Here is a 57,671-nt window from a genome sequence, read left to right as displayed (position 1 = left end):
GCTTATCAATCGGGCAGTAGATACATAGGTAAATACGCAAAAAATACCGCCCAATCAATTCTCACAACTCATCACAGGTCATGAGCTTTCAGCGAGCACCACAAAAAAATGCACAATCTTATCACGATAACCAATCACCAAACCATCAAAATTTCATGGTCTTATTATAGAGTCAATGTGTACTTATCAACAACGACTTATCATTAAAATTGATTGGTAGAAGCTTAATTTTCTGATAACTACGATTGATTATCGTTTAGAAAAATGCGAACATAAATGACCTAAATTATAAAACGCTTACTCAATAATTACAAACAAAATCCCAAACTTTGTGCAAAATTTCCGAAATTTTTCCAAAAAATACCTCACAAATGCGTGAATTAATTGTTACAAACAGTGTCAGGCTTTGAAAATTGCTTGCCAAGTAAGCAAATTGCCCCTAAAATCCAAGTTGAGCCAGTGGGTGAATGTTCACTAATTTTGTTCTTGATACGAAAAAGTCTTGTAACTTTATCAAAGTTTTTGTATTATCCAATTTTGTATTATCCAAAAGGTTCACTATTGATCGTGCCTACATGCAGATATGAATATATAACAAAACAAGGACGCCACACGATTTGGGCTAATGGCTTAGCCAATTTGTGTGAAATTATTCATCTGATTGTATTTGTATCTTATATGGTGCTAGCACCCACAAGGAAGTATGGTGACTGTTGTCATGTACAATACAAGGTTTTCAGATGATTTTAACCATAGATGAGGTCAATTATGTCAAAGAAAGTTACTCTTACCGTTGACGGTACCGAATACGACATGCCCGTGCTGGAGAGCACTTTGGGTCGTCCAGTACTGGACATTAGTGCTGTTGCCAAAGCAGGTTTATGGACTTATGATCCTGGCTTTATGGCGACTGCACCAGTAGAATCTGCCATCACTTTTATTGATGGTGAAAAAGGCGAGCTTTTACATCGTGGCTATGCCATTGACGACTTAGCATCCAAGGCTGAGTATTTAGAAGTTTGTTATGCGTTATTATACGGCGATTTGCCCAACGCCGAACAAAAACAAGCATTTTATCAACGCATCTCTGATCATATGTCTGTACACGATCAGTTGCGTAAATTCTTTGAGGGTTTCCGCCGTGATGCTCACCCAATGGCAATCATGGTTGGCGTGGTGGGTGCACTGTCAGCGTTCTATCACAACCATTTGGATATCTCCGATGCTGAGCATCGTGACAATACTGCCGTGGATTTGATTGCAAAAGTACCAACCCTTGCTGCGATGAGCTATAAATACTCAATCGGCGAGCCATTCATGTATCCACGCAAAGATTTTAGCTATGCTGAAAACTTCTTGTATATGATGTTTGCCACACCAGGTGAACCAGATTATAAAGTCAATCCTGTGCTTGTCAAAGCGATGGATAAAATCTTTACCCTACACGCTGACCACGAACAAAACGCATCCACTTCTACCGTACGCTTGGCAGGCTCAACAGGTGCCAACCCATACGCATGTATCGCAGCGGGTATCGTAGCACTTTGGGGACCATCGCATGGCGGTGCTAACGAAGCTGTTCTTGAGATGCTTGATGAAATCGGCTCTGTTGAACATGTCGAAGAATTTATGGAAAAAGTTAAGCGTAAAGAAGTCAAATTAATGGGCTTTGGTCATCGTGTCTATCGCAACTTTGATCCACGCGCCAAAGTCATGAAAGAGACATGTGATGAGGTTTTGGGCGCTTTGGGCATCAATGATCCTAAACTCGAGCTTGCGATGAAACTTGAAAAAATCGCCCTAGAAGATCCGTATTTTGTTGAGCGTAAACTCTATCCAAATGTTGACTTCTACTCTGGCATCATCCTAAAAGCCATCGGTATCCCAACCTCAATGTTTACCGTAATCTTTGCCTTGGCGCGTACTGCTGGCTGGATTGCTCACTGGACAGAAATGCACTCAGAGTCTTTTAAAATCGGTCGTCCACGCCAGCGTTACACTGGCGAGACGCATCGTGAGTTCGTACCTGTGGACAAACGTAAATAATCCGCTTTATACGGATTTACTATAAAAATTTCCCCAAGTGATCGCTTGGGGAAATTTTTTGTGTTATAGATATCATCATCCCTAGCACCATACTGACCAAATCGCCAGAGTGTAAATCCTAGCAAGAAAGTGTTACACACAAATACTGGTCCTACCCAAAAGCATGGGTTTATAATAATACGATCAATCACCACCAAGGAGCCTGACATGATCATCAACAAACCTCTGCTTGCCATCGCTTTTGCTACTGCCTTGAGTGCTTGTAGTCAGCCCACCGCTGGCACTGAGCAAACAGCTGCACTAAGCACACAAAATGCACAAGAGACGCAGCACGCAGCACACGCCCATCACGATACCAGCATGCCGATGGCTGCACACACCAGCGAGTACATGCAGTCGATGAACACCATGCACGATGCGATGATGGCAGCTGCCACCAAAGCTCATGCCGATGTCGCTTTCGTTGAAGGGATGATCCCGCATCACCAAGGGGCGATACAGATGGCACAGATCGAGCTAAAATACGGCAAAGATGCCGCCATGCGTAAGCTTGCCCAAGACATCATCGATACACAACAAACCGAGATTGAATTTATGCAAAATTGGCTGACTACCGCCCAAGATAAAGATGCCATCGATGCCAATAGCGAGCACGCCAAAGCCTATCTTAGCGACATGAGTATACATGATGCGATGATGACAGGGGTACATCACGAAGATGCTGACATCGCCTTTGCCCAAGGGATGATTCCGCATCACCAAGGGGCGATACAGATGGCACAGATCGAGCTAAAATACGGCAAAGATGCCGCCATGCGTAAGCTTGCCCAAGACATCATCGACGCCCAAAACCCAGAGATTGCACTGATGAAACAGTGGCTCGGCAGTCGTGGTATCAGCCAATAATCAAACAAAAAACCCATCAAGCAATCACGCTTGATGGGCTTGGCAAGTCAGATGAGCGAATTATTTACCCAATCCTGCCTGCTGTAACAGCGCACCAAAGCTGCCCATCGTTTTGGCAGGTTTGGCGGTAGATTTTGGTTTGTCTTGGCGAGCAGGTTTGCGATCTGCTTTGGGCTTATGATTTGCCGATTTGTCTGCTTTATCCGCCTTGGCTGACTGATTAGCTTTGGCAGATTTTTCAGATTTCATACTAAAGCCAATACGCCCACGCACTTCATCCACCGAAATAACCCGAACTGTAACAATATCTTGAGGCTTAACAACATCAGCAGGGTTGGTCACAAAACCATCTGATAGCTCTGAGATATGCACTAAGCCATCTTGATGCACGCCAACATCGACAAAACAGCCAAAAGCGGTCACATTGGTCACGACACCCTCAAGGGTCATACCTACTTTTAAGTCTTTGATTTCATTAACATCATCACGAAACTTGGCAGTACGAAACTCTCCACGAGGGTCATGTGCAGGTTTGGCAAGCTCATTTAAAACTGTTGCCAATTGGCTAAAATTATCCGAGCTGTCATTAAGCGCTTTGGTCAAGCTCTCATTGCCCAACACCTCATCTAGTGATTTACCATGCTGAGTTAAAATTTCATATACCAATCCGTAGCTTTCAGGGTGGACACCAGTAGCGTCCAGTGGTTCATCACCCTCTTTGATACGCAAAAACCCTGCTGCTTGCTCAAAAGTTTTGACGCCCAAGCGTGGTACATTTTTTAGTGCTTCACGGTTAGTAAAAGCACCATGTGCACGACGATACTCAACAATTTGTTGGGCAACATTTTTATTAAGCCCTGAGATATGAGCTAAAATTGCAGGGCTTGCGGTATTGACATCTACCCCCACCGCATTGACACAGTCTTCGGTTACCTTGTCTAAACTGCTTTCAAGCTCAGTTTGATTGACATCGTGCTGATACTGACCGACGCCGATCGCTTTTGGCTCAACCTTGACCAATTCTGATAACGGATCTTGTAAGCGGCGTGCAATCGACACAGCACCACGCACCGACACATCCAAATCAGGCAACTCTTGGGAGGCGATTTCGCTGGCTGAATAAACCGATGCACCCGCCTCTGAGACCACCAATGCCTGAGTAGATAAAGAAGCTTCACGAATGATTGATTTCACCAGCTCTTCACTTTCTCGGCTGGCAGTACCATTACCAATAGCGACCAATTCAACCTGATGCGTCTTAATCAGCGTCTCAATGCGATCTTTGGCTTCGGCCAGTTTATGGTGCGGCTTAAAAGGATAGACCGTATCAGTTGCCAACACCTCACCCATGCCATCAATCACCGCCATCTTGACGCCATGACTATAGCCCGGATCCACCCCCAAAATCGCCTTACGACCCGTTGGAGCAACCATAAGTAGATGCTTGAGATTCTCTGCAAAAACAGCGATGGCATCCGCCTCTGCTGCCAAGCGACGCTCGGTTAAGAGGCGGTGCTCAATCTGTGAACGCCACTTAACCAGCCAAAGTTTTTTGGCGGTCTCGGTCAAAAATTCACCATTAGCAGCTTTTGGGTCAATCTCAAAATGACGCATGATCATCTCAATAAATGGTTCATCTTCACCATCAACATGTAACACCAATACATTTTGTTGACGCCCACGCAACATAGCAAGCAGGCGGTGATTTGATAGCTTGGCAAATGGTTCGGTATGCTCAAAATAGTCTTTGAATTTTTCGCCCGCTTCACGCTTTTCTTCACCGATTAATTCAGAGCGAATGCTTGCCGTGGCATTAAATCCAGTGCGTACCTTGTCCAATAAGTCCAATGCTGTCGCCCATTCATCCAAAATAATCGCCTGAATGCCGACGATTTGTTTATCAAAATCACCAAAATCAGCCTCGAAAGTTTCGCCTTTATCATCGGTCAGCGTCTCAGGTGATACATAGCCCTCAAGTGCTTCTGCTGGGCTTTGACCTGCCAAAACAGCATGTGCAATTGGTTCAAGTCCTGCCAATTTTGCGCGTGCAGCCACAGAGCGACGGCGTGGACGATAAGGCTGATAAATCTCTTCAAGCTCAAGCTTGGTTGAGGCGGTATTCACCCGTTCAGCAAGCTCATCCGTCATGACATTTTGAGCGGCCAACAAACCTAGGATTTTTTGGCGGCGTGCTGCCAAATCTCGCTCAATGATGAGTGATTTTTCAAGTTCACGCAAAATCTCATCATCTAGGCCGCCAGTATGCTCTTTGCGATAGCGAGCAATAAAAGGAACGCTTGCCCCTTCATCATAAAGTCTAGCAAATACTTCAACCTGAGTGCTTTTGATGGCATGCGTTGCAGCAAGTTTGGCATAAATGGCTTGATGGTCGATTTGAATGTCGGTATCAGTCGTTGTGTTGGTCATAAGGATTCTTTTAATTACGCCGATTGGCAGGAAATGTTTACCTATTATACCAACTTTCACTCAAAACACCAAAGCCCAGCGCTCAAAGTCTACCGACAGCCTTTAAAATATCCTTTAAAATACCATCAAAACTTTCAGGCAGTTTTGACCAAATCTCAAAGAAAATTAACATAAAACTAGTGACATTTTACTGTGCAATATTGTACACTAAGACTATTGAGCCGACTTGATACAGTCGGTATATGATGATAAGGAAGATGATATGACAGACATATTAGATACGATGACGCACCGTATTTTGGTGGTAGATGACGATGCTCGGCTACGAACACTGTTGCAACGCTTTTTGGAAGATGATGGTTATGTGGTGCGTGTTGCACATGATGGTAAGCAGATGGATAAACTCATCGCGCGTGAGATGTTTTCTTTGATTGTTTTAGATTTAATGCTCCCTGACGAAGATGGCATCGCAATTTGTAAGCGTCTGCGTGCAGAAAATTCAAGCATTCCCATCATCATGCTCACCGCCAAAGGCTCTGATGCGGATCGCATTGCAGGACTTGAAGCAGGTGCTGATGACTATTTGCCAAAACCGTTTAACCCAAAAGAGCTGCTTGCACGTATCAAAGCGGTATTGCGTCGCCAAAATAGAGAACTGCCAGGCGCCCCAAGCCAACAAGTAGAAGTGGTAGAGTTTGGACCTTGGACACTGGATTTATCCACACGCACTCTCAAACGAGATGGTAATGTCGTTACCTTAACTACTGGTGAGTTTAGTGTTTTAAAAGCTTTGGTTCAGCACCCAAGAGAGCCTTTGACTCGTGATAAGCTCATGAATCTTGCGCGTGGTCGTGAGTGGGGTGCGATGGAGCGTTCTATTGATGTTCAGGTATCTCGCCTACGCAGATTGATCGAAGACAATCCTTCTCAAGCTCGCTATATCCAGACGGTTTGGGGCGTGGGCTATGTATTTGTGCCAGATGGTGCTGAAGGCTGATTAGCACATATGCCATAATGGGACAGTTTCGTCCCATCTTTATTTCATTGATAAGTCAAAATAACCATGAGACCGATTCATCAAATTCCAACCACGCTTGTTACAGGCTTTCTTGGTGCTGGCAAAACCACGCTCATCAACGCCCTAATTACTCATAAATCCCACCAAAGATGGGCGCTACTGCTGAATGAATTTGGTCAAATTGGTATAGACAGTGCGCTTGTGACCGATGATGACATCGCCATCAAAGAAGTTAATGGCGGCTGCATCTGTTGCACAGGTCAACTGCCCTTGCAAGTTGCACTTGTCAGGCTCATTAATGAGCATCATCCTGATCGCCTAATTATTGAGCCGACAGGGCTTGCACACCCCAATGAGCTGTTAGATCAGCTGTCTGAACCACATTGGCAAACCACGCTTACGCTCAATGCCGTCATCTGTGTACTCAGCGCACCTCAGTGGCAACAAGAAAAATATCGCACTCATGATGGCTATATTGCCCATGTGCGTCACGCTGATATTGTTGCCATCAATCGCCATGATACACTCACAGATCATGAACGGCAGGCTTTAAGAGCGTGGATCAAAAGCATCAATGAGCATGCTGTCATCATCGATGAGGCACCTTTAAACCAAGAAATTGCTGAAATATTATTAACCACGCCACATAACGCTCAAAAGACGACTTGGCGGATTCGTTTGACAGCGTCAAACTCAATGATAACTCAAGCCACCGACAAAACTGCCAAGGAGTTAAATGATTTACCTTATCGGTATCATGAGCGACGAGCAGCACATCAAGTGGGCGGGTGGCGACTGCCTAGCACATGGCAATTTGATAGTTATCATCTACAAAAGTGGCTGTTATCTCGTCCGAATTATTTACGCATCAAGGGGGTTGTGCATACTTTAGAAGGCTGGCTTTTAATCAATATTACCCCCGAGAGTATCAATATCACAGACACCACCGCCCGAGATCACAGTAAGATTGAGCTGATATTTGAGGAAAAAAATGCCAAAGATGATGACTGTTGGCAAGTTTGGGATCGTGAATTGATGGATTTGGCGTAAACTGTGCATGACACTACTTAATAACAAGCAAAATTAATAACGAGCAAAAAAATACCTTGCATCAGCAAGGCATTTTAAGTATTGATATCATTAGCCATAATGGGCGTATTTTGGATCTGCCGCTGCTGTAAATAGCACATCAGTCGATGAATTAAGTGCCGTTTCGGCAGAGTCTTGTACCACGCCGATGATAAAGCCGATAGCAACCACTTGCATGGCGATATCATTTGGAATGTTAAATAAATTACACGCCAAAGGAATCAATAAAAGCGATCCGCCCGCCACGCCAGAAGCGCCACACGCTGACAAACTGCCGACAATCGCCAACAGTACCGCTGCACCAAAGCTAACCTCAATCCCTAAAGTGTGTGCTGCCGCCAAGGTTAAAATATTAATGGTAATCGCAGCACCCGCCATATTAATCGCCGAACCCAAAGGAATACTTACCGAATAAGTATCTTCGCTTAGACCCAATTTGCGTGCAAGGTTCATATTTACAGGGATATTCGCTGCTGATGAGCGTGTAAAAAATGCCGTCACACCAGACTCACGCAAGCAGGTGAATACTAAAGGATAAGGATTTTTGCGTGTCATCACCGCAACGATGATGGGATTCATCACCAAAGCAATAAACAGCATCGAGCCGACCAGTACCGCCAATAATCGTGCATAGCCCACCAGTGCTTGAATACCAGTTTCTGCCACAGTTGACGCCACCAGACCCAAAATCCCAAACGGTGCCAACGCAATAATCCATTTAACCACACTGGTTACCGCCATACCCAAATCTGACACCACGTGCAAAGTGGTCTCTGTGACATGGCGAAGCGCAAGACCAATCAGCACCGCCCAAGTCAAAATCCCCATATAATTGGCATTGGCCAATGATGCCACAGGGTTGGCAACCAAATTCATCACAAGATTGGTTAAAACTTCACGCAAGCTTTGGGGTGCAGCTTGCTCAATGCTTTCGATATTATTTAAGACCAGTTCTGTTGGGAACATAAAACTTGCACCTACAGCGACCAATGCTGCCGAAAATGTACCCACCAAATAAAGAAAAATAATCGGTTTAATACGACTGTCTGCACCGATACGCTGATTTGAAACCGCTGCCAATACCAACACAAACACCAGTATTGGTGCAACTGCCTTAAGTGCACCTACAAAAATTGAGCCCAAAATACCCAAACTTAAGCCAAAAGATGGGGCAACCACCCCAATTATCGTCCCAATCACCAGTGCCAACACAATCAGTGGCACCAAACCCAGACGCAAATAAGCATCTACAATTGAACGCATAATCACTCCTAAAATGACAAGAATCTATTCATCGTGCTTTGATTAATTCTTACTGGTCTAACAGCTTACTTTTACAGAATAAAAACTCATCTTCAGTAATAACACCTGTTTGTCTAAGATAAGCCAGCTTAGCCAATTCATTAGCCAGTGAGTCAGGCATTTCTTCAGCCCTGTCTCGTCTATCAAAGTTAATAAAAGAGATGTTATTTTTAATAATCCGTACTCCCCAATAAATGAGAATAAAGAAAAGTACAACAAAAATGAATTCCTCACTTATAACACCAAACACAATTAAAAGAATCGTGATGACCAAAGCTATTCTGTCTTTTTTACTGATGTCCATGTATCTGCCCACCCAAACCATAAAAGATATAACATAAACCAAAACAAAAAGACCAGTCAAGTCACTGGTTTGTATTTGTTACAAAAAAGTTTATCTCTTAATAAATATCTCACCAGTTTATGTTGTTTTTATTGATAAACTTCTTATGTTTTACTGCGTTTAACAGATAATTTATTATCCTTATTGACATAAATCAGATTAAATGCAATCCGAGTAAGTAATACCTGATTTGCCTTTTTATGACTGCACTTAAGAAAATGGTAAGTATGTTTTTAAGTGGATGTAACAAATTTTTGTTTTGCTGTAGGCATATTCTTTATCAAAGCCCAAAAGCTTATCAAACTTTAGAAAAATCCAGCTCAAAACCAGATTCAAATGCCATGGGTTTGTTGGTAATAGGGTCGGTGAATGATAAGTGCTTAGCCAAAAGCTGTAATGGTTTATCAAAATCATCCTTAGCACGATGCATCACTTTTGGATAAAAACTATCGTGGGCGATGGGTATGCCCAAATAATTTAGGTGCACTCTGAGCTGATGCAGCTTGCCCGTTGTTGGTTTTAGCTCATATTTTGCCCATTTGCCATCTTCACTGACCGCTAAGATATCAATATCAGTATGTGTATTAGGCTCGCCGATACCAACCGCCATGGTATAAAACGGCTCACCTCGCACCAAGGGCAGTGAGACTTGTAAAGGGAATTGATGTGCCTGAGTCATCGGTGCGATGGCGTGATAAATTTTATTGATTTGTCTGTCGTTAAACAGTGATTGATAAGCACGGCGTGATTCACAAGTCTTGGTAAAAATCATCAGCCCAGCCGTCTGTTTATCCAAGCGATGTGCGGGTGAAAGATGGGGATTGCCTGTGGTTTGTTTTAGGCGTGTTAGTAGTGTTTGTTGCACATAGCCACCTGCTGGTGATACCGTCAAAAAATGCGGTTTATCCACCACCAGCAGTGTTTGGTCTTCATAAATGATGTGATGCTCAAACGGTACAACAACCTCATCGCAAAGATGGCGATAGTAAGTGATGGTCATACCATGCTGATAGGGGCTATTTAAGTCAAGCACCCTGCCATCAATATCTTTGACCAGTCCATCATTAAATCGCTTTTGCCAAACTGCTGTACCGATATGATGAAATTTTTTGCACACATACTCAAAAATTGTCAATGGTGCATCTTTTATCTTAGGTAAATACAGTTTGCTTGGTGAGATGCCCTGACGCATCATTAAGACGCATGATGAATACAATAAGGCGTATAAGGCACAGTTTTTAGGCGGTTTTCGTTAATCGGTTCACCACATTCAACACAGCTGCCGTATTCTCCTTGCTCAATACGGCGTAATGCACCATTGACCTGTGTCAGTCCTTGCTCGGCCTCAATCAATAATGCCTTACGCATTTCATCACGACTGGCAGCAACTGCTTGATCATCCCAGTGCTGCTGGAGCTGGTCTTTGGGGTTTGAGATATGATCGCTGATTTTATCAATTCTTGATTGATATTCTTTTTTGAGTGCTAATAAGTCTTGTTTGTAAGCATCAAGATTTTGCATGGTAACCCCCAGCGTTGGTATAAAACAAATTTTTAATTTTCTTTACGCTTTCATTATTCATGAATTCATCACAAAAGGCAATAGTTGGTTAGATTTTTCACCCCATTTCACTGATGAAAATGGATAAATCAAGCCTATTATCTGTAATTTTGATGAAAATTGATTAAAATAACCATACCAAACTCTGCCAAATCATAAAGTTTTTAAATGATTAAAACCCATACCAATTTTGTAAGCAATATCTTACAAACATTGATGACATTTGCCACTATTTTAACCTAATAAATTTGGGCATAATATAGCCCAACAGCAAAGGATAATAGGTACAGGTAAGTACCAACGCTAGGATAGCATGGCTGTTACAAGGATAACCATAGGGAAATATGCAATGATTGCGTACAAAAAACCACAAGCCAAAACTTGTGGTTTTTTGTGATTGGTGTTTATGCTCATCTAAGTTTGCTCAACGATTGCATAAACGCCCAAGCTCTCTACAAAAGTCTCTAGAACTTTTTGCTCAACTTCAATCGTCATACGCACATCCGTTTTATAGTCAACCTTCAAAATACGACCACCGACTTGATGAATCAAATAACGCACTTGTGCTTCATGTGCAAAACTTATTTTTAACTTGACAATCTGATAAGCGATAAATGCTTTTAATACCATCTTATCTACCGCCATCTGAGCTGCTGTTGCATAGGCTCGGGTCAGACCACCAGCACCAAGTTTAATACCGCCAAAATAACGCACGACAATGATAATACAGTTGCCAATTGCCTTATGTTGTAAGACGCTTAAAATCGGTCTGCCCGCTGTGCCATTGGGTTCGCCATCATCATCAAAACCTGCACTGGTGGTATTGTGTGGATCTCCAATAATATAGCCATAACAATGATGGCGGGCATCTAGATAGCGGGTGCGTAAATTTTGTACATGGCTCATTGCCTGCTCACGAGTACTAATGGGATAAGCAAAAGCCAAAAATTCGCTTTTTTTGATTTCGTATATTGCCTCACACGGCTTACTTAAAGTTTGGTAAGTCACAACCTATCTTCCATACAATGATACGCCATTTTCCCATATTTTGCCCTTTTGTACAATTTGGCGAAATCTTAGCCAACATCAAAACTACAAAGATACCAATCAAAATGTGCTAAAATCAGGCAAATTAAACCCACACAGTTCAAATAACTTGAATGAATGAGACCATATATGCGTTTGGATAAATTTTTAAGCAAAGCCACAGAACTGTCACGCAAAGATGCCAAAAAAGTTCTTCATGCTGGTGAAATTACTGTCAATGGCACCATCATCAAAGACTCAAGTCATCATGTTGATTTGGCAAATGATGAGATACTTTGGGCAGGTGAAGCACTATCGGTTGCTGATGGCAATCGATATATTTTGCTGTATAAGCCTGATGGTTTTGAATGCACCTTAAAGCCTAAAGAATACCCCATGGTAACTGACTTAATTGCGGTACCTGAGGTAGCCAATCTGCGTATCGCAGGGCGGTTGGATGTTGATACGACAGGCGCACTGCTATTGTCAGATGATGGTGCGTGGTTGCATCGTGTGACCAGCCCCAAACGCCATCAGCCCAAACAGTACCAATTAACACTTGCTGATGCGATGGATAAAGATGCTCAAGCATATGCCATCAAACAAATTGCCAACGGCATTTTATTAGAAGGCGAAACAGAAAAAACCCGCCCAGCTGTCTTGTCTTTTATTGATGAGACGCATGCTGTGCTGACACTTACCGAGGGTAAATATCATCAAGTCAAACGCATGATGGCATACTTTGGTAATAAAGTTATCAAGCTGCACCGTGCCAGCATTGGTCATATTTCACTTGAAGGGCTTCAGATGGGTGAATGCCGCTTTTTAACGCCAGATGAGATTAATCAATTTTAAGTTGGTCTGTACTATGATGAAAATGATTTTTCGTGGCACATTGGCAATCATGCTATTTGTGTCATCTTTTAGCACGCTTGCTTTAGCCAATAGCCCAGAGACACACACCACGCAAATTCAGACACGGCTTGCCAGTGCAGGGCTTGCCACACCTGTCGTTAAGGTGACCCAAAGTGCTGTGCCTAAACTGTGGCAAATTACTTTGGCAGATGGCAATCATTTACTGATCAGTGAAGATTTAGATTACATCATTCAAGGTAAACCCAGTGCCAACCCAAGCCCTGCCACGCCCATCGATGCCGCCACTCAGACCGCTCTTCCCATCGGTACGCCCATCACACCAGAACACCGTACCGCCTTATTAAAAAATATGAGTGCCATGCATGATATGACAGAGGCTGTTTTTTATCATACTGGTATCCAAGGCGTGCTGTGGGGCATTTCAGGACAAGGCGACACCACCTTTTTAATCAGCAGTGATGGGCGTTATCTGATGGATGGTGCGATGGCCAGCATCAAAAATGCACAATTTTCAGAATATGGCTTGGTATTTGAAGCGGCCAAAAATCGCCATATTTTAGGGGAATTATCTGATAAAGATTTGGTCATTTATCCTTCAAAAACTCGTGAAAAATCAGTACTTTATATTGCAAGTGATATCAATTGCCCTTATTGTAAAATCCTACACGAACGCATCGATGAGCTGAATCTTCAAGGTGTTACCATCAAAATTATCGGCTATCCCATTTATGATGAATCACGACTGCCTATGAATCATATTTGGTGTACGACAGACAACGCCAAGCGTGCCGCCCTGCTATCTGCTGCAATGAAAGGCATTATCCCAAATAGCCAAGCCCAATGCCAACACAACCCAAATCCACTATCTGCCATCCAAAAACAGGTAATGCCACTTGCCATCATGGGTACGCCAGCGGTTTTTGATGCCCAAGGCAGAGAATTTACAGGTGATTTATCCAACCATGAAATTTACCAATTTTTAAACCTTCGCTAAGTTTGCTTGGCCAACGGTGCCAAGCTGATTGAACCAAAAGTTTTATTCATCTTTTTGGCACAGAGATTTACTAAAAAACCAAGTGTTTCACATGAAACACTTGGTTTTAAGTATTAGCCATCATCAGTTAAATACCCAACAAATGACCATTGATTTTATTACTTTTTTTGAGTTCATGGCTTGATAAATGGGGGCATCAACTCCATATTGAGGCATATTTTTGTACTTTTTATGGATTTTGACATGAGTAAAGACTTTTATAGCATTCTGGGTGTCGATCGCACGGCTGATGAAAAAGAGATTAAAAAAGCATTTCGTAAAATTGCGATGAAATACCACCCTGATCGCAACCCTGATAATCCTGAAGCCGAAGAAAAGCTCAAAGAAGCATCCAAAGCCTATGAAACGCTCAGTGATCCTGAAAAACGCGCAACCTATGACCGCATGGGACATAGTGCTTATGAACAAGGCATGGGCTCTGGTGGTTTTGGCGGGGGCTTTAGCGGTGGTGATTTTAATGACATCTTTGGCGATATCTTTGGGCAAGCCTTTGGTGGTGGTGGATTTGGAGGGTTTGGCGGTGGTAGATCCCAGCAACAAGCTCGCCAAGGTGCTAACTTATTATACAACATAACACTCACGCTTGAAGAAGCGGTCAAGGGCTGTAAAAAACAAATCAGCTATCAAACCAGCGTTTCTTGTCACACCTGCCATGGTAAAGGTGCGGTTAAAGATAGCGATGTCGTTACTTGTAGCACCTGCCATGGTCAAGGTCAGGTTCGGATGCAACAAGGGTTTTTTGTCATGCAACAAACCTGTCCCGATTGTCATGGTACAGGCAAACAAATTAAAAACCCTTGTCCAGATTGTCATGGTCAGGGCAAAACAGTTCAGCAACAAACACTTGAGGTCTCTATACCTGCTGGCGTTGATGATGGCGACCGTGTACGCTTAGCTGGCAAGGGTGAGGCAGGCGACCAAGGGATGCCAAGTGGTGATTTGTATGTTGAGGTTCGTGTTAAACCCCATGAAATTTTTACCCGAAATGGGGCTGATTTACACATGGATATCCCAATCTCAATGATTTCAGCGGCGTTAGGTGATGAAATCGAAATCCCAACCTTAGATGGCAAAGTTAAAATTAAAGTCGCTGAAGGTACGCAATCTGGCAAACTTTTGCGTGTACGAGGTAAAGGCGTTACGACCGTTCAAGGGCGTATGCAAGGTGATTTAATTTGCCGCATCCTTGTCCAAACCCCTGTCAATTTGACCAGTGAACAAAAAGATTTGTTGCGTCAATTACAAGGGACGCTTAGCACCGAAAACAGTAGCGAGCCTAAGAAAAAGGGATTTTTTGATAAAATCAAAGATGATGTCAAAGATTTGTTTGACTGATACCCAAATCACGCATCAATCAAAGCTCCGATTATTCGGGGCTTTTTTATGCATGATATTTGATAAGCCAAATTTGACAACTTAATTCATAACATTTATTATTCAAAAAATATTTAAAACAAACTTTTTGTATATAAACTATAAAACTTGGAGCATGTTTGATGGATGGCTTATTGAAATTTACCAACTTTGTCAGTAAAACATTTGCCGTTTGGGTGGTGGTCTTTGCACTGATTGCCACACAGTTTCCTGATGCATTCAAGCAGCTTGTGCCATGGATTCCCTATCTGCTTGGCATCGTCATGCTTGGCATGGGTTTGACCTTGACTTTCAAAGATTTTGGTGAAGTCACCAAAAACCCCAAGGCGGTGATTATTGGCGTTATCCTTCAATATGTCGTGATGCCAGCCATTGCCTTTTTGTTGGTTCAAGCATTTAGGCTACCACCTGATTTGGCTATCGGTGTCATCTTAGTCGGCTGCTGCCCTGGCGGCACCTCGTCAAATGTCATCACTTTTCTTGCCAAAGGCAATACCGCTTTATCAGTTGCTTGCACGACACTCTCCACACTCTTAGCCCCTATTTTGACGCCAGCTGTATTTTATTTATTTGCCAGCCAATGGCTACAAGTCGATGCAGGTGGTATGTTTGTCTCTGTGCTAAAAATGGTACTTTTGCCAGTATTCATCGGTCTTATCATCCGCTCATTATTTAAGCAAAAAGTCCAAAAAGTTAGTCAAACCATGCCTTTAATTTCTGTCATTGCCATCATACTCATTGTCTCAGCAGTCGTGGCGGTGAGTAAAGATCGCATCATTGAATCTGGTTTGTTTATCTTTTTTGTTGTCGCACTTCATAATGGATTTGGCTATTTGGTGGGCTATGCTGCTGCCCAAATCTTCAGGCTGCCGCTACACGACAGCAAAGCGGTCGCCATTGAAGTGGGTATGCAAAATTCAGGATTGGGTGCAGCGTTGGCTGCTGTACACTTTAAGATGAATCCATTGATTGCGGTGCCAAGTGCGATTTTTAGTGTTTGGCATAATATTTCTGGACCGATCTTGGCGATGATTTTTAGCCGTATGAATGACGACAAAACCACGCGTTAATTGATAAGGATTTATCCATGGACAAACACACCCAGCTCATTTGTGACCCCCGTCAAGTCCCCATGCAAATAAATAGCCTACAGCCACCTGTATACCATGCATCAACGATCGTCTTTGATAATACCAAGGCGCTGTTTCAAAGACACTGGCGTGATCGTTATGATTATAGCTACGGCACGCATGGCACGCCGACAACCTATCTGCTGGCTGATCAAATAGCAAGGCTTGAGGGCGGCAAATATGCACTTTTGACACCCAGTGGCCTTGCTGCCATCGTGTTAGTCAATACTGCACTGCTTGGACAAGGTGATGAGGTGTGGGTAACTGAAAATATGTACAGCCCAAATCTTGAGCATCTATACGAACTACAAAAACGCTACGGCGTGGTGATTAAAATATACAACCCACTGGATGCGACAAGCTTTCAGCCAACGGCTGCCTGTAAGCTGTTATGGCTTGAGGCAGCAGGATCTGTAACGCTTGAATTTCCTGACTTACAAGGACTAATCAACATTGCCAAAAAACATCATGTTTGCGTTGCCCTAGACAGTACTTGGGGTGCAGGACTGGCTTATTCGCCATTTGATCTAAATGGTGTATCTGTGGATATTTGTGTGCATGCATTAACCAAATATCCCAGCGGTGGCGGTGATGTGCTGATGGGGAGCATCGTGACAAATGATGAAACCTTACATACAAAGCTACGACGCATGCATACACTCTTAGGCTTTAGCGTCTCAGGTGATGATTGCGCACGAGTTTATCGTAGCCTGCCAAGCTTAGCCCTACGCTACGACAAACAAAGCAAAAATGCCATCGAGCTTTTGACATACCTAAAACATGAGCCTGCTTTTGCTCAAGTACTCCACCCTGCCAATCCTGATACTTTAGGTCACCAATTTTGGCAACAAAACTGTCCAAATGGACGATCAGCGGGCCTTGTGAGCGTGGTCTTTGATAAGCGTTATTCTTGGACGGATATTTGCCGTTTTTGTGATACGCTTCAGATATTTAAATTGGGCTTTAGCTGGGGCAGTGCAACAAGCTTGGTCATGCTGTATGACCTAAGCAAAATGCGTACTTTACCACAGGCACATCTGTGCGGCCGCTATGTGGTACGGTTTTGTATTGGGCTTGAATCACCCAAGGATTTGATCGATGACATCAAAACAGCATTAGGCAGCTTAAATTATGATGAAAAATCAAAATAACCTTGCTATAATCAAGTAATTACCATCCAAACAAGGACATCGTTATGAATAAGCTTAAAATTGGCATTATGGGCGCATCAGGACGCATGGGTCGTATGCTCATCGAATCGACAATGAACCACCCAAACACCGAGCTTGGCGGGGCTTATGTACGCAGCACATCAAGCTTGATCGGCGTGGATGCTGGCGAATTCATCGGCGGTAAAAAATCAGGTGTTGCACTCTCAACACTTGACGGCTCTCAAGTTGATGTGATGATTGATTTTAGCTTACCTGAAGCCTTCGATGAAGCACTCAACCAGTGCGTTACGCACAAAATTCCGCTCGTGATGGGCGTGACAGGTCTTAGTGATGACCAAGAAGCCAAGCTTCAAGATGCCGCCAAACACATTGCCATTGTCTATGCAGGCAACTATTCAACTGGTGTTAATTTATCTCTAAACCTGCTTGCGACGACTGCCCGTGTGCTGGGTTTGGATGCTGATGTTGAAATCATTGAGCATCATCATAAACATAAAATCGATGCACCCTCAGGCACCGCATTAATGATGGCACAAGCCATTACCGAAGCACGAGGACAAAATATAACCAATGCTGCCATCTATGGTCGAAAAGGTGCTGCCAAACGCCAACGAGGAGATATTGGTATTCATGCGTTGCGTGGTGGTGAGATTGTGGGTGAGCATACCGTTGAATTTATGATGGATGGTGAGATTATCCAAATTACTCACAAAGCTCAAAATCGTGCAACTTTTGCCACAGGTGCACTAAGAGCTGCATTATGGGCAGCCCAGCAGCCTGCAGGTTTGTATGATATGCAAGATGTATTAGAGCTGAAATAGTTCATAATAAAACATAAGACCAAGAATTTTGGTCTTATGTATCACAATCTCATCATTCCTTATAAAAAACCAAAAAAATCAAGTGCAGTGCGTGGTATAAACCCCAAATCAAACTGTCTTTTTTGATAATCATAATCAACAAAGCCGATATGTCCACCATAGCGAGTATCCAGTAGTAGCACATCTGACGATACATCGGTAGGCTCTGCTGTTACGCCCAAAAACGGATCATCTTTGGCGGTAATGATTAAGGTTGGCCTTTGAATGTGGCGTAGATAAGGTAATGCAGAAGCTTGCCGATAGTAGTCATTTTTTGAGCGAAAACCATGACGCGGTGCGGTGAATGCATTATCAAAATCAGCCATACGCTTGGCAGACTTAAGCGCTGCGATCTCCTCGCTACTTAGCCGATTATCTAACGCTTTTTTGATAATGGGATTGAGTAGATAAGGCGTGTAGATATACCGACCAAGCAGGCGTTCCATGGCAATAGATGCACTTGCCAAATCCACAGGTGCAGAGACAACCACGGCACGATTTGCAATGGCATCCGAGCCATACTCACCCATATATTTTGCCAAGGCATTACCGCCAAGCGATACACCGATGGCATAAATTGTGGTAAATTGCTGTTGTAAAACTTGCAAATAATGTGCCAATTCAGCCGCATCTCCAGCATTATAAAACACCTTGCCCGATACCGCCACACCACCACAAGAGCGAAAATGCGCCACCACAAAATGCCACCCTTTGGTAGAGATATGACTTGCCAATGTGCGTGCATAATGACTTTGGCTTGAGCCTTCCATACCATGAAACAGCACCACAATGGGTGTGGTATACCTGCCATCAGCCCCTTTTTGATCATCAGCCATCACATAATCAAACGCAACATCACTTTGTGCCAGTGAGTCTTTAAGTAGCGTGCGATGATAATCAGGCGTGTTTTTGGCGATATAGCGTGGTAAAATGGTCTGCAAGTGTGCATTTCTAAGCCAAAGCGGTGGTAAAAAATCAGTTTTTGAAAATTGTACAGTCATAAAATACCTACAGAATATATAAATTATTAGTTCAATAATGATTAATTAATAGTAATAAATTATGCCATCATACAGCAAAAAGTTTTAGGTGATATTTAGATGCACAATCACATCTCCTACACTTGCCATTTGCCGAAGTCCTTGGTTTGATAGCATAATTTTTGTCGGATATTTGCCATTTGGTGGAATCGTAAGCGTCAGACCAATGGGCTTTGGTAGCACAACAGTATCGCCATTTGCTGCTTGATTAGGACTTAAAAAAATCACATAATTGATATCCAGACCTTTAACATAAATATTCACAGGCTTGGTTTGGATTCTAAGACGCACAGGCGACCCATGACACTGCACGGTGATGATGTCACCATGACTAAGCCCCGCTGGCAAGACCACCTTAAAGCGTTTGCCCTGCCAATGAATTAATATCTCGCCACCTTCGTATACCGTATGCAAACCGATCGTGCAGCTTGTATCATAGCCAAGCTTAGCAGATACATCAGTAAATCGCTGCCAGATACGCCCAAGGTGCACGGCTGCTCGCTGCGTTATTTGTGCCATGTGTTTGGTATGATGCGCATCAACGATGAGGCGATTAAATTGTTGCTTACCAAGATTCACCAAAGCTGTATTGGCAACATAACCAAACCCCTGCTTGACCTCATAAAATTTGGCACGCTGCTGCCATAACCACTGCTTTTGGCGAATGCGTGGCAGTTGCCTGTCGTACTGACGGCGTACTTTATCATCTTTTAAGATGGCATAGGCAGTATTTAGCTGATGCACCACATCCTCATCTGAGTTTGCCTGACGGTCAGGGTGATGACGCGCGATGTGTTGGCGATAAGCACGCTTAATAGTGGCAGTATCGGCATCATCAGCCACGCCAAGTAAGCGATAATAATCCTGACTATACCCTCCTTTCATGATGATCTCACCCTGACAGCTCATCTTCTAGCACTTCAAGCTCAGCCATCGCCGTCAAAAGCTGCTCTTCGATGTCATCAATTTGTGATTTTAGTGTGTTTTGATGATTGAGTTTGTCCAATAATTCTGACTTATAATCATCTTCGTACAGACGAGCATCAGACAACTCATTTTCTAAGATCGCCAATGTATCGCTCAGTTTACCAAGCCGATCCTCAAGCTTAGCGATCTGCTTTCTTAGCGGTGCTGTTTGTTCACGGATTTGGGCATTTTTCTTACGCCTATCTTCTTTACTTAGGCTGTCATGCAAGCATATCTCTTGACCAGTTGCCGTATTTGTAGATTGTTGATGAATGGATTTGTCCATTTTTTGATTGGCTTGATGCGCTTTTTTGGCTTGGCGTAGATGCTCAGCATAGTCCGCCATATCCCCCACAAACTCAGTAGCACGACCATCAAAGACCAACAATAGCTCATCACACACCGACATAATCAAATCTCGATCGTGCGATACCAAAATCAATGCCCCAGCAAAATCTTGCAATGCCAACATAAGTGCATTTCGCATCTGTAGATCCAGATGGTTGGTTGGTTCATCAAGTATCAGCACATTAGGTCTTTGCCAAACAAGCAATGCCAGCATTAATCTGGCACGCTCACCCCCTGAAAATAAGCGGCTTTGGGTATCGATGCGTTCACCTTGAAACCCAAAACCACCCAAAAAGGCACGCAAATTGGCATCAGATGTCTGACCTGACAGACGCCTTAGCATTATCATGGGTGTGGCATCGTCATCTAGACTATCCATCTGATGCTGATTAAAATAGCCAAGCTGTAATGTTTCAGAGACTTTGTAGATACCATCAATGAGTGGCAACTCGCCCACCAATGCTTTGATGAGTGTGGATTTACCCGCACCGTTGGCACCCAAAATCCCCAATCGTGCATCTGGGGTGATGCGTAGATTGATCTTTGTTAGCATTGGTATACCATCATAGCCAATGGTGGCATTATCCAAATAAATCAGCGGTGATGCCATGTGTTGCGGTTCATAAAAACGAAAACTAAAGCCATTTTCTGCCATCACAGGCGACAGCTGTGTCATACGGTCAAGCTGCTTAATGCGGCTTTGGGCTTGTTTGGCCTTGGTGGCTTTGGCACGAAACCTACGAATATAATCCTCAAGATGAGCACGCACGGCTTGTTGCTTTTCAAAGGCCTGTTGTTCTTGGACAAGCCTTTCAGCTCGTGTACGAATAAATTGGCTATAATTACCCGTATACAGTGTGATTTGTCCTTGCTCGATGTGCAAAATATGTCCGCACACTGTATCTAAAAAAGCTTGGTCATGGCTGATTAATAAAATCAATCCCTCGAATTTTAATAACCATTCTTCAAGCCAAAAAATGGCATCCAAATCCAGATGGTTGGTTGGTTCATCAAGTAATAACACATCAGCTCGGTGCATCAGTGTCCGAGCCAAATTAAGCCTCATACGCCAACCCCCTGAGAACATGGATACTTGCTTGCTGTGGTCAGCTTCACCAAAGCCAAGTCCTGACAAAATCATCGCCGCTTTGGCAGGTGTACGATAGCCATCAATTTCCTCAAAACGCTGATACATTGGTGCAATTTGACCATCAGTTAAGCTGGTTTGATGGTTGATTTGCCAATTGAGCTGCCACCATTCTTCATCACCTGACAGCACATAGTCTATCGCACTCATCGCTGTTGCGCTGACCTCTTGTGCCATATGAGCAATCTGCCATGACTCAGGCAAACTAATACTGCCAACATCTGTATTATGCGTACCCAAAATGGTGGCGAACAGTGTGGATTTTCCTGTGCCATTATTGCCCGTCAAGCCAATTTTTTGACCCTTGTGCAGCTGAAAATTAACATCGCTGAATAACAGTCGCCCTTCTCGACGCACCGCAACATTTTTAAATGCTATCATCACAATTCATCATATAAAATTTCAATCATTTTAGCATATTTTGCTAATTACTCTTGTAAAAATTACTCAGAGTACCTATATTAATATTATCATCACGCATAATCAGAATAATGGTTTTTATCATATGCTGTTTGGTTTTCATTGAAATCAATATCTTTGATTGTGTTTTTTATGATGATGAACGATTTTATGATAACTTTAAAATAAACAAGGAAAAATATGGCACGCTTAACTGTACATACCGCCGAATCTGCCCCAGACAAAGCCAAAGAACGCGTTAGCATGGTTCAAAAAGCCAATGGCTTTATCCCAAATCTTATCGGTGTTTTGGCAAATTCACCCCAAGCACTTGAGATGTATCAAGAATTGGGCAAAATGAACAGCCGTAACAGCCTAACCGCCGAAGAAATTGAGGTAGTACAAATTACCGCTGCTGCTCATAATGGCTGTGATTTTTGTGTGGCAGGTCACACCAAAGCTGGCACCAAACTTCAGATGCCTGAAAATGTGCTAAACGCTTTGCGTGGTCGCACCGCCATCGAAGACAATGAAAAATATCAAGCCCTAGCACAATTTACCATGCAGCTAATTGACCGCCGTGGTAAGGTTTCTGATGATGAGCTTGCTGCTGTTAAGGCAGTTGGCTATAGCGATCAAAATATCCTAGAGGTGGTCATGGGTGTGGCATTGGCAACTTTATGCAACTACGCCAATAATGTCGCCCAAACTGACATCAACCCTGAGCTACAAGCATTTGCACCCTAAGAGTTAATCAGCTTTACTGTATCAGCTTCGCTGTTTTGATGAATCGCTAAAAATTCATTGCTTCAGGTATTCGCCTGAAGCAATTTTTTGGACATACAAGCAAAAAAATCCTGCCAGCCACCCTACTGCATGACTTTGCTGCCTATGTATGATTTTGACTTATATTTATTCTAATTTAGAATAAGAAAATGATCAACTTTGTGATTACAATCTAATCATTTACTCATTTTTGGTCATTTTATCGTTTGAGAAAGACATGAATCACTTGCACACTTTTTATCATGATAGCCAAGCTCTTATCAATGCTGCCATTGAGCCAATTGGGCCTTGGCAAGACAGCGGTTTACTGGATAATATTGCAACAGCCTCAAAACAGTTACTTGACCCCATCGCCATCGATAAAGGTTATTACCCCACCGCTGAGATGAGTCAATTGGCAAAACTGGGGGCTTTTTCGGTACATCTGTCAGCACAAGGTGGCCGCTTTGGTAATGCAATCCTTGCGACAGCAAAAATCTCTGAAACTTGCGGTACGACAGGGTTTTTGTCATGGTGTCATCAGGTCTGTGCTTTGTATCTTGACCAGTCAGACAATCACACCTTAAAATCCGACATCCTACACCGCCACGCATTGGGTGAAAGCTTTGGGGGGACAGCACTGTCCAATCCCATGAAAACCTTTGCTAATATTGAATCGATGATTCTACGCGCACAGCGTGTCAATGGTGGCTATGTGGTGTCAGGCACGCTACCGTGGATAAGCCACATTGCACCCAATCAATATTGCGGTGCAATCGCTAGCGTCGAGCACGGTGGTCAGATTGATAAAGACATTTTTTTCTTATTATCATTTGATGAAGCGCGCAAAGACAACTGGCAGCTAAACCCTTGCCCAACATTTAGCGGTATGGAAGGTTCAAGCACTTGGCAAATCGCCTTAACTGATTACTTTGTTCCTGATGATAGCTTAATCGCTGACCCTGCCAAGCCCTTCATTGAGCGTGTGCGTGGGGCGTTTGTACTCATGCAATTGGGTATCGGTGCTGGCATTATCCAAGGGGCAATTCATGACATCACTGCGGTAGAAGTTCAGCTTGGGCATGTCAATCAATTCTTAGAAGACCAAGCAGGTACACTACAAACCCAGCTTGATGCTTTGATTGAGCGTACTTTGGTGCTTGCCAAAACACCTTTTGAAACACACAAAGACTTTTTCTTAGAAGTGCTAGACACTCGCATCCAAGGCGCTGAGCTGTCACTGCAAGCCACCCAAGCATCACTACTGCATCAAGGTGCAAAAGGCTACCTGATGAGTGCTAACCCACAAAGGCGTATTCGTGAAGCGCACTTCGTGGCAATTGTCACGCCTGCCATCAAGCATTTACGCTACTTATCCCACCAACTACTGACTGAGAAATCTCCAAAATGAGCGATACACTTTCAAATTCAGCCAAACCAAACATGGACTCAAACGGTAACCCTACCGATGGTCGTGGTGCTTGGAAGCAATTTTTATGTCGTGCATGCGGCTGGATTTATGATGAAAAATTGGGCGATCCTGATGGCGGATTGCCTGCTGGCACGCGTTTTGAGGACATTCCTGAAGATTGGGAGTGTCCTTTGTGCGGTGTTACCAAGCGAGATTTTGAGCCATTTGTCAGCCGAGATGAAGTGGTCACCCCCTTAATTGGTCACCATAGCGAGACTGGCGTCATCGTCATCGGTGGCGGCACGGCAGGATGGACAGCCATCGAAGCGTTAAGAAAGCTAAATGAAAACTTACCCATCACCTTAATCACAAGCGATTTGGGCGATCGTTATATGAAGCCGCAGCTCTCCATCGCCATCAGCCAAAATAAAACACCCGAAACACTCATCACCAAAAAAGCTGTCGACTTAGCACAAGCTTTAAATGTGACTTTGGTTGCCCAAACATTTGTACTAAGTATTGATACTAATGAGCGTATCGTGCGTACCACGCGTGGTAATTTTAGCTATCAAAAATTAATTCTAGCGACAGGGGCGACCCCAATGCTGCCGCCGAGCCTGCCTGCTGAATATGTATGGCGTGTCAATCACATTGATATGTTTGCCAAGCTCCAAGCAAAACTCATCGCCAAACCCAATCAACATATCACCATCATCGGTGCAGGCATGATCGGTACAGAGATTGCCGAAGATATCGCCAAAGCAGGTCATCAAGTCACACTGATCAACCGTGACAACCTACCGATGGCGGAGATTTTACCTACCATTGGTGGTGAACGCCTGCGTGATGCTCTGACAGGAATTGGTATTGATTATATTGGCAATGCTCATATCACAGACATCAAACCCCAAGATGGCGGCTATGTGATTATTTATAATGATAAAACACTCTATGCCGATGAGATTATCGCAAGTACAGGTCTTATATTAGATAATCGACTTGCCAAAGGGGCGGGCATTGATTACATTCGCTGCGGTATCGTGGTCAACCCAAAGACGCTACAAACTTCTCACCCTGCCATCTATGCCATCGGCGACTGTATCGCCATTGATGATAAGCCGTGCCGATTTGTCGCACCCTTGCGTGAACAAGCTGCCGCCATCGCACATCACATCAGCGATATGGCACACGCAGGCTATCAACACAAATCGCCTTTAATACGCCTAAAAACCAAATCCATCATCATTTCGGCGACTGGTGAAATCGAACAAGCCAAAGACTGGCAAGTACAAGAAAATACCGATGACAAGCTGATACTCACCCAAAGTAGCGACGGCGTCATCACCGCCAAAATTGAAATGAAAACATCGCCCCAAGCCAATTAAACATCAGATCAAGCACACCCACCGCCAAAGAATCATCAAAAACGGTATATTGCTTGATTGTCTTATAAGTTGATATTTTATCATGTCAAATATTTTTCGCCCCGACGATACTGACAAGCCGCTTAATTTTGGTTGCCGCTGTGGTAACCATCGCAGCCAAAGCGAGTGTGATGACAAGTTATCTTTGGATAATCGCTTTGAAGGCGTCTCTGATCACAGCCGTATTGAGCATACCAATACTGATTTTATTGAAGCGGTGGCAATCAAAGCTTTATTTCCAGATGAGCCGACCCGTCGTGCGTTTTTTAAAACTGTCGGTAAGACAACCGCTTTAGCAGCGATTGCCAGTGTTTTGCCCATCGCAACGCTCCAAGAGGCTGCCGCCATTGACACGCTTAAGCCTGAAAAAAAGTCGGTGGATATTGGCTTTTTACCCATTTTATGCGCAACACCGCTCATTATGGCAGATCCACTTGGTTATTATGCAGAACAAGGCATCAAAGCCAATTTATTAAAACGGGCAGGCTGGGCGTTGGTCAGAGACCAGATGATGAACCGAGAGCTGGACGCTGCACATTTTTTGGCACCGATGCCAATTGCCATCAATCTTGGACTTGGCTCAGCCAAGCAGAATATGAAAGTTGCCGCCATACAAAACACGAACGGTCAAGCACTCGTTATGGCGCTTAAGCATAAAAATAACCGCAATCCCAAAAACTGGAAAGGTATGACTTTTGCCATTCCGTTTGAGCACAGTATTCATAATTATCTGCTACGCTACTTTTTAGCCGAGCATGGGCTAGATCCTGATAAAGATGTCAAACTGCGTTTAACGACGCCACCTGATATGATCGCCAATCTCAAAGCAGGTAATATTGATGGGTTTTTTGGTCCTGAGCCGTTCAATCAGCGTGCGGTTTGGGATAAGGCGGGCTATATCCATACCCTAAGTCGAGATATTTGGAATGGTCACCCATGCTGCTCGTTTGGGACATCTCAAAGCTTCATTAATGATTATCCCCAAACTTTTTTGGCGATGTATCGTGCCATCATTAAAGCCAATGTGATGGCAAATAAACCAAGTATTCGTAAAGACTTATCCAAACTGCTCTCACCTGCCAATTATCTTAATCAACCTGAACTGGTGCTACGCCAATCTATCATGGGGCGTTTTGCTGATGGTGTGGACACCATCCAAGATGTGCCTGATCGCATGGGATTTGATGTGATGCCGTGGCACTCAGTAGCAGCTTGGATGATGACTCAGATGAAGCGGTGGGGCTATATAACAGGCAACATCAATTATCAAGATATCGCAAATCAGGTATTTATGCTCACGGATGCCAAAAAACAAATGCAAGCCATGGGCTACACGGTCAAAGACGATGAGCCAAAAATTACCGTGATGGGTAAGCAATTTAATGCTACCGATCCTGATGCATATTTGGACTCATTTGCCATCGGACACAAATCCACAGGGAGATTACATGGCACATAAATCTTTATCGACCAAAGCCAAAGGCTATCTATTATCACTGCTCATTGTCTTGAGTGTGATTGGCATTTGGCACACCGCTACCTTACCCAAACAAATCACCGCACCCACCGATCCTTTGCGTCTAGAGTATCGTATTTTGATGGGTGATATACCTGAATTTACCAAGCCTGGGGCGATTGTCGCTATCCAAAAAAGCGAATTTCCAAGCCCAACAGAGTTTGCTAAGACTGCATGGGTGCATATCTCTGACCCATTTTATGACAAGGGATTGAATGATAAAGGCATTGGCATACAGCTTGGTTACTCCATTGGGCGGGTGTTGCTTGGATTTTTCTTGGCGATGATTGTAGCGATTCCTTTGGGTTATGCCATCGGTATGTCACCTGTGCTTGGCAGTGCTGCCACGCCTTTTGTTCAGATCTTAAAGCCCATCTCACCATTGGCGTGGATGCCGATTGCGCTTTATACGATTAAAGACTCTAACGCATCAAGCATTTTTGTGATTTTTATTTGTTCTATTTGGCCAATGCTTACCAATACAGCCTTTGGTGTGGCATCAGTACGCCGAGAGTGGCGTAATGTCGCCAAGACGCTTGAGCTTAGCCCACTAAAGACCGCCACCAAAATTGTCATCCCTGCCGCAGCTCCCACCATCGTAACAGGCATGCGGATTTCTATGGGGATTGCTTGGCTTGTGATTGTGGCAGCCGAGATGCTTGTCGGTGGCACAGGAATTGGCTATTTTGTGTGGAATCAGTGGAATAATTTATCACTTGCCAATGTGATTTTTGCGGTGCTGCTCATTGGTCTTATGGGCATGATTTTGGATATGTTGTTTGCAATATTACAAAAAAAGGTGAGTTATGTTGAATAATCAAACCGCTTCACCACTCATTCAGGTTAATGCACTCACCAAACGCTACGGTGATGGCGAAAATATTTTTGAAAATGTGAATTTTAATATCCAAAAAAACGAATTCATCTGCCTTATCGGTCATTCAGGCTGCGGTAAATCCACCATCTTAAATGCCCTAGCAGGGCTTGAGGTAGCAAGCTTTGGCGAGATTTTGATGTATGATAAGCCAGTCACCCAACCTTCACTTGAGCGTGGTGTGGTGTTCCAAAGTCATGCACTACTGCCTTGGCTTACGGTCGGTAAGAACATCGGTTTTGCACTTAAAGCCAAAACCCCAAATTTATCAGTCGCCGAGACAAACCGTCAAATCGACTTTTATTTGGGCATGGTTGGACTTGCCAAAGTCAAAGACAAAAAACCAAGCCAATTATCAGGCGGTATGAAGCAGCGTGTGGGCATTGCGCGCGCTTTTGCGACAAAACCTGAGCTTTTGCTGATGGATGAGCCTTTTGGGGCGCTTGATGCACTCACCCGTGGCGTCATCCAAGATGAGCTTGTCAATATTGTTGCAGACACCCATCAGACGGTATTTATGATTACTCATGACATTGATGAGGCGATTTTACTTGCTGATCGCATTTTTTTGATGAGCAATGGTCCACGGGCATTTTTGGCAGAAATTGTTGAAAATACCATTCCCAAACCACGTCATCGTGATAGTATCCATCACCATCATCAATATTACAAAATCCGCAATCATTTGCTTGATTTTTTGGTACATCGCAGTCGGGCATTGCAGCAGTCGCCTGAGCGTCCCAAAAGACCCAAAGTGATTAATTTTAATCATGCTGAGTGGGATGGGCTATAAATCATAATTTGACCAGCCACGGGCTTTGACCGCTCAACAACTTTGACAGAATTTATCAATTAAGGTTTATTTTTACCCTTAAAACCTTGTATAATCATCAGTTGGTCTTATTTAAATAGACACTCTTTTTACTTGATAAGGTTCATATGAATACAGGTCTTACCCTCACAAATAAAGCCGCTGCCAAGCTCGCCAAGCTCAAACATACCGAAGGCAATGACGCCTTAATGTTGCGTGTCTATGTGACGGGCGGCGGCTGTTCGGGGTTTAGCTATGGGTTTGATTTTGCCGAAGAATTGGGCGATGATGATACCACTTTTGATAATGGTTCAGAGATTTTGGTCGTGGATTCTTTAAGCTATCAATATTTGGTCGGCTCAACCATTGACTACACCGAAGGCTTAGAAGGCTCTCGCTTTATTGTCAATAACCCAAGTGCGACCACGACTTGCGGTTGTGGCTCATCATTTTCTATCTAGTCACTTGACAGCGATCAGTCACTGTGCCATCTTTTTGGTGGCACGACTGTAAGCTTTGTACAAATAATTTTGCCAACAAAGACGCTTGGACTTATAATATACTCATCGTGCTTTTAATTTGGCACCTCATCATCAATCAAGTATCTGCCATGACATCTACCTTTACACTCCCTTTTTGGTTTAAACCCAGTCTTGTTGCAGGGATGCAGCGTGGTATCGAAAAAGAAGGCTTAAGAATGCAGCCTGACGGCTATTCTGCCAAGACCTTTCATCCTGCCAAACTTGGCTCTAAGCTGACACATCCTTATATCACGACCGATTATTCTGAAAACCTGCTTGAGCTGATTACCAAGCCCATGCCATCAATTAAACAAGCACTTGATATGCTGCGTGATTTGCATGTTTTAGTGCATCGCAGTTTAGAAAATGATGAACTGATGTGGCCGTTATCCATGCCTTGTATGACCTCTGATACCGACAGTGATATTCCATTGGCGGACTATGGCTCGTCAAATATCGGTAAACTCAAAACGCTGTACCGCTCAGGGCTTGGGGTACGCTATGGCCGTAAAATGCAAACGATTGCAGGCTTGCATTATAATTTATCCGTCGGCGATGATTTATTTGGTGTATGGCAACATGCCGAGGGTGCAAAGGATTTAACCACCTTTAAAAATGATAAATACTTGGCATTGATTCGCAATTTTAAGCGCCTGACACCTTTGGTACTGTATTTGCTTGGTGCAAGCCCTGCGGTATGCGGTACTTTTGTGAGCGGTCGCCAGCATAATTTGATACCACTTGGTACAACTTGTAGCTACCATCAGCCAAACGGTACAAGCCTGCGTATGGGTAAGCTTGGTTATACCAATAGCGCCCAAGAGGATTTGGATATTCGCTATAATCATTTGGACGAATATATTAAAGGCCTGCAAGCAGCCATTGGAACGCCTTATGCTGATTTTGAAGCCATCGGCGTGGACGACGCTCATGGCATACCCATTCAGATTAACAACCACATTCTACAAATTGAAAACGAATATTACAGCCCCATCCGCCCGAAACAAACTGCCACAGCTTCTGAGACACCCACGCAAGCACTGCAAGCACGAGGAATCGCTTATGTAGAATTTCGTGCCATTGACCTTGACCCTTATTCTGATATTGGGATTACAAGCGTAACGGCGTGTTTTTTGGAGATTCTGGCATTGTATTGCTTATTTACCGACTCGCCTTATCTCATGCCAGAAGAAGAAAAACGCCTAAATCAAAATATTGATATTGTCGTCAATCATGGCAGACAAGCAGGCATCGCCATTGATACTGATTTTGGTAAAGAAAATCTACATGATTGGATTATCCATCACTTAACCCAAATGCAGACCATCGCCGATGCGTTTGATGCACATCATGGCAGTAACCAGTACCGCACTGCCTTGACAATGATGCGAGGCAAAGCAATCAATCCAGATTTTACCTTATCAGCACAAATCATTGCCGATTCACACCGTGTGGGTGGCACCTGGGCGTTAGGTAAATTACTGGCTCAAAAGCACCAAACCGAACTGTTATCCCATACACTAAGTCGTGTTGATGAGGCTGAGTTTGATGAGCTTGCACGCACCTCCTTGATTGAACAAGCCCAGCTGGAAGCTACTGATACGATAGGATTTTATGACTATCTAAAAGCCTACCGCTGAAGCATAAAACATGAAAGGGTTGGTAGGCCTGATGGTTCATCATAAAACATATATGGGCTTTTATAGGATTATTTTTCACCATTCACTCACCCAAAAGAGCTTATCATGACGATGCCAAACTATCGCACACTCAATATTATCTTGTCACTCATCATGGTGGCAGGCAGTGTTTATGCTATTGGTTATTTACAAAATTACTTAATGCTAGACCCATGCCCTTTGTGCATTTTTCAGCGTATTGGGCTTTGGATCATGGGTATATTCGCCTTGCTTGCTGCCATCATCAACCCACGCCAGAAACTGGTGCGTTTAATACTTTGGGTTGGTAGTATGGTAGGAACGCTTTGGGGGTTTGGGGTGGCAGCTCGTCATACTTGGATTCACTATGCCCCATCAGCCCAGCCACCTGCCTGTGGTCCAGGGCTTGAGTATTGGGTGCAGACCATGCCCATGTCAAAGGTACTCACAACCGTACTAACAGGCAATGGTGATTGCGGCATGATTGACTGGACATTGATGGGGCTATCAATTCCTGCACAAGCCATGATTTTATTCATGATCATCGCTTTGATTCAGGTGATCATTTTAAAGAAAATATTAAGTAACAACCGATAAATACAGCATTTATTAAATATTAGGCTTTAGGATGCCACCAAAGCCTACCTAAGACTTTGGTATCATAAAAACATTACCGCTAAGGATTATCATGCACATTCATATTTTAGGTATTTGTGGTACTTTTATGGGTTCGTTGGCTCTGCTGGCTCGTGATTTGGGTCATACAGTGACTGGCTCAGATGCCAATATTTACCCGCCAATGAGTACGCAGCTTGCTGATGCTGGCGTGGAGGTTTGGGAGGGTTATCACGCAGAACACTTGATACCTACGCCTGATTTAATCGTCGTGGGTAATGCATGTAAGCGAGGTATGCCAGCCATTGAATATATGTTAAATGAACGGTTGCCCTACACTTCAGGTCCACAGTTTTTATACGAAACAGTGCTCAAGGATCGCCATGTCTTAGCGGTTGCAGGTACACATGGTAAAACCACAACAACCACCATGTTGGCATGGATTTTACAATTCTCAGGCATTGATACAGGATTTTTAATTGGTGGCGTGCCGCTTGTCAATACAGATGATAGACGCCTAAGCTTGGCGTTTCAGCACAGCTCATATTTAGGCAAGCAATTTTTTGTCATTGAAGCCGATGAATATGATTCAGCATTTTTTGACAAACGCTCAAAATTTGTACATTATCGGCCAACGACAGCCATTTTAAATAATCTAGAATACGATCATGCTGATATTTTTGCAGATCTTGATGCCATCCAGACCCAATTTCATCATATGATTCGTATGATACCATCTAAAGGTCAAATCATCATACCTGCAAACACTCCAAGCCTAGAGACAACATTAGATAAAGGCGTTTGGACGACCGTGGTGCGTACAAGCCTAAATGGCGATGCCGAGTGGCAAGCCAAACTAGATGCCAACGACGGTTCATCATTTTGGGTACATCACAACAACACATCAGCCATGGTTCGCTGGTCAATGAGCGGTCTACACAATGTCAATAATGCATTGACCGCCATCGCTGCGGCACATCATGTCGGTGTGTCGGTTGAAATGGCGTGTACTGCCCTGTCGCATTTTGGTGGTATTAAGCGGCGTATGGAGTTGATTGGTGATGTCGATGATATTTTGGTATTTGATGATTTTGCACATCACCCAACCGCCATCAGCACCACACTTGATGGTGCTAAAAAACGCCTAACTCCTCGGCGTATTTGGGCAATTATTGAACCACGCTCAAATACAATGAAACTTGGCAGTCATCGACCACATTTGGCAGCATCGGCAGCCATCGCAGATCAGGTTATTTGGTATGAGCCACAAGGACTGACTTGGGGTCTCAAAGAAGCCATTGGTTCTACGCCCAATCAGCGTGTACTAGACAGTATCAACGCCATCATTGAGCATATAAAAACATATGCCAAAGCAGGCGATGCGATCATCATCATGTCTAATGGTGACTTTGAAAATATTCACGGACGACTGCTGGATGCACTAAGCCAACCTTAGCCAATCAATAACAATCAAGTTTTTTACCAAAGCTTAAATTGACATTTAAATGTCAAAAGTAGATTGTTTTAAGTGATTTTTGATCACTTAAACTTGGATATACCTGCCCTTGATAACAATTTATTGATAACATATGTATAAATAAGATAACATTTGATGATTTCATCCATGTTTGTATCAAAATGGCCCAATCTGTGGTTTGACAATAAAGGCTTGTTTGATGGCAAATGATCAAACAAGCCTTTACTTAAAAAGCTTACCCATACTCTGATTTTTAAACAGCCATATTTTATGCCAAATGCCAAAGCTTAGCATCAATTAATCAAAACGACGGTTCTCAAACCGTTCAATCAAAGCACGCTCCTCATCTGACCACGGCATCTTGACCATGTTCATATCCGTGCGGACAATGACCGCTTCACCGCTTGCAACCAGCGTTTGTTGGGCTTGACTGTACATTGCATATTCTTGGACAACACTGGTGCTACCGAGGTGCTTAATACGCACGCCGATTAGTAGCGTATCAGGATAGGTTACAGGACGGCGATACTGTATGGATGAACTTGCTAAAATCGTCAATAAATCCTCTCGTGCTGCCATAAAACCAATCGCACGCATGTAGGCAATACGAGCCGATTCAGCATAGCGATAATAAGCCACATTATTCACATGATTAAAGCCGTCCATATCGCCCCATGCAATTGGCTGCACATGAACGACAGGATAGTCATGCAACAGCTTAGGCCTATCATCACCTGTCAATATCGGCTCAAAAATGCTTGCAACTTTCAACATATTATCTCCTTATAATCTTGGTTGATGTGCCACGATCCAATGATCGCTTTATGATTATCACCGATCATCGGTATTAAGCTTTTAGTGGTTTATAACCTGCAGGTTTTTCATAATCGCCATTATCCAAAAACTTCTCACGCTGTTCATTGAGATATTTTTTTGCTTGTGGGTCAATCATACTTAGATGCTTTTCATTAATCAGCATGGTCTGTAACTCAAGCCATGCATTCCAAGCTTTGGCAGATATGGTATCTTGGATTTCTTGACCTTTAGCATTAGGAAACGGTGGATTGGGTAATTTGGGAAGATTTTGTTGATATTTACGACAAAAAACCATATGGTCATTCGGGTTAAAGGTTTGCATAATTGCCCTCATCTTATTAAGTAAAAAATTTGGTTGAACTGATTATAACAAATATTGACCCAAATTGGCTAAGGATTTACCAAAACCTGCTCAATCATTGATTTGATATCACTGTGTCAAAACAAATCTTTGAAAGCGTTGGATAAAAGCTACCATACAAACCTTAACATCTGATGATTAAAACTCAGGCACACTACTTGTACGACTAAGGCCATAAGTGCCAAATCTACCATCAGTGAGAACCTCCGCTGCCTGTTTACCAATGTGCAAAGGATAAGACCGATGATTACTTTTGCTGGTTAATTGGATATGGGGGTATACCAATGATTGCTCTTTATAATTCTCAAAACGCTCTGCCGCTTTATGATAAGGCACGCCATGCCGTTTGGCTTGATGTGTGATACGCTCATCAAGTGTCATTTTGGGAATGGCACGATAATAATTTGCATATCCTTTGATATCATCTGGCACGGAGCGAATACTGCTGATATGGATATAGTCCGCCAAATGCTCAAGCTGTTTATCCAAATTAAGGGCAGATAATGCCTGCTCAGTCGGTGCAAATACTCGCAGCTTACAGCCCAAATAGGCAATTTTTTTATCAGCAATGGTGCGATATTGTGGGAATGATACACCATAAATCGTTTTATCTTGCTCATCTTTTTGCTCAACAAAGGCAAGATGTAACTGGGTGTAGAGCTTACTCCACACCGCATGTGGGGAAATATCCGCTTGGGGAATTAAGGTAATTTCTTGATAAAATTTCATGATTCTTTTCCACTTGCACCAAAAACACCACCACGAACCAAGACCGCCATGACATAGTGCTGATTTTCCACGCTCGGCTTGTTATCTTTTAATACCCAGCCATCAAATAAGGAATAAAAATCCTGCTTTTGTCTGGGCTGACGAAATGCCGTACCCATCGTGGTTACCTGTCCATATGGCTCAACTGCAATCGGAAACTGAGCTTCTGGATACCAAGTATCAATGGTACGAATGGCATTACCGATTTTTTGAGAATGAATGCCTGCTTTGTCATTAATATGATACAAAACCTTGCTCTTAGTTTTGCCCGTATCCAAAATCAATTCTTGTGATGGATACACTTCTTGACCATAGCCAACCACCGCTTCTGCTGTGATATTTAAAATAATAAATGATTGATTGGTTAAGCCTTGCTCAATCCAGTTAGCCAAAGTCATAAGCTCTGGGTTTTGTGTATCAAAATTGTGAATAGAAATGCTTTTGGCGTCAAAAGTTAAAGTCTGCTGCTGATCTGCCAGTTTGCATGTCACATTGACCGTAATTTTTTCAGAACCGATACGGTTACGCCATAGCCAGCGGGCATTAGCGATATTGGTTGCATAGCGATGTGCCAGCGTCTTTACGCCATGCTCTTGTAGGTAGCCTTGCACCGTTTGTAATAATTTGGCTTGATAATTTGGGTCATTACAGACATTAGGTTTGCCGTCAAATGGTAGCACTTTGCATGTCCATGACACAATCAAAGTATCATTGTCTTCTAATAAAGATGCTGAATCTACTTTTTGTAAATTGGCTTTTTCAATTTCAGCATCAAGCTTAGCTGGGTCATTTGTAATGGTATTTTTTAAACGATTACTGATTGTGCCACGGATAGACTTTTCTTGAATACGCACAGGAACAATCCCACTGTTTTCATTTTGGCTGTTTTTTTGTGCCATAAAACCATCAGAAATATCCAAATTGCGTTCAAAAGCCAAGACAGTTGCTGTTGTTAATTTACTCATCAGATCACTCCATTTCATTGTATTAAGATTAAAATTATGATAACTCGTTTTGTGTCAGCAGATACAAACCTGTTTCATCATAGTGTTGTCGCCAAAAGGCTGTTTCAATATTGTCCTTTAGATGATGTGGATACACCCATTTGCCCAAACCGTAAACCACTTCTACATACTGGCTTGGATACTCAGGATTACGCACATTGTCCATTTTACCGGCCTCAAATTGTTCGCTAATTGCCTGATAGCCCATTGGCATAGGTACAATCCAGCCATGTCCTGTTTTGATGGATTTGGTGTGCCATTTGGTATTACCATCTAAATCCAGCTTTGGCAGATGGTGTAGTGTACACACATCAAGCAGTACATCAAGCGGTGTGGCTTTTGGATCGGTACTTTGGGCTTTATCAATCAATTCGCTAAATTCAGAACTGGCATCCATCAAAACAAATGCAGGCATTAAAAGTGGTACTATCTGATGCATACTTTCAAAACCAAAATACCGCACAGGATGGGTTTTGGCAATATTCATCACACTACCACCAGCAATACGCTGCCTAAAAATGGCTTGTGATAAAAATTGGGTCAGCTCTTGACTGCGTTTTTCTGAAAGCAAATCAGACGCTAATACCTCCACAGCAAAACTCATCACCAAATTACACTTACCCTCCTCCACAATTGGGGCTGTCTTACCATCTTTTTTGAGTGGATTACGAGTTTGATTAAAAGTATGGTCATGATATCTGCCCGCTCGATAAGTTTTGGGCGTGCATTCATAACAAGCCAGTAGCACACCACCTAATGCCAAATCAGCAAATCGCTCATCTGCCATTAAGGTGCGTGATAAGGCATGAAATGCGCCTGTAAATCCTGTTAGTGCAGGCAAACCATAGGTCAAAGGGCTAGAAATTGTATTGGCATCATAAATCACCATTTTGTGAAAATATACACACCCTACCCTAACTTTATCGTTCATAAAAACACCCCCTTGCCCAAGCGTTCATAAAATTTTTGCATCTCTTCAATTTCTCGTTGCCACTCATTATATTCTGCATCTGCAAAATCAAATTTTAGCTCTTTGACCGTGCTACGCAACTGCTGATTAAACCAAGACGCAAAATCTTGTAAAATGATTTTTTGCCATTCCTGCTTGGTTTTTTCGTCAGCAAACTTGGCCTCACCGTCTAAATCAGCACGATAAGGATCTAGCCATATTTTTTGGGCAAGTGGCAGTGCATAAGTCTTTGACCAGCCTGCTGGTTTATTTTGTAATACATGGGCAATGCCAAAAATCGTATGCAATAAGCGGTCTATGGCATCTTTGCGTTTATCTCGCACATCGATTGTATTTCTGGTATCTTTAACAACTTGAACCACATAATTAAAATCATCTTGAATATGGTATTTTAAAGTTTTACTCTCAAAAAAGTTTTCACAAAATTTAGATAAAGAAAATTCACGGTCTTGGCTTATTTTGGGCGGCAATGAGGGCAATAAATAGTTACGCCCGCCTTGTCGGCTTGTGAGCTGGCTGATATTTTGCGGTTTTGAGCCGCCCAATTGTACGATTGCCAAATTTGGCATACTGACATAAGATATATGCAGTGCATTGGATTTAAAGCGGTTCTCTAAGGCTTTTTTATTATCATCAGAATATCTTAATTGATTAATTTTTAAATAAACCCCATGAGTCAATACTGATGGATATAATGGGATAATATTGATATAGTCCAGCTCATTAAGCTGGCAAGCGGTGTCGGCATTGATATGCCAAAGTAGCTGTTTATTGAGCTCATGTGTGCTTGGGTTATCCGTGTTATTTTGCAGGGCTTTTTTAAAAGCACTATGATAATTTGCCGCCATACGCTCATCATCAGATAAAGAGCTGATAAAGCCAGCATGATTTTGAAGAATTAAATCTCGTATTTTAAGACCATCTGCCACATCAAAATCAAAGAATGTCGCCAAAGGCAGTGCCGCTGCATGACCACTGGCATCTAGTACTGGATCGGTAAGGCTGTGCGTGCCTATTAAAGTATTGGGCAGCTGTCTATTAAAAACAAAATTAACATTATCACCTCTGGCACTAAGATGAATGCCTTTAGAGATATGTGTGCCAAATGTCATCCATTGTGTCCACCTATTTGCCGCCAAATCAAGCCAAACACTTTTCTTGAATCTTTGCTCAATTTCTTGAATCTGTGATTGAAGTTGACCAATTGTCGTTACATCACCATCTTCTTGAGCTTTGGTAAGCTGTTTTTGTAATTTTTCTGATTTGATTGCAATTTGATTTTGTAAAAATCGACTGACTGCAGTTTTGGCAAGGTCGTTTGTTGTCATGATGAAAACTTCCTTTATTTATCTATGAATACGATGGATTAAGCTATATTTAAAAAATTAACCATAAATCTTAACGAAAAGTTAACATCGCCATTTTTTTGGTATAAACCGCTGAAAAAGCAATGTCTTAAGGCACCAATAACAACCGCACAGGTCGCTTGGTGTGGCTAGCAGTCAAGTCGCTCTGACATCATACCTAAAAAGGGTGAAAAATACCATTGAGATTGCCGACTATCTAGCATTACTTTGCTAAATTGTATTGCCACATGGGATAAATTACGCACCATCAAATGTGTCTGTAACCGCCTAATTTCATCGTACACATCACAGACCAGCCAAGTGCTAATTTGTGCGTGATGATAATCAAAATCCATCATTTGAATATAATGGTTGTGCAGATTGGCATGTGATAAACCATTTTGATTAATATCCTCCATGGCATATACCCTAAATCCATCACCCTGACCATCTACGATTTGGTTGGGAATCAGCACCCACGCTTCATCTTGCTGTATGCTGTGCCGAAATGGCGACACTTGCTGCAAATGAGTATGTATCCGATTAGATGCTCCCGCTTCTCGCCAATAGGCATTGATATAATTGGTTTTATTTGCCCCAAATAAATCATGCATCAAAGTATGTTCCAATTGCTCCAAGCTTTCGGGTCTATCTTTGATAGTATCTGTCCAAATGCGTGGGCGAGCATCAATTTGGCTTAGATGATTATCGCTCATTAAGGCGGTCATGTCATGTTCTGTAAGCTTATATTTTTTGGTTTCAAAGCCAGGTTTGGTAAATACAGGTCCATGGTGATTTTGTAATGCACGAATATTTTTATTGAGTATCAAGATATTGCTATCAAACACCTGTTTATTTGGGCGATGTCGCCATACTCGACCAGCCAACTGAATGATTGATCGCATTGAACTTGGCTCAACAATCGCCCAATCATAATCATGATCACGCCCCACCTCTGCCACAGGTGTTGCCAATACCATAAAAATATGCTGCTTAGCCTGACTTTTGGTCATCTGCTGCACAATGTCATCATGAGTAAAAAGCAGCTGTTCGTCATGCTCACTGCGTTTTAATACTTTATCTAAGCGACGCTCCAAGCGATTTCGCAAAATCAAAAGCTGTCGTGCGTGATAGCACACCACATGGATATGTGTATTTTGGTTGACTTGAGCATGTTGCAGATAAAACGCAATGCGTGTTAGCTGTTTGATATTTGCAATCCGCACCAAGCCAATGCTGGCACTTTTGCCCGTTTTTTTATCAACAGTATGATAACAATGATGCAACCGAACAGCACCATCAATGATATTTTGTGCCAATGTGCTATAAAATTCAGCTTTTTTATCTTGATGATAAGCCATGCCGACAGGCAGAATTTCAGCTTTACGGCGGATGGGCTGCTGCTGTAAAAAGCTGATGCGTTTTTTGATAAAAATTTGCTGCTGTTGCCTAAAGGTCTCCACCTTATCACAAGATATCACCATACTGCCATGTTTTTGTTCATCAAACCACGCACAGACGGTTTGTGGTGCAGGTTTATTTTGGCTTTGATTGAACAATTTGCGTCCAGCTAAATAACTTTCAAATAAGCCAGCAACCAAATCAGGCGGTAGCGTTGCTGATGACAGCAACACCTTTGAACCAAACATGCCTGCCAAATGTACCAGACGTGCTAATGCAGGCAAGTCATTATGATCAAATTCATCAGGTTCATCTAAAATCAAATCGCTACTAAGCAGCCGAAGCATTGGTGTGATATAGCCACCGCCTCGCTTACATTCACTCGCCCCAATCAGATGATCAATGGTACAAGTGACTATCGGAGAAAATAGTAAATCTTTGGCTTTATTATCAGCCAATAAAGTATCAATATTCAGCTTAGCCAGCTCAAGATGGGCAGCATGATACTCAGACGCAAAATCGACAAAGCCATCTACCAACGCCTCTGCTGATTCACTGCCCCAAGCTGTACTTGAGTCATCTTGGTTTTTGTGTTGTTCACCGATTTCAAATAACTGCCGAATACCGCCGCCACCCACCAAAATCGCCAAGACCTCATCACTTAACTGTAAATCCTGACGCAAACTTAGGCCTGTTTGCAAAGTCAATACACGCAGCCCTAACGCAATGGTGAATCTTGCCCCTTTTTTCTCATCTGATAAGCCATACATAATGCGAGCATTACCAATGGTCTTGCCACAGCCAGTAGATGCCATATTAACCCCAAAAAAGCCATGCACATCACTATCAGCCTGCACACTTTTGGCTATGTTAAAGGCATAATTTTGCCAAACAAATCGCTCAATATTGGTATTTTTGCTTAATGGGCGATGCGACAGCAATGTCGGTAATTGCTCACCGATAATCGGTAAATAGCGAGCAAAATGTGCCGTAAAGGAAGCAACACCCAGCAAATGCTCATCTAAAAATTGCTTAGGTTGTTTTGTTTTACGGTTGGTATTGGCAAGTAAATTTAAAGAGGATTTTGTGGCAACACGGCGATGGTCGCCATCTTTTAATGAAGAGTAGTTATGGTCACCGACCATTAAACACAGCCGTGATAAATACAGTAAAATGGCATTATCAATCGGCTTATCTTGTGCAGACAGTGCTTGTAAAGTTGGGTCTTTTATGGCTTTGTTTGCCCAACGCTTTATGCGACTTTGCCAAGCGTTACTGTCGATCACACACTGATCAAATTGCCAAAAATCAACCAATTTTTTATTGGCTTTATGAGCTGTTTCAAAGGTTCTGGGATTTTTTACCCAATGGTCGTTGGCGGTGAAATCTGCATAAATCTTAGTTAGCGGGCGTTCAAAATATAATTTTAAGGTTGAGGCATTTGTTTGAAAACTTATGCGTTCTTGTTCCTTTAAAAATACATTGACCAAAGGTGGCAAACGATGATGGCTAACAACAAGCCAAGCCACCCACTGCCCAAGTGGCGGCAATTTGGATAAATCGGCATGATCCAAATTACAAGGTTTTAAATAATCATTTAACGCTGATAATTTTTGGGTCTTTAGCCACTCATCAATGCGTCCAAAGCGTTCTAACCACTGAGAATCAGTTTGACAATCTTGGATCAGCCAAAGCAAAATTTTCAGCGAAATCCATTCGTGGCGATAAGGATCGCCTTGGGTGCTGCCATGTTTTAGCTTATGCTGAAAACCAAGCGTAGATTTGCCCAAATCATGTAGCAGTGCTGCCAAAGTTGCGATGATTTGGATGGCACTGATATAGTACCAATCATTTTGCCATTCACTGTGCAAAATATTACGGCGTGTTTGGTTCACTGGCACCCAGCCATATTCATTAAATTTATGGCGATTACCCACAATCCACAACAGCTCGCTGTGTTTGCGTGTGTGAAAGCGGTAACAGCTGATGGCGGTATTTTTGCTTGCGGTACGTGCAAGCAGTTTTTTGACCATGACAAGCCCATCTTCGGTAATGACGGTCTGCCAAGTATTATGACCGATGCGATTGGCAAACGCATCTAACACAAGGCGTGTGCGTTGCAGTGCCTTTTTTTCACATTGGGAAATAAAGGTCACAATCATTTTATACGCCTTTAAAATACTGCGACGCCAATTTGACTTGACTAAACATAAAATCCAGTGCCTTATACTCGGTGAATTTTTGTAAGATTTTTTGGCGAAATTCTTGTTCTGTAAAATTTTGTTTCGCACAAACAAATGACCACGGCAGAACAATGGCATCTTTTACTAAATCTGCCACATCAAAAACAAGCGCCCCACGCCGTGTCTTACCATGCATCACCGCAAACCCATGCGGAATGCCAAGCACCCACAAAGTACAAGCTCCTAAACCATACGCCAAATAATTACCATGATTCAAAAAACGATTGGCATCATCACTTGCATGAAAATCCCGCTCAAACGATAATGCACACTTGGTTTTTGCATAGTGATACAACCGCTTGGTCATCAATGCTTCAGCCAACAAAAGATCACCAACGCTGTCTACTTGCTCAATTTTATTTGTAAATGCGGTATGTAGTTGTACGACATCATAGTCTGTGATATCAAATCCTGCTTCTTGTAGCTGCTTGTCTTTTAACCAAACTTTTTGGGTAAATTCTAGGCGTTGTTTTTGAAACACTTTGGCAATCGTGAGCCGTTTTTTATCATCAAACCAAAAAGACAGCCAGCCTTGGACATATTCGGTCGGGCGATATTCATTTTGTGGACTAAGCCACTGTATTTCTACCCCTGAAAATAATGGCGTCGCACCGCCCCCACAAAAGCCAACCAACACGCCAGCACCAGTAAGCAGACGCATCGCTGCTTGTGTAATAGAAGTGCCTGTGCCAAGTAAAATGACCGTCGTGTTGGCGATCGGAATATTATAATAGTGGTTTTGGTATTTCGTTTCGGTCAGGTACAAGATACGCCCATCTTTTTGCATGACTCAGCAATGCTCAAGATAAAATAAATTCGCCCGTTTGGAGTGTAAAATTGCTTTTAGGTCGGCAGGTTTGAGCGTACTCATGATGACACAAATCCATGTTTAATAATTCAATTTTATCCTAACAATTTTCAACATCATTTAATATGATTTTATTGGATTATAAACTAAAAATAAATTTATACCAATCATTTTTTAATTGTATTTAGCGATTAAAATGTTTTAAGATAACCCAACCAGAAGATGGAAAAATAACTGATTGACCCTTTATTTTTTTACTATTTAAAAACTTGAATATTTTCAATAAGTTATAACATGAAGATTTTTGATTGGGTTTTTGACAAATTTTATCATAATGACTTGTTATTTCTTATTATTTTGGTTTATACTAACTCTTCACGACCGCACAGGTCGCTTAGAAATTGTCCTTATCTGATTACTGCTGGCATCTATTCTTCACGACCGCACAGGTCGCTTAGAAATGAGTATTTTTTCATCATTCTTCAATCTCCGTCTTCACGACCGCACAGGTCGCTTAGAAATTCAAAATAAAAGTTGCCCTTGCCACGCTCAACTTCACGACCGCACAGGTCGCTTAGAAAAGCCAACCATAAAACTCAATCAACCAACTACACTTCACGACCGCACAGGTCGCTTAGAAAGTTTTTTCACCAATGCCAAACATTGCTTTAAGCTTCACGACCGCACAGGTCGCTTAGAAAAAAGGTACAGGCGGTAACGCTGGAAAAAAATTCTTCACGACCGCACAGGTCGCTTAGAAATTTCATGACCTGCGTAGAACTGCACGCACCAACTTCACGACCGCACAGGTCGCTTAGAAAGTATTTCGTGTTTGCCTCTCCAAAAATTGAGCCTTCACGACCGCACAGGTCGCTTAGAAAAATGCTGATACTACCGCCTCGGATGTTGGGGGCTTCACGACCGCACAGGTCGCTTAGAAACAGTCTTGATATCGAACGGTACAGCATATCGCCTTCACGACCGCACAGGTCGCTTAGAAAATAGCCCGCTAAAGTCGTTGGCTTATTGGTAACTTCACGACCGCACAGGTTGCTTAGAAATGTTCTGATGCGTCTTGACAGCGCTTGCTCTTCTTCACGACCGCACAGGTCGCTTAGAAAACACAGACATGCGATTGGTGATATTACTAATTCTTCACGACCGCACAGGTCGCTTAGAAACATACTTTACGGTGAGCGAGAAATTGGTGGTTCTTCACGACCGCACAGGTCGCTTAGAAATTAAAATCTACGCCATCCAAATGCTCAATGAACTTCACGACCGCACAGGTCGCTTAGAAAACGCTCTAGCTTGATCTTATCAATGCGACTTTCTTCACGACCGCACAGGTCGCTTAGAAACCGCACAGGTCGCTTAGAAATGTCCAATCGCTTGTATTGCCTAGCTTATCCACTTCACGACCGCACAGGTCGCTTAGAAAGCTGATGTTGCTTTCAATCGTGCCAATTTTGCCTTCACGACCGCACAGGTCGCTTAGAAATCTCCAGTTGGCAACGAAAATCCATTTTTCTCCTTCACGACCGCACAGGTCGCTTAGAAATACTTTAAATAATTGATTGTTCATAGTTTTAACTTCACGACCGCACAGGTCGCTTAGAAAGTGCTGAATGTGAAAGCATTGCATGGTCGGCTCTTCACGACCGCACAGGTCGCTTAGAAAATCTTTGCACATAGAGACCAAAACCTTATCAACTTCACGACCGCACAGGTCGCTTAGAAATCTCCAGTTGGCAACGAAAATCCATTTTTCTCCTTCACGACCGCACAGGTCGCTTAGAAAGCAATGAAACACGCACGCTGACAGACGCTAACCTTCACGACCGCACAGGTCGCTTAGAAAATGCCTGACACCACACCGCCTGACTGCACTTTCTTCACGACCACACAGGTCGCTTAGAAATAGCACCGCCCAGCCGCCCACACACGCACATTCTTCACGACCGCACAGGTCGCTTAGAAAAAGCGATTAATCCGCTCACCAATTGTTCTGTTCTTCACGACCACACAGGTCGCTTAGAAATTTTGTTCTATGGCTACGCTGATTATTTAAAATTTTTGTGCCAATCCCTTGAAAATTTTATCCTTAACCATTATGAAGATGGGGAATTTATATTAACTTTTTTGGGGCAATTTATGACCGAGCAAACCACCGAACAAACCACTATGGAAGAGATTATGGCTGAGACGACAACCGAGCAAGTCGAAGCACTTCATAGCCAAATCCAAGCGCTAGAAAATGAAGTCAAAGAAGCCAAAGAGACTGCTGCGCGTGCCAATGCCGAAAGCTATAACGCCCAACGCCGCATGGAACAAGAAACCGACAAAGCCAAAAAATTTGCACTACAAAAGTTTGCCAAAGAGCTTTTGGAGGTGGTTGACAACCTAGAGCGTGCCATTAAAGATGCTGAAGAGACAGGTGCAGATGACGCATCACTTGAAGGTATTCGCCTAACACATAAAGTACTGCTTAGCGTTCTTGAAAAAAATGGCGTCGTGGCCGTGGGTAATGTCGGTGATACATTCAATCCAGAGATTCATGAAGCGGTGGGTATTTTCCCAGAAGCCGAGAAAGATATCATCGGTCAGGTGCTTCAAAAAGGCTACATTCTCAACGAACGCACCTTAAGACCTGCGATGGTAATGGTAGGGGCTTAAGTCAAATCTTGGGTATTTATTGAACAATTTCAATCAGTTAAATAAAATAAATTTTTTGAAAAAAGTTGAATAATCCCCTTGAAAAGCCAAAAATAAAACAAATATAACACCCAAGCTTGGTAGTATTTTAAATTAAATTTTAAAGCTTAACTAAGCATCAATAATTTCAACATTAAAATAATTTTAAATCTGGAGTAAATTATGGCTAAAGTTATTGGTATTGACCTAGGTACAACCAATTCATGTGTGGCAGTACTTGAAGGTGATAAAGTCAAAGTAATTGAAAACGCAGAAGGTGCACGCACCACACCATCGATTGTGGCATTTAAAGATGGTGAAACTTTGGTCGGTCAAGCGGCTAAGCGTCAAGCGGTCACCAACCCAAAAAATACTTTATTTGCAATCAAACGCCTAATCGGTCGTCGTTTTGAAGATAAAGAAGTCCAAAAAGACATCTCACTTGTACCTTTTAAAATTGTCAAAGCAGATAATGGCGATGCTTGGGTTGAGGTCAATGATAAAAAACAAGCACCGCCACAGATCAGTGCTGAAGTTTTACGCAAAATGAAAAAAACCGCCGAAGACTATCTTGGCGAAGCTGTAACCGAAGCTGTCGTTACTGTACCTGCCTATTTTAATGATGCCCAGCGTCAAGCAACCAAAGATGCAGGTAAAATTGCAGGTCTGGATGTCAAACGCATCATCAACGAACCAACTGCAGCCGCTTTGGCATACGGTATGGATAAAAAAGGTGGTGATAAAACTGTGGCAGTTTATGATTTGGGTGGTGGTACATTTGATGTATCAATCATCGAGATTGCCGATGTCGATGGCGATCAGCAATTTGAAGTTTTAGCAACCAATGGCGATACCCACTTGGGCGGCGAAGATTTTGACTTAGCATTGATTGATTATTTGGTTGAAGAGTTTAAAAAAGAACAAGATGTTAACTTAAAAGGCGACCCTTTGGCAATGCAGCGTCTAAAAGAAGCTGCCGAAAAAGCCAAAATTGAGCTATCAAGCAGCCAATCAACGGAAGTAAACTTGCCTTACATTACTGCAGATAGCTCAGGTCCAAAGCACTTGGTGGTTACCATCAGCCGTGCTAAGCTTGAAAGCTTGACTGAGGATATGGTTGCTCGCACAATTATCCCTTGCAAAACTGCTCTTGAAGATGCTGGCTTATCAGCAAGCGATATTGATGATGTGATTTTGGTTGGTGGTCAAACTCGTATGCCACTGGTTCAACAAAAAGTTCAAGAATTTTTTGGTAAAGAACCTCGTAAAGATGTCAACCCAGATGAAGCAGTTGCCATGGGTGCTGCTATCCAAGGTGCGGTACTGTCTGGTGATAAAAAAGATGTTCTGCTACTTGATGTGACGCCATTAACTCTAGGTATCGAAACGATGGGCGGTGTGATGACACCAATCATTGAGAAAAACACCATGATTCCCACCAAAAAATCACAGGTATTCTCAACAGCAGCAGATAATCAACCAGCGGTATCAATCCAAGTTTATCAAGGTGAGCGTAAAATCGCCAACCAAAATAAACTGTTGGGTAACTTTGACTTAACGGATATTCCACCTGCACCTCGTGGTGTACCACAAATTGAGGTTACTTTTGATATCAACGCTGATGGTATCATGAATATCAGTGCTAAAGATAAAGGCACAGGTAAATCACAATCTATTCAGATTAAAGCAGACTCTGGTCTATCAGAATCTGAAATTGAAGAGATGATTCGCACCGCTGAGGCAAATGCTGCCGAAGATGAGAAGTTTGCTAACCTTGCAAATGCTCGTAATGAAGCAGATGGTCGTATTCATGCTGTCCAAAAAGCACTAAAAGAAGCTGGTGATAAAGTTACAACTGAAGAGACTACTGCTGTTGAATCTGCCATCAGTGCACTTGAAGCTGCTGCCAAAGAAGATGATGCTGATGACATCAAAGCTAAACTTGAAGCTTTAGATAATGCGTTCTTGCCAATCAGCCAAAAAATCTACGCTGATGCAGGTGCTCAAGGTGCTGAGCCACAACAAGAACAAGCAAAACCCGCTGATGATGGTGTCGTTGACGCTGAATTCACCGAAGTCAAAGACAAGTAATCACTTGTTGACTTCACCAAAATAGCCCATTCATGATGGGCTATTTTTATTGAATTGGCAACATAAAAACCCTAAAATCATTACATTGGGGTGCTGATAAAGTGTTATACTATCTTATCTAATAAATCTGCTACTTCACTACACGGAGAAGCCATGAGCGACATTTTAAATCAATTTATTCCCATCTTTTTTGTCACCTTTGGGATTTTTATTTTATTTTTCTTATTTATGGGTGTTGGCTATTTTGTCAAAAAAAAGCCACTTAAGGGATCTTGTGGCGGTGTGGCGACCTTAATGGGTGATGAACATTGCCAATTTTGTGGCAATGACCCCAATAAATGCGAAAGTAATATCGACAAGATTGACGATACCGCTCGCAATAAATTAAGCAAGATTGCCAAACAAGCTTAAAAATCAAATAAAATCAGTCAAATATATCATCATTTGACTGATTTTATGGGCAAAGATGATAAGAATTAAACAAGCGGCATTTGCCCAAACCCTCGTCTTTGACGCATCACCTCATATAACACCATTCCTGTGGCAACACTGACATTGAGGCTTTGAGGACGATCCAAAACTTCTGCCATAGGAATATATACCAAAGTATCACACATCGTTTGAGTTAATCGACGCATGCCATCACCTTCTGAACCCATGATGATGGCAACCTTACCCCCAAAATCACATTCAAATGCTGGCTTAGCAGACTTATCAAGTGCCGTTCCAAAAATAAATACACCTGATTTTTTCATTTTTTCTAGTGTTCGAGCCAAATTGGTTACCGATATCACAGGGATGACCTCAGAAGCCCCAACGGAAACCTTAGCCACAGTCGGTGTTATCGGTGCTGACTGGTGTCGAGGAAGAATAACTGCATCCACACCCATCGCACAAGCGGTACGCAAGCAGGCACCTAGATTATGAGCATCTGTAATCTGATCGAGTACCAAAAACAGCACATCATCTTGCATAAGCAAATTATCCAGAATCGTCTCATCTGCCATCGGTGCGATGCGTGCCAGAGCAACCACGCCTTGATGTTGCTGACTGCCACAAAGCTCGGTCAATCGCTCACGGTGAGCATTTTGGATACTGATACCAAAATGCTTGGCAGACTGAACAATCAGCTGATGCTCTGAACTCATCTGCCCATCGTCACGCAACTGAATAAATAAACCAAGCACCTCTTCAGGACGGCGTTTAATCAACATACTAACAGCATGAATGCCATAAAAGTACGGATTTTTGGGCTTGGCTGGCTTGGCTTGGTGATGTGGTTTGTTCAGTTTTTCTTTAGAAGAAGATTTAAAGCTTTGATTATCTGTTTTTTGACTGCGTTTTTTCATGATATTATCTTTGAGTGATTAAAATTGATCATCATGCCAGTAGGCTTAGCATGGCTTAGTTTATTTTAGAGTCAGAAATTTTGGTGAATTACTTGGTAAATTTCAGTAGGCTCAAGCGTCACAAGCTCATCAACCATCACATCAGGCTCATAAGCATGGATGATATTCTTAAGCCGCTCACCCAGTGCCAAATAGTGATACTGTCTATGATGCAGCAACCTCCGCCATGCTTGATAGGCCATTTCGCTACTAATAATGACAAAGACATCAGCTTTTTCGTTGATTATTTTTAAATTTTTCTGAAAATTATCCATCAAATCCATGGGAATAAATCGCTCATACCAACGAATGACATCAATCTGAACGCCTCGTGCTTTTAATGTCTCATGTAACAGCTTACGCCCACCAGCACCCCGCCAAATCAAAACCCGACTGCCTGATATCAGCGACCGAATCTCAGTCATTGCCAGCATACCCTCGTTATTAGTAACCCTAGGTAAAACAACAGACAGCCCACGATCAGTCAATACTTTGGCAGTTGCCAAACCAACAGCAACAATGGGTGCATTAGGCAACTTGGATTGCCAATGATGGCCACCATGCAACTTATCTAAATATTCAAGTGCTCGCCGTGCTGACTCAACGCTGGTCACCACAAGCACATCATAGTCATGATCAAGCCATGCACGCATCATCGATGCTTTGGTCTCTGTCATGGGCAGCGTCTGGATGTCTAACAGCGGCAGATCGATGACTGGCATACCCGTCATTTGACGAATGGCTTGCCCACGGTGCTTGGGTCGGGTGTTAATGAGTAAAGTTGACATCATGAATTAAGGGCATTTTGATAAACTTGTTTTAAAATATCATCCGCACCTTGCATGAGTAACTCATGTGCGACATCTATCCCAAGTTGTTCGGCTGCTTGTTCATCCAGTTGGATTTCACCCATAAGCTTGTGTGACTGTTGTGCTTTTAATAAGGTCTTACCGTCCACTGAGCCGACTCGTCCACGCAGAGTCAACATACCATCTTCAATCACAGCAAAGCCTGCAATCGGTACTTGGCAACCGCCTTCAAGGGCACGATTCATAGCACGCTCAGCCAACACACACAGGCGTGTCTTGGGGTGATTAAGCGGAGATAACAACAGCTTAATTGCTTCATCATCGCTGCGGCACTCGATGGCAAGCGCCCCTTGACCCACCGCAGGTAAAGACAGTTCATCATCAAGCTCATGACGAATCCGCTTATGTAAACCCAACCGCTCAAGACCACTTGTCGCCAAGATAATGGCGTCATATTCTCCTGCATCAAGCTTACCCAACCGAGTGCCGACATTGCCACGCAAACTTTTGATGTCCAAATCAGGTCGTGCCTGACGCAGCTGACACTCACGGCGTAAACTGGATGTACCAAGAACTGCCCCTGTGGGCAAATCATCCAAATGCTCAAAACGATTCGACACAAAAGCATCTGTCGGTGCATGACGCTCACAATAAGCCCCAAGCATCAGCCCCTCAGGTAGTACCATCGGTACATCTTTGAGTGAATGCACTGCAATATCAGCACGCTTATCATACAAAGCCTGTTCAAGCTCCTTGACAAACAGCCCCTTACCACCAATTTTGGCAAGTGGTGTATCCAAAATCTTATCACCTTTTGTCACCATCTCAAGCAGCTCAACTGACAAAGATGGGTAAAGCTGTTCAAGTTTTGCTTTGATAAAATTCGCCTGCCACAGTGCCAATGGGCTTTGGCGTGTGGCAATGGTTAGGGTGCGTATGGTCATATGCGATCCAAATTTTTGATAAATTTAATCTATTATAAGAAATTTGGCGATCAAATACCAACATCTACCATGGATTTGTTCATCATCTTTATACCAATTATTATTAATTAGTTATTTTTATTAATTATGTTATAAAATTTAGATAAAGTACCATCATATACCGCCTAAAATTATGCTATACTTTGGAGACATTTTATCATTTAAAGTCATACAAGGAATTAGCATGAGCGAACAAACTTCAAGCATGTGGGGCGGTCGTTTTTCAGAGGCGACGGACAGTTTTGTCGCAGAATTTACCGCATCGGTCAATTTTGATAAGCGGATGGCACGCCAAGATATTCAAGGCTCTATCGCCCACGCCACCATGCTGGGTATGTGTGGCATCATCACCCAAGATGAATCTTGTCAAATCATTAACGGTCTTACCCAAATTCAAGCCGAGATTGATGACGGTAAGTTTCAGTGGTCGGTAGTGCTTGAGGATGTGCATATGAATATCGAAAGCCGCTTGACGACACTTATCGGTGATGTCGGTAAAAAATTGCACACTGGTCGCAGTCGCAATGACCAAGTTGCTACAGACATTCGCCTATGGCTGCGTGATGAGACGGATAATATTCTGGTGCTGCTTGCCAAACTACAAAGTGGACTTTTGGATTTGGCAGCCAACCACACTAAGACCATCATGCCCGGCTTTACCCATCTTCAGACCGCTCAGCCTGTCAGCTTTGGGCATCATGTCATGGCATGGTTTGAAATGCTTGTGCGTGACAGCGAACGCTTTGTAGATACACGCCACCGAATTAATCAAATGCCGCTAGGTTCGGCTGCTTTGGCAGGTACCACCTATCCAATTGATCGCACCATCACCGCACGCCTGCTCGGCTTTGAGGGCATTTGCCAAAACTCACTAGATGCGGTGTCTGACCGTGATTTTGCCATTGAATTTACTGCCAATGCGTCTATCTTAATGATGCATTTATCACGCATGAGCGAAGAGCTGATCTTGTGGATGAGTGCACAGTTTGGCTTTATTCATATTCCTGATCGATTTTGCACAGGTTCATCCATCATGCCCCAAAAGAAAAACCCTGATGTACCAGAATTGGTGCGTGGCAAGGCAGCGCGTGTCTTTGGGCAGCTCACCACTTTGCTGACACTCATGAAAAATCAGCCACTGGCTTATAACAAAGATAACCAAGAGGATAAAGAGCCACTGTTTGACTGCGTGGACACCTTAACTGGTAGCCTGCTTGCCTTTGCTGATATGTTGCCAAATATCATCCCAAATGTGGGCAATATGCGTGCAGCGACCATGAAAGGATATGCCACAGCAACTGATCTAGCAGACTATTTGGTCAAAAAAGGCTTACCATTTCGTGATGCACATGAGGTGGTGGGTAAAGCGGTTGGGCTTGGTGTCTCAAAAGGCGTGGATCTTAGTGAGCTTTCATTAGATGAACTTCAAAGTTTTAGCCCACTGATAGAATGTGATGTCTTTGATTGCCTAACTTTAGAAGGTTCACTAACTGCACGCAATCACATTGGCGGTACTGCACCAAATCAAGTATTATCAGCAATTAAACGGGGTCGTGAACGAATTATCAATCCCAAAACCGCCTAAACCAATCCACGGTCTACGAATGATAAATGACAAGAATTTATTAATATCAATAAATTTTATCAAATATCATTTACAACATATTTGGACAAATTAAGTATCCTGCCTTATCCTTTAAAAATAAGCCGCTAAAATGCCCAAAAACATAACTCAGTCATGTTTTTGGGCATTTTACTAGGATAATTTAATGGTCGGCCAAAAACCCACCACTTTGGCGTGCCCAAAGCGATGCATACACGCCATTTTTGGCAATCAGCTCATCATGACTGCCCATTTCTACGATATGACCCCGATCCATCACCACAAGCTTATCCATCGAGGCGATCGTTGATAACCGATGGGCGATGGCGATGACAGTTTTGCCTGCCATCATATCATCAAGGCTTTGGGTGATGGCATGTTCAACTTCACTATCTAACGCACTGGTCGCTTCATCAAGCAATAAAATTGGTGCATTTTTAAGCATCACACGAGCGATAGCGATACGCTGGCGTTGACCACCTGATAGTTTGACACCACGCTCGCCAACCTGTGTATCAAGCCCTGTATTGCCAAATTTATCTTTTAAAGTCTGGATAAAATCCCATGCGTGAGCTGCTTTAGCAGCTGCGATAATCTCATCATCGGTGGCATCAGGACGACCATAAGCGATATTTTCACGCACTGTACGATGTAGTAGCGAAGTATCTTGGGTAACCATGCCGATATTTTGACGCAAAGATTCTTGGGTGATGGTCTTAATATCTTGCTGGTCAATGTAAATTTGACCGCCATCAATATCATAAAATCGCAAAAGCAAATTAACCAGCGTGGACTTACCTGCCCCTGAGCGACCTACCAATCCGACTTTTTCGCCTGCCTTGATGGATAAACTAAAATCATCAAGCAATGGTTGGCTTTGGTCTTTTTTACCATAGTTAAATGAAACTTGCTTAAAATCAATCTGTCCTTGTTTCACATGAAACACTTGGGCATTAGGGTCATCTACCACATGATGTGGCGTGGTTAAAGTCTTCATACCGTCTTGAACCGTGCCTAGATATTCAAATAATCCCGCCGTCTCCCAAAGTACCCAATGGGTCAGACCCTGCAAACGAATAGCAAGTGCCCCTGAAACCGCAACTGCACCTGCGCCCACCACGCCAGACATCCACAAATACACGCTCATCGCAACCGATCCTGAGACCGTCAAGACAGCAATCACAGAAACCAAAATTTCAAGCAGTGAGACAAGTCGCATCTGGTCATGCACTGTGCCTAAAAAATGTTTCATGGCTTCTTTGGCATAGCCAGATTCTCGGTGTGAATGGCTAAATAGCTTCACTGTGTTGATATTAGCATAAGCATCGGTAATTCGACCTGTCATCAAAGCACGAGCATCCGCCTGTATCCGACTGGTACGCTGAAGGCGTGGCAATACAAATACCAATAAAGCCGAAACCGCTAAAATCCAAAATACAAATGGCACTGTCAGTAGTGGGTGAATCCCAGTCAAAACAGCCCCTGCTCCCACCAAAAATGTGAGAATAAAGACAAACACACCAATCAGCGTCATGACCACATCACGCACCGCTAAAGCGGTTTGCATCACCTTGGCTGATACACGGCCAGAGAATTCATCTTGATAAAATTGCATCGACTGGCCCAGCATTTGCTGATGAAAAATCCAGCGTAAACGCATTGGTACTACTCCTTGTAGCACCTGATGGTGAATGGTTGTTTCAAACAAAAGCACCAACGGAATGAATGCACTGATTGCCAGCATGATCAATAGATCTGACTTTTTTTGTGTCCAAAATTCACTGGGAGAATACACACTAAGCCAGTCAACAATTTGCCCAATCCACGCATACACATATGCCCAATAGATGCCTGCAATTGCTGTTAATACTGTAAACAACAAAAGCCAACCACGATATCCCAAAGTACAGGCATAAATAAATGAAGCCAGCGAATGGGTATGGGTGGGCAGGCTAATATCAGGAAAAGACTCTAAACGTTTTTCAAAATATGAAAAGAACGACATAAGTTACCAATTTTATGAATACAATTATCCATTATAACAGAATTTAATGGCTCGCCGAACATCCATCCAACAAGCCATCTTGAAAAATATCCCAAAATATAAAGTATTAAGTAAAATCATACTTCGTGATACAGCTTACTGCCTTCTTCTTTATATTTTTCTTTCATTTGTTGTAGTCCTCTTTCCACATCCAATCCTTTGGCATAATCACGGACATTTTGGGTAATCTTCATGGAGCAAAATTTAGGGCCACACATAGAACAAAAATGTGCCGATTTATGGGCTTTTTTAGGCATGGTCTCATCATGCATAGAGCGAGCCGTATCTGGATCAAGCGATAAGTTAAACTGATCCTCCCAGCGAAACTCAAAGCGAGCCTTAGACAGGGCATTGTCACGCACTTGGGCGCCAGGGTGTCCTTTTGCCAAATCAGCAGCGTGGGCGGCGATTTTGTAAGTAATGATACCATCTTTAACATCTTTTTTATTAGGCAGACCCAAATGCTCTTTTGGCGTAACATAGCACAGCATTGCTGTACCATACCAACCAATCATCGCCGCCCCTATCGCACTGGTGATGTGGTCATAGCCAGGTGCGATATCAGTTGTTAGAGGTCCCAGCGTATAAAATGGCGCTTCTTTACACACATCCAATTGCAAATCCATGTTTTGTTTAATCATATGCATGGGTACATGCCCAGGCCCTTCAATCATGACCTGAACATCATGCGCCCATGCTCTTTGGGTAAGCTCGCCCAGTGTGTGCAGCTCACCAAATTGTGCTTCATCATTAGCATCTTGGATACAGCCAGGTCTTAGCCCATCACCCAAACTAAATGACACATCATAAGCTTTCATAATCTCACAAATCTCATCAAAATGTGTGTATAAAAAGTTTTCTTGATGGTGAGCTAAGCACCATTGTGCCATGATAGAGCCGCCACGGCTGACAATGCCTGTCAAACGATTGGCAGTCAGAGGTACATAACGAAGTAGCACGCCTGCATGAATGGTAAAATAATCCACGCCCTGTTCAGCTTGCTCGATGAGTGTGTCTTTAAAAATCTCCCAAGTTAAATCTTCTGCTACGCCACCGACTTTTTCTAACGCCTGATAAATCGGCACTGTGCCAATCGGCACAGGTGAATTACGGATAATCCATTCTCGTGTCTCGTGGATATTTTTACCCGTCGACAAGTCCATGATGGTATCTGCCCCCCAGCGGGTCGCCCATGTCATCTTAGCAACCTCTTCTTCGATGCTAGAACCTAAAGCAGAATTGCCAATATTGGCATTGATTTTTACCAAAAAATTACGCCCAATAATCATTGGCTCACATTCTGGATGGTTAATATTGGCAGGAATAATCGCACGCCCTGCAGCAACCTCAGAGCGGACAAATTCTGGGGTAATCTGTATTAAATTATTTGCCCCAAAGTTTTGTCCTTGGTGCTGACGCATATCAATGCCTTCACGCTGACGCTGATTTTCACGAATGGCGATGTATTCCATTTCAGGGGTAATGATACCTTGCTTGGCATAGTGCATTTGAGTGATATTTTTACCCAATTTAGCTCGGCGTGGTTTTGATATATGGGCAAAACGAATGTTTTGGGTGCGAATATCTTTAAGACGCTCACGCCCAAATTGGGAGGTTAATCCACTAAGCTCTTCACTATCATCACGCTCAAGAATCCAGTTTTGACGTACATGAGGCAGACCTTTATTTAGGTCAATTTGTACATTAGGGTCGGTATAAACACCTGAGGTATCATAAACCAAAATTGGCTCATTTTTCTCAAGGCCACCTTGGGCAAGCCCTGTTGGTGTATCTGTTAAGCTAATTTCACGAAATGGTACGGCAATATCAGGGCGAGACCCTTGGATATACACCTTTTTAGAAGCAGGCAAGACTCGGGTTAAATCTTTGGCATCTTCATCATGTTGGGCAATGATTTGGTTTAAAGCTGGGTTGGTCGGTTGGCTCATGGCATGTCCTTAAATTGGCTTTATCAATCAAGCCATTTAAAGAACTTGTCAATGAAACGGGCTAATTTCATGACACATCTTTAATTCACTTGATTCCTACGCAGGTCTTAACCTTCAGGTTCAACGGTATTTGTTTATAACTTTATGATAATACATTCAATAATATCACAGTAAAACAATCTCAACAGCTGCTTGGCTGTACTCCGTCAAGTTACAAAGATTAGTATAGCATAATTTTAAGAGGATAAATATTTTTAATGATATGCGTTTTTGGCTTGTCAGTCATCGCATCTGCCTGTTATCATATACGCATAATTATTTTTGTCTCTTAGGAATATCGCATGAAAGTTTTGGTTTTGGGTGGCGGCGTCATCGGCACCACAACGGCGTATTATCTTGCCAAAAAAGGCGTTCAAGTGACCGTCATTGAGCGTCAACACGCGGTTGCCCAGGAGACAAGTTTTGGTAATGCTGGGCAAATCTCACCAGGCTACTCAACACCATGGGCTGCCCCTCAAATTCCCACAAAAGCGATTAAATGGCTATTTCAAAAACATGCGCCATTAGCGATTCGCCCTGATGGGTCAAGCTTTCAAATGTCGTGGCTGACCCAAATGCTCAAAAACTGTACCCATAAACGCTATACCATCAATAAATCACGCATGATGCGGGTGGCTGAGTACAGCCGAGACTGTTTTCGTCAGTTGCGTCTTGATACTGGTATTGATTATGAACATCGCACCCAAGGCACACTTCAGCTATTTCGCACCCAAGCACAGCTTGATCAGGTCGGCAAAGACATTGAAGTATTAAAAGAATGCGGCGTGGATTATGAGCTACTAGATAAAAACAGTCTCAGCCAAGCTGAACCTGCTTTGGCTCATGCGGCCGCACAGCTGACGGGCGGTCTAAGATTGCCGCACGACGAAACTGGCGACTGTAATTTATTCACCAAAGCACTGGCTGAGATCTGCAAAGATATGGGCGTTGAATTTCGTTTTAATACCACAATTGACAAAATCACTCATAATAACCAAACCATTACTGGCGTCATCGCTGACGGTGAGCTCATCACTGCAGACAGTTATGTGCTTGCATTGGGCAGTTATTCACGGGCGATGGCAAAGTCGCTGGGGCTTGATTTACCCGTATATCCAGTTAAAGGATATTCATTGACTGTGCCTATTATTGATGAAAGCCGTGCACCCATTTCCACCGTCATTGATGAAACCTATAAA

General features: G+C 42.9%; 46 protein-coding genes, 1 pseudogene, 1 CRISPR repeat array and 1 riboswitch. Of the genes and pseudogenes, 25 read left to right on the top strand and 22 right to left on the bottom strand.

The features are described from left to right. Nucleotides 1-756: 756 nt before the first annotated feature. Together gltA and HMPREF2573_RS00970 are read left to right on the top strand one after the other, a co-directional pair. Nucleotides 757-2,046 carry a citrate synthase gene (gltA, locus tag HMPREF2573_RS00975; protein WP_003661007.1) on the top strand — a complete coding sequence of 430 codons (1,290 nt, stop codon included), beginning with the start codon at nucleotides 757-759 and terminating at the stop codon, nucleotides 2,044-2,046. A 207-nt stretch (nucleotides 2,047-2,253) separates the two neighbouring features. Continuing rightward, nucleotides 2,254-2,952, top strand: a complete 699-nt coding sequence (locus HMPREF2573_RS00970) for a CopM family metallochaperone (protein ID WP_003662116.1) — start codon at nucleotides 2,254-2,256, stop codon at nucleotides 2,950-2,952. A 60-nt stretch (nucleotides 2,953-3,012) separates the two neighbouring features. Here HMPREF2573_RS00970 and HMPREF2573_RS00965 read toward each other — a convergent pair whose 3' ends face one another. Then, the gene (locus HMPREF2573_RS00965) at nucleotides 3,013-5,379 is read right to left on the bottom strand and encodes a helix-hairpin-helix domain-containing protein (RefSeq protein WP_003672788.1); all 2,367 of its coding nucleotides are present in this window, start codon (nucleotides 5,377-5,379) and stop codon (nucleotides 3,013-3,015) included. Nucleotides 5,380-5,641: 262 nt separating this feature from the next. On the opposite strand from HMPREF2573_RS00965, the gene ompR reads away from it, so the two are divergent. Both ompR and HMPREF2573_RS00955 read left to right on the top strand, forming a co-directional pair. Continuing rightward, nucleotides 5,642-6,376: an osmolarity response regulator transcription factor OmpR gene (gene ompR / locus HMPREF2573_RS00960; RefSeq protein WP_003662120.1), complete on the top strand. Its 735-nt coding sequence runs from the start codon at nucleotides 5,642-5,644 to the stop codon at nucleotides 6,374-6,376. A 66-nt stretch (nucleotides 6,377-6,442) separates the two neighbouring features. Beyond that, nucleotides 6,443-7,447 carry a CobW family GTP-binding protein gene (locus HMPREF2573_RS00955; protein WP_003662122.1) on the top strand — a complete coding sequence of 335 codons (1,005 nt, stop codon included), beginning with the start codon at nucleotides 6,443-6,445 and terminating at the stop codon, nucleotides 7,445-7,447. A gap of 90 nt (nucleotides 7,448-7,537) precedes the next feature. Here the strand turns inward: HMPREF2573_RS00955 and sstT are convergent, their stop codons facing one another. The 5 genes from sstT to HMPREF2573_RS00930 all read right to left on the bottom strand — a co-directional run bounded on the left by sstT (nucleotide 7,538) and on the right by HMPREF2573_RS00930 (nucleotide 11,699). Beyond that, the gene (sstT, locus tag HMPREF2573_RS00950; protein WP_003666027.1) at nucleotides 7,538-8,749 is read right to left on the bottom strand and encodes a serine/threonine transporter SstT; all 1,212 of its coding nucleotides are present in this window, start codon (nucleotides 8,747-8,749) and stop codon (nucleotides 7,538-7,540) included. Between the two features lie 49 nt (nucleotides 8,750-8,798). After that, on the bottom strand, nucleotides 8,799-9,092 hold the full coding sequence (locus HMPREF2573_RS00945; RefSeq protein ID WP_003662127.1) for a hypothetical protein: 294 nt from the start codon (nucleotides 9,090-9,092) through the stop codon (nucleotides 8,799-8,801). A gap of 337 nt (nucleotides 9,093-9,429) precedes the next feature. Next, complete coding sequence (locus HMPREF2573_RS00940; RefSeq protein ID WP_003662129.1) at nucleotides 9,430-10,326, bottom strand: pseudouridine synthase; 897 nt, start codon at nucleotides 10,324-10,326, stop codon at nucleotides 9,430-9,432. Then, nucleotides 10,326-10,652 carry a TraR/DksA family transcriptional regulator gene (locus HMPREF2573_RS00935; protein ID WP_003663364.1) on the bottom strand — a complete coding sequence of 109 codons (327 nt, stop codon included), beginning with the start codon at nucleotides 10,650-10,652 and terminating at the stop codon, nucleotides 10,326-10,328. Before HMPREF2573_RS00935 ends, HMPREF2573_RS00940 begins: the two co-directional genes overlap by 1 nt. 453 nt (nucleotides 10,653-11,105) lie before the next feature. Next, nucleotides 11,106-11,699: an IMPACT family protein gene (locus HMPREF2573_RS00930; protein ID WP_003666025.1), complete on the bottom strand. Its 594-nt coding sequence runs from the start codon at nucleotides 11,697-11,699 to the stop codon at nucleotides 11,106-11,108. A gap of 168 nt (nucleotides 11,700-11,867) precedes the next feature. Here HMPREF2573_RS00930 and HMPREF2573_RS00925 point away from each other — a divergent pair, with 168 nt between their 5' ends. From HMPREF2573_RS00925 to dapB, 6 genes are all read left to right on the top strand, one after another. Continuing rightward, nucleotides 11,868-12,572, top strand: coding sequence for a pseudouridine synthase (locus HMPREF2573_RS00925; RefSeq protein WP_003662138.1), 705 nt, complete (start codon nucleotides 11,868-11,870; stop codon nucleotides 12,570-12,572). Between the two features lie 13 nt (nucleotides 12,573-12,585). After that, nucleotides 12,586-13,587: a DsbC family protein gene (locus HMPREF2573_RS00920; protein ID WP_003662140.1), complete on the top strand. Its 1,002-nt coding sequence runs from the start codon at nucleotides 12,586-12,588 to the stop codon at nucleotides 13,585-13,587. A gap of 243 nt (nucleotides 13,588-13,830) precedes the next feature. Next, nucleotides 13,831-14,982, top strand: a complete 1,152-nt coding sequence (gene dnaJ / locus HMPREF2573_RS00915; RefSeq protein WP_003662144.1) for a molecular chaperone DnaJ — start codon at nucleotides 13,831-13,833, stop codon at nucleotides 14,980-14,982. 161 nt (nucleotides 14,983-15,143) lie between these two features. After that, nucleotides 15,144-16,091, top strand: a complete 948-nt coding sequence (locus HMPREF2573_RS00910) for a bile acid:sodium symporter family protein (RefSeq protein ID WP_003664203.1) — start codon at nucleotides 15,144-15,146, stop codon at nucleotides 16,089-16,091. A 17-nt stretch (nucleotides 16,092-16,108) separates the two neighbouring features. After that, nucleotides 16,109-17,302, top strand: coding sequence for a PLP-dependent transferase (locus tag HMPREF2573_RS00905; protein WP_003670065.1), 1,194 nt, complete (start codon nucleotides 16,109-16,111; stop codon nucleotides 17,300-17,302). Between the two features lie 44 nt (nucleotides 17,303-17,346). Then, nucleotides 17,347-18,144: a 4-hydroxy-tetrahydrodipicolinate reductase gene (gene dapB / locus HMPREF2573_RS00900; protein ID WP_003662149.1), complete on the top strand. Its 798-nt coding sequence runs from the start codon at nucleotides 17,347-17,349 to the stop codon at nucleotides 18,142-18,144. Between the two features lie 59 nt (nucleotides 18,145-18,203). Here dapB and HMPREF2573_RS00895 read toward each other — a convergent pair whose 3' ends face one another. From HMPREF2573_RS00895 to HMPREF2573_RS00885, 3 genes are all read right to left on the bottom strand, one after another. Next, complete coding sequence (locus HMPREF2573_RS00895) at nucleotides 18,204-19,184, bottom strand: YheT family hydrolase (protein WP_003662150.1); 981 nt, start codon at nucleotides 19,182-19,184, stop codon at nucleotides 18,204-18,206. A gap of 84 nt (nucleotides 19,185-19,268) precedes the next feature. Beyond that, complete coding sequence (locus tag HMPREF2573_RS00890) at nucleotides 19,269-20,108, bottom strand: J domain-containing protein (RefSeq protein ID WP_003662152.1); 840 nt, start codon at nucleotides 20,106-20,108, stop codon at nucleotides 19,269-19,271. 7 nt (nucleotides 20,109-20,115) lie between these two features. After that, nucleotides 20,116-22,065 carry an ATP-binding cassette domain-containing protein gene (locus tag HMPREF2573_RS00885; protein ID WP_070472227.1) on the bottom strand — a complete coding sequence of 650 codons (1,950 nt, stop codon included), beginning with the start codon at nucleotides 22,063-22,065 and terminating at the stop codon, nucleotides 20,116-20,118. 219 nt (nucleotides 22,066-22,284) lie between these two features. Between HMPREF2573_RS00885 and HMPREF2573_RS00880 the strand changes: the two genes are divergently transcribed. The 10 genes from HMPREF2573_RS00880 (at nucleotide 22,285) to mpl (ending at nucleotide 33,134) form a co-directional block, all read left to right on the top strand. After that, entirely contained in the window at nucleotides 22,285-22,830 is a 546-nt protein-coding gene (locus tag HMPREF2573_RS00880) for a carboxymuconolactone decarboxylase family protein (RefSeq protein WP_013107627.1), read from the top strand. A 256-nt stretch (nucleotides 22,831-23,086) separates the two neighbouring features. Next, nucleotides 23,087-24,259 (top strand): acyl-CoA dehydrogenase family protein, encoded by a 1,173-nt coding sequence (locus HMPREF2573_RS00875; protein WP_003666014.1) that lies wholly within the window; start codon nucleotides 23,087-23,089, stop codon nucleotides 24,257-24,259. Further along, entirely contained in the window at nucleotides 24,256-25,644 is a 1,389-nt protein-coding gene (locus HMPREF2573_RS00870; RefSeq protein ID WP_003667335.1) for an FAD-dependent oxidoreductase, read from the top strand. Before HMPREF2573_RS00875 ends, HMPREF2573_RS00870 begins: the two co-directional genes overlap by 4 nt. A gap of 82 nt (nucleotides 25,645-25,726) precedes the next feature. Beyond that, nucleotides 25,727-27,142 carry a CmpA/NrtA family ABC transporter substrate-binding protein gene (locus HMPREF2573_RS00865; RefSeq protein ID WP_003662162.1) on the top strand — a complete coding sequence of 472 codons (1,416 nt, stop codon included), beginning with the start codon at nucleotides 25,727-25,729 and terminating at the stop codon, nucleotides 27,140-27,142. After that, nucleotides 27,132-28,016 (top strand): nitrate ABC transporter permease, encoded by an 885-nt coding sequence (ntrB, locus tag HMPREF2573_RS00860; RefSeq protein ID WP_003662163.1) that lies wholly within the window; start codon nucleotides 27,132-27,134, stop codon nucleotides 28,014-28,016. The genes HMPREF2573_RS00865 and ntrB overlap by 11 nt, the downstream gene beginning before the upstream one ends. Continuing rightward, nucleotides 28,006-28,866 carry an ABC transporter ATP-binding protein gene (locus HMPREF2573_RS00855; protein WP_003662165.1) on the top strand — a complete coding sequence of 287 codons (861 nt, stop codon included), beginning with the start codon at nucleotides 28,006-28,008 and terminating at the stop codon, nucleotides 28,864-28,866. Before ntrB ends, HMPREF2573_RS00855 begins: the two co-directional genes overlap by 11 nt. Before the next feature lie 146 nt (nucleotides 28,867-29,012). Beyond that, nucleotides 29,013-29,345 carry an iron-sulfur cluster insertion protein ErpA gene (gene erpA, locus HMPREF2573_RS00850; protein ID WP_003662167.1) on the top strand — a complete coding sequence of 111 codons (333 nt, stop codon included), beginning with the start codon at nucleotides 29,013-29,015 and terminating at the stop codon, nucleotides 29,343-29,345. A gap of 23 nt (nucleotides 29,346-29,368) precedes the next feature. After that, on the top strand, nucleotides 29,369-31,045 hold the full coding sequence (gshA, locus tag HMPREF2573_RS00845) for a glutamate--cysteine ligase (RefSeq protein WP_083297490.1): 1,677 nt from the start codon (nucleotides 29,369-29,371) through the stop codon (nucleotides 31,043-31,045). 105 nt (nucleotides 31,046-31,150) lie between these two features. Beyond that, entirely contained in the window at nucleotides 31,151-31,660 is a 510-nt protein-coding gene (locus HMPREF2573_RS00840) for a disulfide bond formation protein B (protein ID WP_003664186.1), read from the top strand. A gap of 91 nt (nucleotides 31,661-31,751) precedes the next feature. After that, a complete protein-coding gene (gene mpl / locus HMPREF2573_RS00835; protein ID WP_003666009.1) occupies nucleotides 31,752-33,134 on the top strand; it encodes a UDP-N-acetylmuramate:L-alanyl-gamma-D-glutamyl-meso-diaminopimelate ligase in 1,383 nt (460 codons plus the stop codon). Between the two features lie 318 nt (nucleotides 33,135-33,452). Here the strand turns inward: mpl and HMPREF2573_RS00825 are convergent, their stop codons facing one another. The 8 genes and pseudogenes from HMPREF2573_RS00825 to cas1f all read right to left on the bottom strand — a co-directional run bounded on the left by HMPREF2573_RS00825 (nucleotide 33,453) and on the right by cas1f (nucleotide 42,935). After that, complete coding sequence (locus HMPREF2573_RS00825; protein ID WP_003672781.1) at nucleotides 33,453-33,929, bottom strand: acyl-CoA thioesterase; 477 nt, start codon at nucleotides 33,927-33,929, stop codon at nucleotides 33,453-33,455. 73 nt (nucleotides 33,930-34,002) lie between these two features. After that, nucleotides 34,003-34,293: an oxidative damage protection protein gene (locus HMPREF2573_RS00820; RefSeq protein WP_003662180.1), complete on the bottom strand. Its 291-nt coding sequence runs from the start codon at nucleotides 34,291-34,293 to the stop codon at nucleotides 34,003-34,005. Nucleotides 34,294-34,470: 177 nt separating this feature from the next. Next, nucleotides 34,471-35,061, bottom strand: a complete 591-nt coding sequence (gene cas6f / locus HMPREF2573_RS00815; RefSeq protein WP_003666007.1) for a type I-F CRISPR-associated endoribonuclease Cas6/Csy4 — start codon at nucleotides 35,059-35,061, stop codon at nucleotides 34,471-34,473. Then, on the bottom strand, nucleotides 35,058-36,065 hold the full coding sequence (gene csy3 / locus HMPREF2573_RS00810) for a type I-F CRISPR-associated protein Csy3 (RefSeq protein WP_003666005.1): 1,008 nt from the start codon (nucleotides 36,063-36,065) through the stop codon (nucleotides 35,058-35,060). The genes cas6f and csy3 overlap by 4 nt, the downstream gene beginning before the upstream one ends. A 34-nt stretch (nucleotides 36,066-36,099) precedes the next feature. After that, nucleotides 36,100-37,035, bottom strand: a complete 936-nt coding sequence (gene csy2, locus HMPREF2573_RS00805) for a type I-F CRISPR-associated protein Csy2 (protein WP_003662185.1) — start codon at nucleotides 37,033-37,035, stop codon at nucleotides 36,100-36,102. Further along, entirely contained in the window at nucleotides 37,032-38,402 is a 1,371-nt protein-coding gene (gene csy1, locus HMPREF2573_RS00800; protein WP_003667347.1) for a type I-F CRISPR-associated protein Csy1, read from the bottom strand. The genes csy2 and csy1 overlap by 4 nt, the downstream gene beginning before the upstream one ends. A gap of 167 nt (nucleotides 38,403-38,569) precedes the next feature. Then, complete coding sequence (gene cas3f / locus HMPREF2573_RS00795; protein WP_003670071.1) at nucleotides 38,570-41,983, bottom strand: type I-F CRISPR-associated helicase Cas3f; 3,414 nt, start codon at nucleotides 41,981-41,983, stop codon at nucleotides 38,570-38,572. Nucleotide 41,984: 1 nt separating this feature from the next. After that, nucleotides 41,985-42,935: pseudogene (cas1f, locus tag HMPREF2573_RS00790) on the bottom strand (type I-F CRISPR-associated endonuclease Cas1f). 310 nt (nucleotides 42,936-43,245) lie between these two features. Next, nucleotides 43,246-44,913: direct repeats of the CRISPR family, unit length 28 nt; unit sequence CTTCACGACCGCACAGGTCGCTTAGAAA. Between the two features lie 113 nt (nucleotides 44,914-45,026). Here cas1f and grpE point away from each other — a divergent pair. From grpE to nqrM, 3 genes are all read left to right on the top strand, one after another. Beyond that, on the top strand, nucleotides 45,027-45,548 hold the full coding sequence (grpE, locus tag HMPREF2573_RS00785; RefSeq protein ID WP_003669034.1) for a nucleotide exchange factor GrpE: 522 nt from the start codon (nucleotides 45,027-45,029) through the stop codon (nucleotides 45,546-45,548). Between the two features lie 201 nt (nucleotides 45,549-45,749). Beyond that, nucleotides 45,750-47,657 carry a molecular chaperone DnaK gene (dnaK, locus tag HMPREF2573_RS00780; protein WP_003667359.1) on the top strand — a complete coding sequence of 636 codons (1,908 nt, stop codon included), beginning with the start codon at nucleotides 45,750-45,752 and terminating at the stop codon, nucleotides 47,655-47,657. A gap of 153 nt (nucleotides 47,658-47,810) precedes the next feature. Beyond that, a complete protein-coding gene (gene nqrM, locus HMPREF2573_RS00775; protein ID WP_003662198.1) occupies nucleotides 47,811-48,068 on the top strand; it encodes a (Na+)-NQR maturation NqrM in 258 nt (85 codons plus the stop codon). Between the two features lie 65 nt (nucleotides 48,069-48,133). Here nqrM and rlmB read toward each other — a convergent pair whose 3' ends face one another. The 3 genes from rlmB to hemC form a co-directional block, all read right to left on the bottom strand. After that, a complete protein-coding gene (rlmB, locus tag HMPREF2573_RS00770) occupies nucleotides 48,134-49,006 on the bottom strand; it encodes a 23S rRNA (guanosine(2251)-2'-O)-methyltransferase RlmB (RefSeq protein WP_070472224.1) in 873 nt (290 codons plus the stop codon). Between the two features lie 71 nt (nucleotides 49,007-49,077). Further along, nucleotides 49,078-49,836 carry a uroporphyrinogen-III synthase gene (locus HMPREF2573_RS00765; protein WP_070472219.1) on the bottom strand — a complete coding sequence of 253 codons (759 nt, stop codon included), beginning with the start codon at nucleotides 49,834-49,836 and terminating at the stop codon, nucleotides 49,078-49,080. Then, nucleotides 49,833-50,798, bottom strand: a complete 966-nt coding sequence (hemC, locus tag HMPREF2573_RS00760) for a hydroxymethylbilane synthase (RefSeq protein ID WP_003672286.1) — start codon at nucleotides 50,796-50,798, stop codon at nucleotides 49,833-49,835. The genes HMPREF2573_RS00765 and hemC overlap by 4 nt, the downstream gene beginning before the upstream one ends. A 223-nt stretch (nucleotides 50,799-51,021) precedes the next feature. Between hemC and argH the strand changes: the two genes are divergently transcribed. Beyond that, a complete protein-coding gene (gene argH, locus HMPREF2573_RS00755; protein WP_070472213.1) occupies nucleotides 51,022-52,422 on the top strand; it encodes an argininosuccinate lyase in 1,401 nt (466 codons plus the stop codon). A gap of 181 nt (nucleotides 52,423-52,603) precedes the next feature. Here the strand turns inward: argH and HMPREF2573_RS00750 are convergent, their stop codons facing one another. Further along, the gene (locus HMPREF2573_RS00750) at nucleotides 52,604-54,445 is read right to left on the bottom strand and encodes an ABC transporter ATP-binding protein (RefSeq protein ID WP_003666717.1); all 1,842 of its coding nucleotides are present in this window, start codon (nucleotides 54,443-54,445) and stop codon (nucleotides 52,604-52,606) included. Between the two features lie 116 nt (nucleotides 54,446-54,561). Next, nucleotides 54,562-56,433 carry a phosphomethylpyrimidine synthase ThiC gene (gene thiC / locus HMPREF2573_RS00745; protein WP_070472210.1) on the bottom strand — a complete coding sequence of 624 codons (1,872 nt, stop codon included), beginning with the start codon at nucleotides 56,431-56,433 and terminating at the stop codon, nucleotides 54,562-54,564. A gap of 76 nt (nucleotides 56,434-56,509) precedes the next feature. Next, nucleotides 56,510-56,649, bottom strand: a riboswitch (TPP riboswitch). Between the two features lie 125 nt (nucleotides 56,650-56,774). On the opposite strand from thiC, the gene HMPREF2573_RS00740 reads away from it, so the two are divergent. Then, on the top strand, nucleotides 56,775-57,671 hold an 897-nt coding region (locus tag HMPREF2573_RS00740), incomplete at its 3' end, for a D-amino acid dehydrogenase (RefSeq protein WP_070472207.1).

The sequence above is a fragment of the Moraxella sp. HMSC061H09 genome (assembly GCF_001809255.1).
Classification (GTDB): domain Bacteria; phylum Pseudomonadota; class Gammaproteobacteria; order Pseudomonadales; family Moraxellaceae; genus Moraxella; species Moraxella catarrhalis.
Note: the sequence above shows the minus strand (reverse complement) of the source record. Positions and strands in the feature narration are given on the sequence as shown.

Bases quoted from the DNA above. Each gene is read 5' to 3' on its own strand.
- HMPREF2573_RS00750 (WP_003666717.1), bottom strand. From the start codon at position 54,445: ATGTCGTTCTTTTCATATTTTGAAAAACGTTTAGAGTCTTTTCCTGAT.
- HMPREF2573_RS00970 (WP_003662116.1), top strand. From the start codon at position 2,254: ATGATCATCAACAAACCTCTGCTTGCCATCGCTTTTGCTACTGCCTTG.
- thiC (WP_070472210.1), bottom strand. From the start codon at position 56,433: ATGAGCCAACCGACCAACCCAGCTTTAAACCAAATCATTGCCCAACAT.
- rlmB (WP_070472224.1), bottom strand. From the start codon at position 49,006: ATGAAAAAACGCAGTCAAAAAACAGATAATCAAAGCTTTAAATCTTCT.
- csy2 (WP_003662185.1), bottom strand. From the start codon at position 37,035: ATGAACGATAAAGTTAGGGTAGGGTGTGTATATTTTCACAAAATGGTG.
- dnaK (WP_003667359.1), top strand. From the start codon at position 45,750: ATGGCTAAAGTTATTGGTATTGACCTAGGTACAACCAATTCATGTGTG.
- csy3 (WP_003666005.1), bottom strand. From the start codon at position 36,065: ATGAGTAAATTAACAACAGCAACTGTCTTGGCTTTTGAACGCAATTTG.
- sstT (WP_003666027.1), bottom strand. From the start codon at position 8,749: ATGCGTTCAATTGTAGATGCTTATTTGCGTCTGGGTTTGGTGCCACTG.
- dnaJ (WP_003662144.1), top strand. From the start codon at position 13,831: ATGAGTAAAGACTTTTATAGCATTCTGGGTGTCGATCGCACGGCTGAT.
- gltA (WP_003661007.1), top strand. From the start codon at position 757: ATGAGGTCAATTATGTCAAAGAAAGTTACTCTTACCGTTGACGGTACC.
- HMPREF2573_RS00965 (WP_003672788.1), bottom strand. From the start codon at position 5,379: ATGACCAACACAACGACTGATACCGACATTCAAATCGACCATCAAGCC.
- cas6f (WP_003666007.1), bottom strand. From the start codon at position 35,061: ATGAAATTTTATCAAGAAATTACCTTAATTCCCCAAGCGGATATTTCC.
- erpA (WP_003662167.1), top strand. From the start codon at position 29,013: ATGAATACAGGTCTTACCCTCACAAATAAAGCCGCTGCCAAGCTCGCC.
- HMPREF2573_RS00870 (WP_003667335.1), top strand. From the start codon at position 24,256: ATGAGCGATACACTTTCAAATTCAGCCAAACCAAACATGGACTCAAAC.
- hemC (WP_003672286.1), bottom strand. From the start codon at position 50,798: ATGACCATACGCACCCTAACCATTGCCACACGCCAAAGCCCATTGGCA.
- HMPREF2573_RS00885 (WP_070472227.1), bottom strand. From the start codon at position 22,065: ATGATAGCATTTAAAAATGTTGCGGTGCGTCGAGAAGGGCGACTGTTA.
- HMPREF2573_RS00875 (WP_003666014.1), top strand. From the start codon at position 23,087: ATGAATCACTTGCACACTTTTTATCATGATAGCCAAGCTCTTATCAAT.
- nqrM (WP_003662198.1), top strand. From the start codon at position 47,811: ATGAGCGACATTTTAAATCAATTTATTCCCATCTTTTTTGTCACCTTT.
- HMPREF2573_RS00940 (WP_003662129.1), bottom strand. From the start codon at position 10,326: ATGATGCGTCAGGGCATCTCACCAAGCAAACTGTATTTACCTAAGATA.
- HMPREF2573_RS00905 (WP_003670065.1), top strand. From the start codon at position 16,109: ATGGACAAACACACCCAGCTCATTTGTGACCCCCGTCAAGTCCCCATG.
- HMPREF2573_RS00895 (WP_003662150.1), bottom strand. From the start codon at position 19,184: ATGACTGTACAATTTTCAAAAACTGATTTTTTACCACCGCTTTGGCTT.
- grpE (WP_003669034.1), top strand. From the start codon at position 45,027: ATGACCGAGCAAACCACCGAACAAACCACTATGGAAGAGATTATGGCT.
- cas3f (WP_003670071.1), bottom strand. From the start codon at position 41,983: ATGATTGTGACCTTTATTTCCCAATGTGAAAAAAAGGCACTGCAACGC.
- ompR (WP_003662120.1), top strand. From the start codon at position 5,642: ATGACAGACATATTAGATACGATGACGCACCGTATTTTGGTGGTAGAT.
- HMPREF2573_RS00765 (WP_070472219.1), bottom strand. From the start codon at position 49,836: ATGATGTCAACTTTACTCATTAACACCCGACCCAAGCACCGTGGGCAA.
- HMPREF2573_RS00935 (WP_003663364.1), bottom strand. From the start codon at position 10,652: ATGCAAAATCTTGATGCTTACAAACAAGACTTATTAGCACTCAAAAAA.
- HMPREF2573_RS00945 (WP_003662127.1), bottom strand. From the start codon at position 9,092: ATGGACATCAGTAAAAAAGACAGAATAGCTTTGGTCATCACGATTCTT.
- csy1 (WP_003667347.1), bottom strand. From the start codon at position 38,402: ATGACAACAAACGACCTTGCCAAAACTGCAGTCAGTCGATTTTTACAA.
- HMPREF2573_RS00855 (WP_003662165.1), top strand. From the start codon at position 28,006: ATGTTGAATAATCAAACCGCTTCACCACTCATTCAGGTTAATGCACTC.
- HMPREF2573_RS00890 (WP_003662152.1), bottom strand. From the start codon at position 20,108: ATGAAAGGAGGGTATAGTCAGGATTATTATCGCTTACTTGGCGTGGCT.
- HMPREF2573_RS00910 (WP_003664203.1), top strand. From the start codon at position 15,144: ATGGATGGCTTATTGAAATTTACCAACTTTGTCAGTAAAACATTTGCC.
- HMPREF2573_RS00925 (WP_003662138.1), top strand. From the start codon at position 11,868: ATGCGTTTGGATAAATTTTTAAGCAAAGCCACAGAACTGTCACGCAAA.
- HMPREF2573_RS00865 (WP_003662162.1), top strand. From the start codon at position 25,727: ATGTCAAATATTTTTCGCCCCGACGATACTGACAAGCCGCTTAATTTT.
- argH (WP_070472213.1), top strand. From the start codon at position 51,022: ATGAGCGAACAAACTTCAAGCATGTGGGGCGGTCGTTTTTCAGAGGCG.
- HMPREF2573_RS00880 (WP_013107627.1), top strand. From the start codon at position 22,285: ATGGCACGCTTAACTGTACATACCGCCGAATCTGCCCCAGACAAAGCC.
- HMPREF2573_RS00920 (WP_003662140.1), top strand. From the start codon at position 12,586: ATGATGAAAATGATTTTTCGTGGCACATTGGCAATCATGCTATTTGTG.
- ntrB (WP_003662163.1), top strand. From the start codon at position 27,132: ATGGCACATAAATCTTTATCGACCAAAGCCAAAGGCTATCTATTATCA.
- dapB (WP_003662149.1), top strand. From the start codon at position 17,347: ATGAATAAGCTTAAAATTGGCATTATGGGCGCATCAGGACGCATGGGT.
- HMPREF2573_RS00840 (WP_003664186.1), top strand. From the start codon at position 31,151: ATGACGATGCCAAACTATCGCACACTCAATATTATCTTGTCACTCATC.
- mpl (WP_003666009.1), top strand. From the start codon at position 31,752: ATGCACATTCATATTTTAGGTATTTGTGGTACTTTTATGGGTTCGTTG.
- HMPREF2573_RS00820 (WP_003662180.1), bottom strand. From the start codon at position 34,293: ATGCAAACCTTTAACCCGAATGACCATATGGTTTTTTGTCGTAAATAT.
- HMPREF2573_RS00825 (WP_003672781.1), bottom strand. From the start codon at position 33,929: ATGTTGAAAGTTGCAAGCATTTTTGAGCCGATATTGACAGGTGATGAT.
- HMPREF2573_RS00955 (WP_003662122.1), top strand. From the start codon at position 6,443: ATGAGACCGATTCATCAAATTCCAACCACGCTTGTTACAGGCTTTCTT.